44 protein-coding genes (2 of these 44 cut by a window edge) are annotated in these 57,671 nt (G+C 73.2%); 37 read left to right on the forward strand and 7 right to left on the reverse strand.

All coding sequences use genetic code 11. The annotated features are described in order from the left end of the window. Both IEY98_RS24140 and IEY98_RS24145 read left to right on the forward strand, forming a co-directional pair. Positions 1-2,493: the 3' portion of an SCO1167/SCO6262 family helicase gene (locus tag IEY98_RS24140; RefSeq protein WP_189212884.1), read on the forward strand. It extends 339 nt beyond the left edge of the window; 2,493 of the gene's 2,832 nt are visible here — the last part of the coding sequence; its start codon lies off the left edge, out of view; its stop codon occupies positions 2,491-2,493. Continuing rightward, positions 2,490-3,611, forward strand: coding sequence for an SWIM zinc finger family protein (locus tag IEY98_RS24145; protein ID WP_189212885.1), 1,122 nt, complete (start codon positions 2,490-2,492; stop codon positions 3,609-3,611). Before IEY98_RS24140 ends, IEY98_RS24145 begins: the two co-directional genes overlap by 4 nt. Before the next feature lie 77 nt (positions 3,612-3,688). Here IEY98_RS24145 and IEY98_RS24150 read toward each other — a convergent pair whose 3' ends face one another. Then, positions 3,689-4,522 carry a DUF2382 domain-containing protein gene (locus IEY98_RS24150; protein ID WP_189212886.1) on the reverse strand — a complete coding sequence of 278 codons (834 nt, stop codon included), beginning with the start codon at positions 4,520-4,522 and terminating at the stop codon, positions 3,689-3,691. Positions 4,523-4,658: 136 nt separating this feature from the next. On the opposite strand from IEY98_RS24150, the gene IEY98_RS24155 reads away from it, so the two are divergent. The 9 genes from IEY98_RS24155 to IEY98_RS24195 all read left to right on the forward strand — a co-directional run bounded on the left by IEY98_RS24155 (position 4,659) and on the right by IEY98_RS24195 (position 11,704). After that, positions 4,659-5,123 (forward strand): anthrone oxygenase family protein, encoded by a 465-nt coding sequence (locus IEY98_RS24155; protein ID WP_229787329.1) that lies wholly within the window; start codon positions 4,659-4,661, stop codon positions 5,121-5,123. Continuing rightward, positions 5,123-5,881 (forward strand): putative protein N(5)-glutamine methyltransferase, encoded by a 759-nt coding sequence (locus tag IEY98_RS24160; protein WP_189212887.1) that lies wholly within the window; start codon positions 5,123-5,125, stop codon positions 5,879-5,881. The genes IEY98_RS24155 and IEY98_RS24160 overlap by 1 nt, the downstream gene beginning before the upstream one ends. Before the next feature lie 61 nt (positions 5,882-5,942). After that, positions 5,943-7,235 carry a diaminopimelate decarboxylase gene (gene lysA / locus IEY98_RS24165; RefSeq protein ID WP_189212888.1) on the forward strand — a complete coding sequence of 431 codons (1,293 nt, stop codon included), beginning with the start codon at positions 5,943-5,945 and terminating at the stop codon, positions 7,233-7,235. 16 nt (positions 7,236-7,251) lie between these two features. Continuing rightward, the gene (locus IEY98_RS24170) at positions 7,252-7,596 is read left to right on the forward strand and encodes an antibiotic biosynthesis monooxygenase family protein (protein WP_189212889.1); all 345 of its coding nucleotides are present in this window, start codon (positions 7,252-7,254) and stop codon (positions 7,594-7,596) included. Positions 7,597-7,686: 90 nt separating this feature from the next. After that, positions 7,687-8,829: an acyl-CoA dehydrogenase family protein gene (locus IEY98_RS24175; RefSeq protein ID WP_189212890.1), complete on the forward strand. Its 1,143-nt coding sequence runs from the start codon at positions 7,687-7,689 to the stop codon at positions 8,827-8,829. After that, positions 8,829-9,821, forward strand: a complete 993-nt coding sequence (locus IEY98_RS24180) for a translation initiation factor eIF-2B alpha/beta/delta subunit family protein (protein WP_189212891.1) — start codon at positions 8,829-8,831, stop codon at positions 9,819-9,821. Before IEY98_RS24175 ends, IEY98_RS24180 begins: the two co-directional genes overlap by 1 nt. After that, the gene (gene mtnC / locus IEY98_RS24185) at positions 9,812-10,531 is read left to right on the forward strand and encodes an acireductone synthase (protein WP_373292445.1); all 720 of its coding nucleotides are present in this window, start codon (positions 9,812-9,814) and stop codon (positions 10,529-10,531) included. Before IEY98_RS24180 ends, mtnC begins: the two co-directional genes overlap by 10 nt. Further along, positions 10,524-11,135, forward strand: a complete 612-nt coding sequence (gene mtnB, locus IEY98_RS24190; RefSeq protein WP_258907395.1) for a methylthioribulose 1-phosphate dehydratase — start codon at positions 10,524-10,526, stop codon at positions 11,133-11,135. Before mtnC ends, mtnB begins: the two co-directional genes overlap by 8 nt. Further along, a complete protein-coding gene (locus tag IEY98_RS24195; protein WP_189212894.1) occupies positions 11,132-11,704 on the forward strand; it encodes a 1,2-dihydroxy-3-keto-5-methylthiopentene dioxygenase in 573 nt (190 codons plus the stop codon). Before mtnB ends, IEY98_RS24195 begins: the two co-directional genes overlap by 4 nt. On the opposite strand, the gene IEY98_RS24200 is transcribed toward IEY98_RS24195, so the two are convergent. The 4 genes from IEY98_RS24200 to IEY98_RS24215 are packed head-to-tail and all read right to left on the reverse strand — an operon-like array spanning position 11,688 to position 13,849. Next, positions 11,688-12,188: a DUF2017 family protein gene (locus IEY98_RS24200; RefSeq protein ID WP_189212895.1), complete on the reverse strand. Its 501-nt coding sequence runs from the start codon at positions 12,186-12,188 to the stop codon at positions 11,688-11,690. The two genes, IEY98_RS24195 and IEY98_RS24200, sit on opposite strands and share 17 nt — an antisense overlap. After that, entirely contained in the window at positions 12,185-12,412 is a 228-nt protein-coding gene (locus IEY98_RS24205) for an ATP-dependent Clp protease adaptor ClpS (RefSeq protein ID WP_189212896.1), read from the reverse strand. Before IEY98_RS24205 ends, IEY98_RS24200 begins: the two co-directional genes overlap by 4 nt. 16 nt (positions 12,413-12,428) lie before the next feature. Next, the gene (locus IEY98_RS24210) at positions 12,429-13,043 is read right to left on the reverse strand and encodes a DUF305 domain-containing protein (RefSeq protein WP_189212897.1); all 615 of its coding nucleotides are present in this window, start codon (positions 13,041-13,043) and stop codon (positions 12,429-12,431) included. A 59-nt stretch (positions 13,044-13,102) separates the two neighbouring features. Beyond that, on the reverse strand, positions 13,103-13,849 hold the full coding sequence (locus tag IEY98_RS24215; protein ID WP_189212898.1) for a lytic polysaccharide monooxygenase: 747 nt from the start codon (positions 13,847-13,849) through the stop codon (positions 13,103-13,105). 322 nt (positions 13,850-14,171) lie between these two features. Here IEY98_RS24215 and IEY98_RS24220 point away from each other — a divergent pair, with 322 nt between their 5' ends. From IEY98_RS24220 to IEY98_RS24230, 3 genes are all read left to right on the forward strand, one after another. Then, a complete protein-coding gene (locus tag IEY98_RS24220; protein WP_189212899.1) occupies positions 14,172-16,223 on the forward strand; it encodes a DNA gyrase/topoisomerase IV subunit B in 2,052 nt (683 codons plus the stop codon). A gap of 33 nt (positions 16,224-16,256) precedes the next feature. Next, positions 16,257-20,021, forward strand: coding sequence for a DNA gyrase subunit A (locus IEY98_RS24225; protein WP_189212900.1), 3,765 nt, complete (start codon positions 16,257-16,259; stop codon positions 20,019-20,021). A gap of 84 nt (positions 20,022-20,105) precedes the next feature. Next, positions 20,106-20,615: a ClpX C4-type zinc finger protein gene (locus IEY98_RS24230; protein ID WP_189212901.1), complete on the forward strand. Its 510-nt coding sequence runs from the start codon at positions 20,106-20,108 to the stop codon at positions 20,613-20,615. Here the strand turns inward: IEY98_RS24230 and IEY98_RS24235 are convergent. Beyond that, positions 20,603-21,376 carry a TetR/AcrR family transcriptional regulator gene (locus tag IEY98_RS24235; RefSeq protein ID WP_189212902.1) on the reverse strand — a complete coding sequence of 258 codons (774 nt, stop codon included), beginning with the start codon at positions 21,374-21,376 and terminating at the stop codon, positions 20,603-20,605. The genes IEY98_RS24230 and IEY98_RS24235 overlap by 13 nt on opposite strands. Positions 21,377-21,435: 59 nt before the next feature. On the opposite strand from IEY98_RS24235, the gene IEY98_RS24240 reads away from it, so the two are divergent. Both IEY98_RS24240 and IEY98_RS24245 read left to right on the forward strand, forming a co-directional pair. Continuing rightward, complete coding sequence (locus IEY98_RS24240) at positions 21,436-23,706, forward strand: ATP-binding cassette domain-containing protein (RefSeq protein WP_189212903.1); 2,271 nt, start codon at positions 21,436-21,438, stop codon at positions 23,704-23,706. A 399-nt stretch (positions 23,707-24,105) separates the two neighbouring features. Further along, positions 24,106-25,209 carry a S1 family peptidase gene (locus tag IEY98_RS24245; protein ID WP_189212904.1) on the forward strand — a complete coding sequence of 368 codons (1,104 nt, stop codon included), beginning with the start codon at positions 24,106-24,108 and terminating at the stop codon, positions 25,207-25,209. Between the two features lie 51 nt (positions 25,210-25,260). On the opposite strand, the gene IEY98_RS24250 is transcribed toward IEY98_RS24245, so the two are convergent. Beyond that, a complete protein-coding gene (locus tag IEY98_RS24250; RefSeq protein ID WP_189212905.1) occupies positions 25,261-26,415 on the reverse strand; it encodes a PucR family transcriptional regulator in 1,155 nt (384 codons plus the stop codon). A 466-nt stretch (positions 26,416-26,881) separates the two neighbouring features. Between IEY98_RS24250 and IEY98_RS24255 the strand changes: the two genes are divergently transcribed. The 21 genes from IEY98_RS24255 to IEY98_RS24365 all read left to right on the forward strand — a co-directional run. After that, positions 26,882-28,705, forward strand: a complete 1,824-nt coding sequence (locus IEY98_RS24255) for a DUF6801 domain-containing protein (protein ID WP_189212906.1) — start codon at positions 26,882-26,884, stop codon at positions 28,703-28,705. A 312-nt stretch (positions 28,706-29,017) separates the two neighbouring features. Then, positions 29,018-30,232: a lipase family protein gene (locus IEY98_RS24260; protein WP_229787331.1), complete on the forward strand. Its 1,215-nt coding sequence runs from the start codon at positions 29,018-29,020 to the stop codon at positions 30,230-30,232. A gap of 245 nt (positions 30,233-30,477) precedes the next feature. After that, positions 30,478-31,263 carry an SDR family NAD(P)-dependent oxidoreductase gene (locus IEY98_RS24265; RefSeq protein ID WP_189212907.1) on the forward strand — a complete coding sequence of 262 codons (786 nt, stop codon included), beginning with the start codon at positions 30,478-30,480 and terminating at the stop codon, positions 31,261-31,263. Further along, on the forward strand, positions 31,260-38,318 hold the full coding sequence (locus IEY98_RS24270) for a type I polyketide synthase (protein ID WP_229787333.1): 7,059 nt from the start codon (positions 31,260-31,262) through the stop codon (positions 38,316-38,318). The genes IEY98_RS24265 and IEY98_RS24270 overlap by 4 nt, the downstream gene beginning before the upstream one ends. Continuing rightward, on the forward strand, positions 38,315-40,912 hold the full coding sequence (locus IEY98_RS24285) for an acyltransferase domain-containing protein (RefSeq protein WP_189212908.1): 2,598 nt from the start codon (positions 38,315-38,317) through the stop codon (positions 40,910-40,912). The genes IEY98_RS24270 and IEY98_RS24285 overlap by 4 nt, the downstream gene beginning before the upstream one ends. Beyond that, complete coding sequence (locus IEY98_RS24290) at positions 40,909-41,226, forward strand: acyl carrier protein (RefSeq protein WP_229787335.1); 318 nt, start codon at positions 40,909-40,911, stop codon at positions 41,224-41,226. The genes IEY98_RS24285 and IEY98_RS24290 overlap by 4 nt, the downstream gene beginning before the upstream one ends. A gap of 9 nt (positions 41,227-41,235) precedes the next feature. Then, positions 41,236-42,033 carry an alpha/beta fold hydrolase gene (locus tag IEY98_RS24295; RefSeq protein WP_308425923.1) on the forward strand — a complete coding sequence of 266 codons (798 nt, stop codon included), beginning with the start codon at positions 41,236-41,238 and terminating at the stop codon, positions 42,031-42,033. A gap of 44 nt (positions 42,034-42,077) precedes the next feature. Continuing rightward, entirely contained in the window at positions 42,078-43,157 is a 1,080-nt protein-coding gene (locus IEY98_RS24300; protein WP_229787361.1) for a glycosyltransferase, read from the forward strand. A gap of 145 nt (positions 43,158-43,302) precedes the next feature. Further along, positions 43,303-45,396: an AMP-binding protein gene (locus tag IEY98_RS24305; protein ID WP_189212911.1), complete on the forward strand. Its 2,094-nt coding sequence runs from the start codon at positions 43,303-43,305 to the stop codon at positions 45,394-45,396. A gap of 292 nt (positions 45,397-45,688) precedes the next feature. Then, entirely contained in the window at positions 45,689-46,903 is a 1,215-nt protein-coding gene (locus tag IEY98_RS24310) for a DUF6801 domain-containing protein (RefSeq protein ID WP_189212912.1), read from the forward strand. Between the two features lie 45 nt (positions 46,904-46,948). Next, positions 46,949-48,151, forward strand: coding sequence for an ATP-binding cassette domain-containing protein (locus IEY98_RS24315; RefSeq protein WP_189212913.1), 1,203 nt, complete (start codon positions 46,949-46,951; stop codon positions 48,149-48,151). Positions 48,152-48,261: 110 nt separating this feature from the next. Further along, positions 48,262-48,993, forward strand: a complete 732-nt coding sequence (locus tag IEY98_RS24320) for an MlaE family ABC transporter permease (protein WP_229787362.1) — start codon at positions 48,262-48,264, stop codon at positions 48,991-48,993. Between the two features lies 1 nt (position 48,994). Beyond that, on the forward strand, positions 48,995-49,831 hold the full coding sequence (locus IEY98_RS24325; protein WP_189212915.1) for an MlaE family ABC transporter permease: 837 nt from the start codon (positions 48,995-48,997) through the stop codon (positions 49,829-49,831). Next, a complete protein-coding gene (locus IEY98_RS24330; protein ID WP_189212916.1) occupies positions 49,828-51,078 on the forward strand; it encodes an MCE family protein in 1,251 nt (416 codons plus the stop codon). Before IEY98_RS24325 ends, IEY98_RS24330 begins: the two co-directional genes overlap by 4 nt. Further along, on the forward strand, positions 51,075-52,118 hold the full coding sequence (locus IEY98_RS24335; protein ID WP_189212917.1) for an MCE family protein: 1,044 nt from the start codon (positions 51,075-51,077) through the stop codon (positions 52,116-52,118). Before IEY98_RS24330 ends, IEY98_RS24335 begins: the two co-directional genes overlap by 4 nt. Beyond that, positions 52,115-53,098 carry an MCE family protein gene (locus IEY98_RS24340; protein WP_189212918.1) on the forward strand — a complete coding sequence of 328 codons (984 nt, stop codon included), beginning with the start codon at positions 52,115-52,117 and terminating at the stop codon, positions 53,096-53,098. The genes IEY98_RS24335 and IEY98_RS24340 overlap by 4 nt, the downstream gene beginning before the upstream one ends. Before the next feature lie 5 nt (positions 53,099-53,103). Continuing rightward, positions 53,104-54,186 (forward strand): MCE family protein, encoded by a 1,083-nt coding sequence (locus IEY98_RS24345; protein ID WP_229787337.1) that lies wholly within the window; start codon positions 53,104-53,106, stop codon positions 54,184-54,186. Further along, the gene (locus IEY98_RS24350; RefSeq protein WP_189212919.1) at positions 54,186-55,208 is read left to right on the forward strand and encodes an MCE family protein; all 1,023 of its coding nucleotides are present in this window, start codon (positions 54,186-54,188) and stop codon (positions 55,206-55,208) included. The genes IEY98_RS24345 and IEY98_RS24350 overlap by 1 nt, the downstream gene beginning before the upstream one ends. Further along, positions 55,208-56,428: an MCE family protein gene (locus IEY98_RS24355; RefSeq protein WP_189212920.1), complete on the forward strand. Its 1,221-nt coding sequence runs from the start codon at positions 55,208-55,210 to the stop codon at positions 56,426-56,428. The genes IEY98_RS24350 and IEY98_RS24355 overlap by 1 nt, the downstream gene beginning before the upstream one ends. Further along, positions 56,425-56,943, forward strand: a complete 519-nt coding sequence (locus tag IEY98_RS24360) for a hypothetical protein (RefSeq protein WP_189212921.1) — start codon at positions 56,425-56,427, stop codon at positions 56,941-56,943. Before IEY98_RS24355 ends, IEY98_RS24360 begins: the two co-directional genes overlap by 4 nt. A 13-nt stretch (positions 56,944-56,956) precedes the next feature. After that, a protein-coding gene (locus IEY98_RS24365; RefSeq protein ID WP_189212922.1) for a nuclear transport factor 2 family protein crosses the window boundary here: on the forward strand, positions 56,957-57,671 show its 5' portion. It continues 56 nt past the right edge of the window; the window shows 715 of its 771 coding nt (coding positions 1-715); the start codon lies at positions 56,957-56,959; its stop codon lies off the right edge, out of view.

Raw genomic sequence — 57,671 nt, forward strand, 5'->3', positions numbered from 1 at the left:
CGGGACGGCTCGGCTGACCCGGCGGCGGCGTTCTGGGGGGCGGCGGTGGTGCTCGCCCTGCACCTGGTGGCGCGGGGGCGCATCGTGCCCGCGCTCAGCGCGGGTGGGGCCGACGCGTGGCGGGCGGGGCCGTTGGACGGGGACGATGTGGCGCGGGTGCGGGAGTTGGCCGCCGCCATGCCCGCGAGCGCGCGTGCCCTGCCCGTGACCGGGGACCGGCTGCCCGACGCCGAGGCGTTGGTCCGCCAGTTCCTCGACGCCGTGGTCGACGGCATGCCGCGCACCGCGGCGGCAGTCAAGGTGGCCGGGGGGCCGCTCTACGCCGCGCGGGCCGTCCACAAGGCGCCGCGGTTGCGGGCGTGGGCCGATGAGGTGGCAGGCGGCCTCGACGCGGGGCTGCGGGTGTCCCTGCGCGCCGAGGTGCCGGGCGGGGACTACGCGACCGGCGCGTTCCACGCCGTCGTGCAGGCGCACTCGCTGGCCGATCCGTCCGTGGTGGTCGACGCAGCGCAGGTGTGGGCGGGGACGGACCTCGGCCGCAACGCCCGGGTCGAGGTGACGCGGGCGCTGCGGCGCGCCTCGCGGGAGTGGCCGCCGCTGGCCCGGCTGCTCGGCAGCCCGGTGCCCGACCGGCTGGTGCTCGACGACGCCGAGATCGACGAGCTGATGGCCGCCGCGCCCCGGCTCGCCGCCGCCGGGGTGGACGTGCACTGGCCGAGGGAACTGCTGGGCGGGCTGACCAGCCGGGTCGCCGTCGGTCGGGCCGCGGGCGGGCTCGCGTCGTCGGTCGGGCTGGACTGGCGGATCGCCGTCGGCGGCCGGACCCTGACCCCCGAGGAGCTGGACCGCGTCGCCGACGCCCACCGGCCCGTCGTGCGCCTGCGCGACGGCTGGGTGCTGGTCGACGCCGAGACGCTGCGCCGGGCGCGGGAGCGCGAGCTCAAGCCGGTCGACGGCCTCGCCGCGCTCGGCATGGCGCTGACCGGGTCCGTCGAGGTCGACGGCGAGACGGTGGACGTCGAGCCCGCCGCGTGGCTGGACGAGCTGCGCGCCCGCATCGCCGACCCCGACTCCGGCGCCGAGGACGTCGACGCGCCCCCCGGCCTGGCCGCGACCCTGCGCGACTACCAGCTGCGCGGGCTGCGGTGGCTGGTCAGGATGACCTCGCTCGGCCTGGGCGCCTGCCTCGCCGACGACATGGGCCTGGGCAAGACGATCACCCTGATCGCCCTGCACCTGCACCGCGCGTCGGGGCCCACGCTGGTGGTCTGCCCGGCGTCGCTGCTGAGCAACTGGGAGCGGGAGATCCGCCGGTTCGCCCCGGGCGTGCCGGTCCGCCGCTTCCACGGCGCGGCCCGCGACCTGGCCGACGAGGGCTTCGTCCTGACGACCTACGGGACGCTGCGCGCCGACCTCGACCGGCTGTCCGGGCACCAGTGGGACCTCGTCGTCGCCGACGAGGCCCAGCACGCGAAGAACCCCACCTCGGCGACCGCCAAGGCGTTGCGCGCGCTGAAATCCACCGCGCGCGTCGCGCTGACCGGCACTCCCGTGGAGAACAACCTGTCCGAGCTGTGGTCTATTTTGGACTGGACGACGCCGGGGCTGCTCGGCTCGCAGGCGTCGTTCCGGGCCCGGTGGGCCGAGCGGATCGAGGGCGACCGCGACCCGGTGGTCGCGCGGCGTTTCGCCCGGCTGATCACCCCCTTCCTGTTGCGGCGGCGCAAGTCGGACCCGGGCATCGCCCCCGAGCTGCCGCCCAAGACCGAGACCGACCAGCCGGTGCCGCTGTCGGCCGAGCAGGCGGGCCTCTACACGGCCCTCGTGCGCGAGACCATGGCCGAGATCGGCTCCGCGCACGGCATGGCCCGCCGCGGCCTGGTGATGAAGCTGATCACCGGGCTCAAGCAGATCTGCAACCACCCCGCGCACTACCTCAAGGACGCGTCGGGGCGGCTGGCGGGCCGCTCGGGCAAGCTCGACCTGCTCGACGAGCTGGTGGACACCATCCGGGCCGAGGACGGCGCGGTGCTGGTGTTCACCCAGTACGTGGCCATGGCGCGGCTGATCGAGCGGCGCATGCGCGAGCGCGGCGTGCCCACCGGCTTCCTGCACGGCGGGACGCCGGTGCCGCGCCGGGAGGAGCTGGTGGCCGCGTTCGGCCGGGGCGAGTTCGGCGTCTTCCTGCTCTCGCTCAAGGCGGCCGGGACGGGCCTCAACCTCACCCGCGCCGACCACGTCGTCCACTTCGACCGGTGGTGGAACCCGGCCGTCGAGGACCAGGCGACCGACCGGGCGTACCGGATCGGCCAGACCCGTCCGGTGCAGGTGCACCGGCTGATCGCGGAGGGAACCCTGGAGGACCGCATCGCCGCGCTGCTGGCGGGCAAGCGCGACCTCGCCGAGTCCGTGCTGTCCTCGGGCGAGGCGGCGTTCACCGAGCTGTCCGACGCGGACCTCGCCGCGCTGGTGGAACTGCGGGGTGGCGCGTGAGCGCGGCGCGGGGCTTCCCCGCGTTCCCCGCTGTGCCCGGCACCGGCAGGTTCGCCCGCACCTGGTGGGGCCGGGCGTGGATCAGCGGCCTGGAGGACAGCGCCCTCGACGCCCAGCAGCTGCGCGTCGGCAGGCGGCTGGCCCGGTCCGGCCGGGTCGGGGCGATCACCGTCAGCGCGGGTCGGCTCACCGCCCAGGTCCACGACCACGGCGACGACACGAGCTACGCGACGGTCGTGCGGGTGCCGGTCCTGTCCGACGCGGAGTGGGACCGCTTCGCGGGCCAGGTGGCCGCCGAGTCCGGGCACATCGCCGCCCTGCTGGACGGCGAGATGCCCGCCGCGCTGGCGGAGGCGGCGTCGGCGGCCGGGGTGGCCCTGCTGCCCGGCATCGGCGACTTCGACTCCGAGTGCGGCTGCCCCGGCTGGGAGATGCCGTGCAGGCACGCGGCGGCCGTGGCCTACCAGGCGGCGTGGCTGCTCGACGCTGACCCGTTCGTGCTGCTGCTCATCCGAGGGCGGGGCCGGGAGTTCCTCCTGGAGCCGCCGGACACCGTCGAGGGCGTGCCCGCCGCGGAGGCGTTCGCGCGACGGCCCGCGCCGCTGCCGGACCCGCCGCCGGTCCCCGACGAGCCGCCCGCACCGCTGTCGGTGCCCGCGGCCCCGGGCGTCGACCCCGACGCGCTGGCCCTGCTGGCGGCCGACGCGGCCGTCCGCGCCCGAGCGCTGCTCACGGGCGGCCCGGTCCCGGTTCTGACGGCGGCCGACGACGTGGTGCGCTTCGCCGCGACCCACCCGACGGCCGTCGAGCGCCTGCGGCCCGCGCGGGAGGACCTGGACCAGGCGGTCGCCGCGTGGCGCCAGGGCGGGCTGCCCGCCCTGCGCGTGTTGGAGGCGTCGTGGCGCCCGCCCGCAGCGGACCTCGCCAGGGGCCGGGATGCGGTGGCGTCGGTCGCCGACGCGGAGGCCGAGGTCGCGGCCAACCGCATCACCGTCGGCGCGGCCCAGGTCCGTCTGGGCCGCGACGGGCGCTGGTACCCGTACCGCGAGCGCGGCGGCCGGTGGTGGCCGTCGGGCGCGCCGTCGCCGGACGCGGCGACGGCGATGCTCAACGGGTGAGCATCGCCGGGACGGCCTTGCGACAGACCAGGCCGTGGCCGCGTTCTTCCGCGGCCACGGCTGGGGTCTGTGGTCCGTCAGCGACGGTCGTTGCGGTCGTTGCGCTTGTTGCGGGTGGTCGTGTTGTCCTCGACGTCGATGCGTTCCTTGCGAACGTTGCCGCTCACGCGTTCCTGGTCGGTGACGGTCTCCTTGTCCAGGCGGACCTTCTCCACCGGGCGGACCGTCTTGTCAGCGACGGCTTCCTCGCGGTGCAGCGTGACCTCGGCCTCCTCATCGCCGAAGGCGTTCGGGTCGGCCGGGCGGTTGGGGTCGACCGGTTCGCGCACCACGCGCACTTCCTCGCGCCTGACCGGGACGCTCATGTCCTGGCGCTCGGTGACGACGTGCTTGACCAGCCGGACGCGGCCTGCCTCGACGTCGCGGACGCCCGCGTGCAGCTCCTCCTCGTGGCGGGTGATGCCGCCGCCCTTGCGGGAGGTGTCCTTGGTCCCGGTGTTCCTGGCCCCGGTGTCCCGTGTCGCCGTGTCCCGTGTCGTGGTGCCGCGCTGCTGGCGGCCGCCGGGCAGGCGGTCGTGCTCGCCGGTGCTGGCGGTGGGGATCATGCCGTAGTAGCGGTACAGCTCGTCCTGCTGCGCGTCCGACATGTGCCCGCCCTCGATATCGATGTGCGGCGAGTCCTTGATCTGCTTCTTGTCCACGGGCACCACGATCTGCCCCTGGCCCATCCTGGCCTCCTGGATCGGCACGAAGGTGTCCTTCATGCCGAACAGGCCGGTGTGCACCTCGGCCCACAGCGGGCGGCCGGTTCGGTCATCCAGCCACACCTGTTTCACCGAGCCGATCTTCTCGCCGTGCGCGTCGACCATGTCGCAGTCGAACAGCTGGTTGATCTGGGCCTGGTCGATCATCGGCTCACTCCCTTCGGTCGGGTCGTGCCTCGGCACCGGGCCTACCCGGCCGGGGTGGGCCACATACGTCGGCGGGGACGGAGTCACCCATCCGAGTGACGGGTTGTAGGGTGATCCACAGAGAACCGGAGGCACCGTGTCCGAGGTCGTCCTGATCGTCACGACAGTCGCCAGCGGCCTGGTCGCAGGGCTGTTCTTCGCCTTCTCCGCCGCGGTCATGCTCGCCTTGGCCCAAGTGGACGACCGCGCGTTCGTCGACACCATGCAGCGGGTCAACCGGCGCATCCAGAACCCGGTGTTCGGCCTGGTGTTCCTCGCCGCCCTGGTCGGCAGCCTGGGCGTGGTGCTCATCGAGTTCACCGCCGCCGACGACCCGCGCCCGGCCGTGCTCGCGGGCGCGGTGCTGACCGTGTCGTCCATGGTGGTCACGTTCGCGGTGAACATCCCGCTCAACAACCGCCTCGACGCGGCCGGGCCGGTGGACGCCATCGCCGACCCGAGTGCCGTCCGGCGCGCGTTCGAGCCGAGGTGGGTGCGGTCCAACCACGTGCGGACCGTGCTCTCGACCGCGGGCCTCGCCCTGTACTGCGCGGGCCTCTAGTGGACGGTTACGACGAGACGGTCGCGCGGCTGCGCGCGGCGGGCTGCGTGTTCGCCGAGGAGGAGGCCGCGCTCCTGCTCGACCTGCCGGACCCGGGGCGCGCCATCGCGCGCCGGGTCGCGGGCGAGCCGCTGGAGCACGTGCTCGGCTGGGCGGAGTTCGCGGGCCTGCGGGTCGCGGTCGACGCGGGCGTGTTCGTGCCGAGGCGGCGGACCGAGGCGCTGGTACGCGCCGCGGTGGCCGCGGGCGGGTCGGTCGTGGTGGACCTGTGCTGCGGCTCCGGGGCGGTCGGCATGGCGGTCGAGGCGGCGCTGGGGGCCGTGGACCTGACCGCCGTGGACATCGACCCCAGGGCCGTCGCCTGCGCGCGGCGCAACCTCGGCGCGGACCGCGTGCTCGAAGGCGACCTGTACGCGCCGCTGCCCGAGCGCCTGCGCGGCCGGGTCGACCTGCTGGTGGTGAACGCGCCGTACGTGCCAACCGACGAGATCGCGCTGATGCCGCCCGAGGCCCGCGACCACGAGCCGATGGTGGCGCTCGACGGCGGGTCGGACGGGTTGGACGTGCACCGCAGGGTGGCCGAGGGCGCGCCCGACTGGCTCGCGCCGGGCGGGCTGCTGCTCATCGAGGCCCACGAGAGCCAGGTGGCGGCCGCCGAGGCGGTCTTCGCCGGGCACGGCCTCGTCGTCGGCGTGGTGCGCGATCCCGAGGCGACGGTCGTCACAGGGGCGTTGGGGACGCGTCAAGGAACGCGCTGACCGCGTCAATGCGCCGTTCGGACCACTGGGGACGGCGACGCCACGGGCGTGTGCTCGGGGCATGACGCTGTTCGACCTGGTGCCCACGCTGGGCCGGTCCCACCCGGTGGCCCTGGAGCCCGGACTCTGGCCGCGCTCGGCCCGCATGACCGACACCGCCGACCTCGTCGTCGGCGGCGTCTCCCTGATCGCCCTCGCCCGCACCCGGGGCACCCCGCTGCACGTGCTCGACCTGGGCGAGGTCGACCGCCGCGTCGGCCTGCTGCGGGCCGCGCTGCCCGAGGCGGAGATCGCCTACGCCTGCAAGGCGCTGCTGTGCCGGGGCCTGGTGCGCCGCCTCGACGCGCTCGGCTGCGCGCTGGACGTGTGCTCCGGCGGCGAGGCCGCCGTCGCCGAGGCGGCGGGCTTCCCGGCCGAGCGGATGATCATGCACGGCACCGCGAAGACGACCGCCGACGTCGGCCGCCCGGTCGGCCGGATCGTGCTGGACCGGCCCGACGAGCCGCTGCCGCCCGCCCGCGCGCAGCGGGTGCTGCTGCGGATCGCGCCCGAGGTGGACGCCCGGACCCATCCCAAGATCACCACCGGCACCGGGGCCCAGCAGTTCGGCGTGCCGCTGGCCGAGGCCGAGGACGCCGTGGGCGCGCTGCTGGCCCGCCCGGGGGCGCACCTGGTGGGCCTGCACTGCCACCTCGGCTCCCAGGTGTTCGCCGTGGACGCCTACGAGGAGGCCGCGCGCCGCATGGTGCGGCTGCTGGGCCGCGTCCGCGAGCGCTACGGGCTGACCCTGGGCGAACTCGACCTCGGCGGCGGCCTCGGCGTGCCCTACCTGCCCGGCGACGCCGACTTCGACCTCGCCGGGTACGCCCGCAGGGTGCTCGTGGCCCTCGCCTACGAGTCGGGGAAGGCGGGTCTGCCCCGCCCCCGGCTGACCGTCGAGCCCGGCCGCTGGGTCGTCGGCCCGGCCGGGGTGGCGCTGTACCGGGTCGCCGCGGTCAAGGGCCGGTTCGTCGTCGTGGACGGCGGGATGAGCGACAACCCGCGCCCGGCGCTCTACGGCGCCCGCTACCACGCCCGGCTCGTCGGCCGCCGGTCCACCGCCGTGCTGGTCGCGCACACCGTCGTCGGCCGCCACTGCGAGGCCGCCGACGTGCTCGCCGACGTGCCCCTGCCCGCCGACCTGCGGCCCGGCGACCTGCTGGCCGTCCCGGTGACCGGCGCCTACCAGCTGTCGATGGCCTCGAACTACAACGCCGTCGGCAGGCCGCCGCTGGTCGCCGTCCACGACGGGACCCACCGGCTGCTGCTGCGCCGGGAACGGGCGGCCGACCTCTTGCGCAGGGACGTCGGCTGAGGCTTCGATAGCGCCTGTGAACCCTGGGGACCTCCTCGCCGAAACACCCGAACCGCCCTACTACGCCGTCATCTTCACCTCGCTGCTCACCCCCGACACTGCCGGTTACGCCGAGGCGGCCGAGCGGATGTTCGAGCTCGTCAAGACCATCCCCGGCTACCTGGGCGCGGACGGGGCCCGCGACGGGGTCGGCATCACCGTCTCCTACTTCCGGGACGAGCCCGCCATCGCCGAGTGGCGGGACCACCCCGAGCACGCCGAGACCCGCGAGCGCGGCCGCGAGCAGTGGTACGAGGCCTACGAGCTGCGGGTCGCCAAGGTCGAGCGCGCCTACGGCTTCCGCAGGTCCACAGTGGACTAGACGGGGTGACGGCGGTCACCCCGCCCGCATGGTGGGCGGCCCCCGTCGCGCCAGGCATACTCCTCTCCGGAGCACGCCGAGAGGGGTTCGATGAGCACGCAGTGGGAGGACGCCGCGCGCGAGGTCGCCAGCGCCCTGGCCGCCGACGCGGTCGAGCGCGAGGCCAAGGGCGGCGAGCCGCGGGCCGAGGTCGACCTGCTGCGCGCGCACGGCCTGCTCACCGTGCCGGTCGGCGACTGGCCGCTCGTGCACCGGGTGCTCGCCGAGGTCGCCGCCGCCGACGCCTCGGTCGGCCACCTGCTCGGCTACCACTACCTGCACGTCTGGCGCCTCGGCCTGTTCGGCAGGCCGGAGTACGCCGACGAGGCCCGGCGCGCCACCGCCGAGCACGGCTGGTTCTGGGCGGGCGTGGCCAACCCCCGCGACGACGCCCTCGTGATGTCCGAAGTGGACGGCGGCTACCTGGTCAGCGGCCGCAAGATGTTCGCCACCGGCGCCAGCGTGGCCGACCGGTTGGTGGTCAGCGCCGTGCACGGTGCGCGCAAGGTCACCTTCGTCTGCCCGGGCGACGCCCCCGGCCTGCGGCCCCTCGGCGACTGGGACAACCTCGGCCAGCGGCTCTCGGCCAGCGGCGGTGTCGAGTTCACCGACGTCTTCGTGCCCGAGCACGACATCCTCGGCGCGCAGCCCGACCCGGCCGACCCCCGCTACCCGATGGCGAACCTGCCCGCGCTCGCCTTCCAGCTCGTCCTCAGCCGGGTGCTCACCGCGACCGCCCGGGGCGCGCTGGCCACCGCCGCCGATTACACCCGGCGGTTCACCCGCGCCTGGCCCGCGTCCGGCGTCGAGAAGGCCGTCGACGACCCGCACACCCTCGCTGCCTACGGCGTCCTGACCGCCCGCACCGACGCCGCCGACCTGCTCGTCGACCGCGCCGCGGCCGCGTTCGCCGCGGCCGACGCCGAGGGACCGGCGCTGACCCCCGAGCAGCGCGGCGCGACCGGCCTGGCGATCGCCTCGGCCAAGGCGCTCGCCTCCGAGGTGGCGCTGGAGGTCACCGGGCGGGTGTTCGAGCTGACCGGCGCGCGGGCCACCGCGAACCGCTACGGCCTCGACCGCTTCTGGCGCAACGCCCGCACGCTCACCCTGCACGACCCGGCCGTCTACAAGGCGGCCGAGGTCGGCAGGCACCTGCTCACCGGCGAACTGCCCCCGGTCACCGGTTACAGCTGATGGAGCCGACCCTCGCCCACAGCGTCCGGCTCGACGACGACGGCGTGCGCATCCTGGACCGCCGCCGCTTCCCGTTCGAGCGCGTCTGGGTCCGCTGCGCCACCGCTGCCGACGTCGCCAAGGCCATCGCGGACATGGTCACCCAGTCGTCCGGGCCGTACTTCGCCGCCCTGCAGGCGATGGTGCTCTCCGCGCGGGCCGCGGCGCGCCTGCCGGACCCGCGCGCGGCGATGGCCGCCGACGCCGCGCTCATCGTCGCCGCCCGCCCGACCAACGACCACCTCGCGAAGGCCGTCGCGTTCGTCATGGACGCCTTCGACCCCGACGACGTGGTGGGCTCGGCCGAGCGCGGGGCCGCGCTCGGGGACGCGGCGTACCGCTCCCGCAGCCGCGCCCTCGGCGAGCACACCGCCGCCCTGCTGCCCGACGGCGCCCGCGTCCTGACGCACTGCTGGGCCGACCTCTACCTCACCGAGACCGTGGCCGCCGCCCAGCGGGCGGGCCGGACGCTGTCGTTCGTGTGCACCGAGACCCGGCCCTACCTGCAGGGCGCCCGGCTTACCGCGGAGACACTGGCCGAGATGGGCGTCGACACCACCCTCATCACCGACGGCATGGGCGCGGCCGTGCTGGCCGACGGCGCGGTCGACACGCTGGTGACCGCCGCCGACCGCGTCGCCATGGACGGCAGCGTCGTCAACAAGGTCGGCACGCTGGGCCTGGCCGTGGCCGCGCATGCCTTCGGCGTGCCGTACCTGGCCATGGTCCAGTCGCCCGACCGGACCGCGGCGACCGGCGCGGACGTCCCCATCGAGCACCGCGACGGCGACGACGTGCTGCACACCCTCGGGCACCGCACGGCGAGCACCCGCGTGCGCGGCCGCTACCCGGCCTTCGACGTGACCCCGCCGCGCTTCGTCACGACCGTCGTCACCGACCGGGGCCCGTTCGCGCCCGACGCGCTCGACCGCTATTGGGAAGGATCGCAGTGACCGACACGATTGACTGGGTCGTGCTGGACATCGAGGGCACGATCATGCCCACGAGCGGCGTGCACGTGGTGCTCTACGACTACGCCCGCCCCCGGCTCGGCCCGTGGATCGACGCCAACCGGACCGACCCGCTGGTGGCGGGCGCGGTCGCCGAGATCCGCGCCGAGGCCGGGCTGCCCGAGTCAGCGGGCACCGACGAGATCGTCGCGGTCCTGCACGGCTGGATGGACGCCGACCGCAAGGCCACGCCGCTCAAGACGCTGCAGGGCCTGATCTGGCAGCGCGGCTACGCCAGCGGCGACCTGGTCTCGGAGTACTTCCCGGACGTCGTGCCCCGGCTGCGCGCCTGGCACGCCGCTGGCGTGCCGATGGCGATCTTCTCGTCCGGCTCGGTCGCCGGGCAGATCGCGTCGTTCTCCAGCACCACCGAGGGCGACCTGACCGGCCTGTTCCGCCACCATTTCGACACGGTGAACGCCGGGCCGAAGCGGGAGGCGGCCTCCTACGCCGCGATCGCCGAGGGCCTCGGCGGTCCGGCGCCCGAGCGCATCCTGTTCCTCTCCGACGTGCCCGCCGAGCTCGACGCCGCCGCGGCCGCGGGCTGGCGCACGATCGGCCTGGCCCGGCCGGGCGAGCCGTACGCCGACGCCGACTTCGGCGCCCACCGCGTGGTCGCGTCGCTGGAGGATGTCGAGGTGTCCCGTGCCTGACGCCCTGGCGGCCGGGGCCGCCCTGGCCGCCGAGAGCGCCCGCTACACGGGGATGGGCTGGATGCGCGGCACGTCCGGGAACCTGTCGGTGACGCTGTCCCGCGACCCGCTGCGGCTCGCGGTGACCGCGTCCGGCCTGGACAAGGGCGAGCTGGCGCCCACGGACTTCGTCGTCGTCGACGGCGCGGGCGAGCCGGTGGACGAGCAGCCCGGCGGGCCGGGGCTGCGCCCGTCCGCCGAGGCCGGGCTGCACGCCCGCATCGCCGCGGTGTCCGGCGCGGGCGCCGTGGTCCACCTGCACATGCTGGCCCCGGTAGTGGCCGCCGAGCTGTGGCCGTGCGGGATCGTGCTGCGCGACCTGGAGATGCTCAAGGGCTTCGGCCGCTCGGCCGAGGACGACGAGGTCCGGATCCCGGTCGTGCCGAACAGCCAGGACATGCGCGTCCTCGGCGACGCTTTCGAGCGCGGCTTCGACCCCGCCACGCCCGCCCTGGTGGTCGCCCGCCACGGGGTGTACGTGTGGGGGGACGACCTGATGACCGCCCGCCACCGGGCCGAGTGCCTGGAGTGGCTGCTGCGCTTCGCCACGGAGGTGGCCCGATGACCCTGCTGACCGTGTGGCCCGACACCGACCCGGCCACCGTGCTGACCCGCACCGAGGACCCGGCCGAGATCACCGCCGTGCTGTCCGGCATCGGCGTGCGCCTCACCCGCTGGACCGTCGTGGACCTGCCCGCCAAGCCCACCTCGGATGAGGTGCTGGCGGCCTACCGGGCCGAGGTGGACGCGGTCATCGCCGCCGAGGGCTACATCCACGTGGACGCGGTCTCCATGACGCCGGAGGACACGCCGCAGTGGCGTGAGCAGGCGGCGGCCGCGCGGCAGAAGTTCCTGTCCGAGCACACCCACGACGACGACGAGGACCGCTACTTCGCGCGCGGCTCCGGGATCTTCTACCTGCACGTCGACGGCAAGGTCCACGCCGTGCTGTGCGAGGCGGGCGACCTGCTGAGCGTCCCGGCGAAGACGACCCACTGGTTCGACATGGGCACGACCCCGGACTACGTCTCGATCCGCTTCTTCCACGACGACGACGGCTGGGTGGCGTCCTTCCTGGAGGAGTCCGTCGCCCACCGGTTCCCGACGTTCGACGAGATCACGGCCGCGCGCTGAACCAATCCGGGTGCAGCGCGGCCACCAGCGACTCCTGCGCCCAGTTGAACCAGACCAGCTCGGGCGCGTCGCCGCGGACCCCGGTGCGCGGGAACGCGACGAAGCGGACCATGCCCAGCACGCCGATCCACTCGTCGGCCTCCTCGCGCGGCAGGACGTGCTGGCTGCCCGTCGAGCAGCGGTGGATGAACCGGCGGGCCGCCGCGCTGTCGCCGAGCGCGGCGGTGTGGCGGGCGCGGAAGGCGTCGGACTCGGCCCGGTCGGGGTAGGCGTCGGGGAACATCCGCCTTGCCACGTCCTCGCTGGTGGTCCGCCTGCGGAACAGCCCGCCGGGCTCGGCGTCGACGGCTCCGGTCTCCAGGAACCGGGCCAGCCTCTCCACGTGGTGGGTGAGAGTCGCGGCCACGTTGTCCGACATGCGGACCAGGACGCCGTCGCCGGTCGAGGCGGTGTCGAAGTAGTCGTCGGAGACGTCCGGGTTCACGCGATCACCGCGGCGTGGATGCCGTAGCGCTGGAAGCGGACCACCATCGCCTCGGCCGACTCCCGGTCGGGCAGGGCCGCGACCTGGGCGTGCCCGCGCTGGTGCACCACCTGCGCTGCGGCCGTGGCCTGCTCGGGCGGCATGCCGCAGACCGCCGCCAGCGCGTGCAGCACCACGGCGACGGAGGTGGTGTCGTCGTTCACGAGGGAAACCGGCCAGGTCACGCCCGGCAGTATGCCGTCAGGCCGAACCGAGGTTGAGCAGGGCGCTGATCTGCCCGGTGCGGGACTGCACCACCTTGTCGGCGAACTTCTTCACGTCGGGGCTCACCCCGTCGGTCAGCTCCCGCCGCGCCATCTCGACGGCGTTGTGCTGGTGCCCGGTGAGCACGCTGACGAACCGCTCCTCGAACTCACCGTCCGGCGCGGCGGCCAGCGCGGCCAGCGACTCCGGGTCGGTGATGGGCATGCCGCCGTGGTGGGCGTGCGCGTCCGGGTTGGTGTCGACCTCGGTCGGCTGGCCCCAGCCGGTGAGCCAGGCCTCCATCTGGCCCACTTCGGTGCGCTGGGTCGCGCCGATCGCGGCGGCCAGCTGGGCGACCTCGGGGCGCACGGCGCGCTTCTCGGCCAGCGCCACCAGCTCGATGCCCTGCTCGTGGTTGGCGATCGCCATCTGCAGGTACATCACGTCGGCCAGGTTGTAGTCGCCCACGGCCGGGGACGGGGGAGGGGCCTGCACGGGCTGGTGCCCGTGCCCGTGCCCGGCGGCGGGCGAGGACGGCGCGAACTCGGCTGGCAGCGGGCCCGCGCACCCGGTCAGGGCCAGGACCAGGGCGAACAGCGCGCAGCGGCGCATGGGGACTCCTGGGGGGACGCCGGTGGAGCCCGCCGCGCCGCGGGCTCCACCGGGGGTGGTCAGATCCGGGCCCAGAGCGCCGGGGTCGTGTCCGGCTCCCAGCCCGCCAGTGCCGTGTGCGCCTGGAGGCAGCGGTACGAGGCGCCGTTGTAGGTCACCGTGGAACCGGCCGAGTACGCCGTGCCGACGGCCCACGTGCCGGTGGACGGCGGCGTGGTGGTGGTCGTGGTCGTCGGCGGCGTGGTGGGCGGGGTGGTCGGCGGCGTGGTCGGCGGCGTGGTGCCGCCACCGCCGATCTGCAGGTCGACGCAGTTGTAGAAGGCCATCGCGGTGTCGGCGATGTTCCAGATGGCCAGCACCTTCTGCCTGCCGCTGTAGCCGCCCAGGTTGACCTGGTGGGTCACCCGCGAGCCCGGCTGCGCGCCGTTGTCGTTGAACAGCGCGACCCGGGTGCCGCCGATGTAGTACTCCCACGTCGTGGTGCGGTGGCGGGCGGTGATGATCCAGTTGAACGTCACCGAGGAGCCCACCGAGGTCGCCCGCCACGGCTTGGAGTCGTCGTTGAGGTCGGCGAAGCGGGACACGCCGCCGTGGCAGTTGCGCTGGCCCTTCGGGCCTTCCACGCTCTGCGGCTCGTACTTGATGGACCCGCAGGACACGGTGCCAGCGGCGCACTGCGCCTGCCTGCTCGGCGGGGTCGAGATGTACCCGTGCGCCGCGGCGGGCGACGCGGGCAGGGCGATCATGATCAGCGGGCTGATGCCCACACCGGCGGCGAACATGGCCAGTTTGCGCTTGTGCTTCATTGTCTGCTCCTCCACGGGGGCGGACTGCGTTTCCGCCGGGCCGTCGCCCGGCGCAGGGGGTGGAAACGGGCAAGCAGTGGGACGCCTGCCTCCCGGAAGTACAGCTTTGGTCTAGACCATAACCAGCCTGCTGATCACCCGTCAAGACCAGCGGGCTGCTCCGGCTTGCCGTTCTTACCAGCGGGCCGCGTCGGGTGCGCCATACCGATTCGTCATATGGTCGAGGTGGTGGATCGGCGAGGCTGTCATACCCGGCGGATACGGTCGGGTAGTTTGGGACACCTGTTCGACCAGCGAGCCATTTCCCCGGGGAGCGACGAAAGTGACAGCCGAGACCCTCTACGGCGCCGACGACCTCACACACCTTGAGGGGTTGGAGGCGGTCCGCAAGCGGCCCGGCATGTACATCGGCTCCACCGACAGCCGCGGCGTGCGCCACCTGTTCACCGAGATCGTCGACAACGCCACCGACGAGGGTGTCGCCGGTCACGCGGGCCGGGTCGTGGTGACCCTGCACGCCGACGGCAGCGTCCAGGTCGACGACGACGGCCGCGGCATCCCGACCGGCGTGCACGCCAAGTCCGGCCTCTCCGGCGTCGAACTCGTCCTCACCCGGCTGCATGCGGGCGGCAAGTTCGGCGGCTCGGGGTACAAGACCTCCGGCGGCCTGCACGGCGTCGGCGCCTCCGCGGTCAACGCCCTGTCGCTGCGCTTCGACGTGCTCGTCAAGCGCGAGGGCAAGGTGCACGAGATGTCCTTCGCGCACGGCGTGCCCGGCGTGTTCGACGGGCCGGGGCCCAAGGCCAGGTTCACCCACCAGTCCGGCCTGCGCGTCACCGGGAAGATGAAGCGCGGCGAGTCCACCGGCACGTCCATCCGGTACTGGCACGACGCCCGCTACTTCGAGAACGGCGCCGCCCTCGACGTCGAGACCGTCCGGGCCAAGCTGCGCAACACTGCCTTCCTCGTCCCCGGCGTCACCTACGTGCTGCGCGACGCCACCGACGGCGCGATCGCCGAAGAGACGTTCCACTTCCCCGGCGGCCTGACCGACATGGTCGCCTTCCTCGCCCCCGACAGCGAGCGCGCGGTCTCCGGCACCCTGCTGATCGACGGCGAGGGCGTCTACCACGAGAACGCCGCCGACGAGAACGGCGTCATGCGGTCCAAAGTGGAGCGGCGCGCCGAGGTCGAGGTCGCGCTGCGGTGGGGGACCGGCTACGAGCGCACGGTCGAGTGCTTCACCAACACCATCCGCAACATGCACGGCGGCACCCACCGCAAGGGCTTCGAGCGCGGTGCGGTGAAAGCCCTGCAGGACGCCATCTCCAAGACGCGCGGGCTGCTGAAGCCCAAAGAGGACCTGCCGACCCTGGAGGACGTGCTGGAGGGCATGACCGCGGTCGTGCACGTGCGCATCCCCGAGCCGCAGTTCACCTCCCAGACCAAGGACGAGCTGTCCACCGCGGGCATCACCAAGGTGATCCAGGGCGTGGTGGAGAAGCACATCAGGGCATGGACCGAGGACCGCAGGACCAAGTCCGAGGCCAAGGTCGTCCTGCAGAAGATCGTCGACGCAGGCCGCGTGCGCATCGCGCAGAAGCAGCAGAAGGACGCCGCCCGGCGCAAGACCGCGCTGGAGGGCGCGGCCATGCCCGCCAAGCTGGTCGACTGCCGCGCGACCGGGGTGGCCCGCAGCGAGCTGTTCCTGGTCGAGGGCGACAGCGCCCTCGGCTCGGCGCGGATGGCGCGGGTGTCGGAGTACCAGGCGCTGCTGCCGCTGCGCGGCAAGATCCTCAACGTGCAGAAGGCGAGCCTGGCCGACACCCTGCGCAACGCCGAGATCGCCTCCATCGTGCAGGTCCTCGGCGCGGGCACCGGCCGCACGTTCGACCTCGGCGCCATGCGCTACGGCCGCGTCATCATCATGGCCGACGCCGACGTCGACGGCTCGCACATCCGGACCCTGCTGATCACCCTCTTCGCCAAGTACATGCGCCCGGTGATCGAGGACGGCAGGCTCTACGCCGCCATGCCGCCGCTGCACAAGGTGCAGACCCGCGGCCGCAACGGCCAGACGTTCTACACCTTCACCCAGCGCGAGATGGAGCAGAAGGTCGCCTCGCTGACCAAGTCGGGCAAGCAGGTCATCACCCCCGTTCCCCGGTTCAAGGGCCTCGGCGAGATGGACGCCGACGAGCTCTGGGAGACCACGATGAACCCCGCCACCCGCTCGGTCCGCCGCATCACCCTCGACGACGCGGACGCCGCGGAGGCAGCGCTGGAGCTGCTGATGGGCGAGAAGGTCGAACCCCGCCGCAACTGGCTGGTCGACTCCGCCGCCCGCGTCGACCAGGACGCCATCGATATCTGATCCCCCCGCCGTCCCGATTAGGAAGTCGCAGTTATGGCACGCCGCAAGGCAGTCTCGGCCAAGGTCGACCCCGCCGCCTTCGACCAGGCGGGGGCCCAGGTCTTCGAGAACCCGGTGAAGACCGAGATCGAGGACTCGTACCTGGAGTACGCGTACTCGGTCATCCACTCCCGAGCCCTACCCGACGCGCGCGACGGGCTGAAGCCCGTCCACCGCCGCATCCTGTACTCGATGAACGAACAGGGCTACCGCCCCACCCACGCCTACGTGAAGTCCTCGCGGGTCGTGGGGGACACAATGGGCAAGTATCATCCACACGGTGACGTGGCGATTTACGACGCCATGGTGCGGATGGCGCAGGACTTCTCGCTGAACGCCCCGCTGATCGACGGGCACGGCAACTTCGGCAGCCCGGACGACGGACCGGCGGCCAGCCGGTACTGCGTCGTCGGCGACACCCGGATCCGGCTCGCCGATGGCACCAGCCCGCGGATCGCCGACCTGGTGCCGCTCGCGCCGGACAGCGAGGCCGAGGTCGACTTCGAGGTGCTCGACAAGGACGGCAAGGCGGTCCAGGTCGATCGGGTGTTCAACTCCGGTGTCCACCCCACCCTGCGGATGCGGACGGAGGCCGGGTACCGGCTTCGCGGAAGCGAGAACCACCTCGTGTTGTGCCTCGAGGCGCCGATGGGCGTTCCCCTGTTCCAGTGGCGCAGGCTCGACGAGGTGAAGCCGGGCATGGTCGTGTGCGTCGCCCGCAACGCCTGGCAGAACCTCGTGCCGACGGCGCGCGAGTACATGCTCGGCGTCCTGGCGGGCGCGTGGGTGTCCGAGGGCTGGGCCAGTGACACCCGTGCAGGCTTCAACAACACGGACGGCTACTTCTTCGACGAGGTGGTGCACGCTTACCAGTCGGTGGTCGGCGGGCGGTACTACGTTTCCACCAGGCAGACCAAGGTCGATCACAAGACCGTCTACGAGTTGGATATCCAGGACTGCGCGGGCGGGATGGAGAAGTTCCGGCAGAGTCCGCTCGGTGAGTTCATCGGCGCGAAGGCCCGGGACAAATTCGTGCCGGACTTCGTGTGGCGGGCCGGTTGGGGAGTCAAGCGCGCGTTCCTGATGGCGGCCTTCGAGGGCGACGGCGGTCCGCGCGTGGCGAAGGACGGCTTCACCATCCACTACTCCACCTACAGCAGGCGCTTGGCGGACGAACTGCAGGAGCTGTTGGCCGAGTTCGGCGTGTTGGCCAGGACCAAGAGCTACTCACGGCCGAGTGGATCGGTGGAGCACCGGCTCATCGTGTCCGGCCTGCGCAACGTCCGCGCCTTCGTGGAGCGCGTCGGGTTCCTCAGGTCGAAGCAGGCCAAGGTCAAGGACCTGCTGGTGCGGTCTCCGGTGCGGCCCCACCGTCTCAGCAAGGACCACGTCCCGTTCGTCGCCGAGTACGTGCGCGACGCTCTGCCCGCGGGCCGCGGCAGCGGGCGCAAGTGGCTGGAGAACCACAACTTCGATCGGGTCGAGCGCTGGGAGACCGAGCGTCTGCGGCTGATCGACCGGTTCAAGGACACCGAGGTCCTGGCGACCATCCTGCCGATCATGGACTCGGGCTACCTCTTCGAGCGGGTGACCGAGGTCGTTCCCGACGAACCGGCTGAGGTCTACTCGGTGCGGGTGGTCTCCGAGGACCACTCGTTCCTCGCTGGTGGTTTCGTCAACCACAACACCGAAGCGCGGATGTCGCCTGAGGCGATGTTGCTTGTCGGGGAGCTTGATGAGGACACCGTCGACTTTCGGCCCAATTACGACGGGTCGTTGCAGGAGCCGTCGGTGTTGCCTGCGGCGTTTCCGAATCTGCTGGTCAACGGGTCGTCGGGGATCGCGGTGGGGATGGCGACCAACATGATCCCGCACAACCTCGGCGAGGTCGTCGCCGCGGCGCGGTGGTTGGTGAACCATCCCGACGCCGATCTCGACAAGCTCATGGAGTTCATCCCCGGGCCCGACCTGCCCACCGGCGGGATGCTGCTCGGGCTGGACGAGGTGCGCAAGGCGTACGAGACCGGGCGCGGGATCGTGCGGATGCGGGCGCGCACGGAGATCGGGCCGCTGGAGGGGAGCCGGGGCAGGCAGGCGATCACCGTCACCGAGCTGCCCTACCAGGTCGGCGCGGAGAAGATCATCGAGAAGATCACCGACGAGGTCACCAAGACCAAGCGGCTCTCCGGCATCGCCGACGTCAAGGACCTGACCGACCGCGAGAACGGCACGCGGCTGGTCATCGAGTGCAAGGTGGGCGTCAACCCGCAGGCGCTGCTGGCCGACCTCTACCGGCTCACGCCGATGGAGCAGTCCTTCGGCATCAACAACCTGGTGCTCGTGGACGGCCAGCCGCGCACGCTCGGGCTCAAGGCGCTGCTGGAGGTGTACCTCAAGCACCGCTACGAGGTCGTCACCCGGCGCACGCGGTTCCGGCGCAAGAAGCGGGAGGACCGGCTGCACCTCGTCGAGGGCCTGCTCGTCGCGCTGCTCGACATCGACAAGGTCATCGCGCTGATCCGGTGGAGCGAGAACGCCGCCGCGGCCAAGGACGGCCTGATGAAGCGGTTCAAGCTCTCCGACATCCAGGCCACCTACATCCTCGACACGCCGCTGCGCAGGCTCACCAAGTACGACCGCATCGAGCTGGAGGCCGAGCAGGACAAGCTCCGCAAGGAGATCGCCGAGCTGTCGACGATCCTCGACGACGAGCGCGTGCTGCGGAAGGTCGTCTCCACCGAGCTCGGCAAGGTCGCCAAGGACCTCGCCGAGGAGCGCCGCACCGCGCTGATCGACGGCGACCTCAAGGAGGTGCTCGCCGCCAGCAAGCCAGCGGGCCCGCTGGAGGTCGCCGACGACCCGTGCCAGGTGCTGCTGTCGGCCACCGGCCTGGTCGCCCGCACCGCCGCGGAGTCCGAGGAGTCCAGCGAGGCCCGCAGGCGCAACGGCCGGGCCAAGCACGACGCCGTCTCCGCGATCGTCCACACGACCGCGCGAGGGCAGGTGCTCCTGGTGAGCAACCGCGGCCGGGCGTTCAAAGTGGACGTTCTGCCGCTGCCAGTGCTGCCCGAGCAGAGCGGGACGGTCTCGCTGTCCGGCGGCATGGCGGCCGGGGAGGTGGTCCCGCTGGAGAAGGGCGAGCGGGTGGTGGGCATCGCGCCGCTCGGGGAGACGTCGTCGCCGGGCCTGGCCATGGGCACGCGGCAGGGCGTGGTGAAGGTGTGCGCGCCGGACTGGCCGGTGCGGTCGGACGAGTTCGAGGTCATCTCCCTGCGCGACGGGGACGAGATCGTGGGCGCCACCTGGTTGACCGACGGCGCGGAGACGCTGGCGTTCGTCACCTCGGACGCGTCGCTGCTGCACTACCCGGCCGGGCTGGTCCGCCCGCAGGGCCTCAAGGGCGGCGGCATGGCGGGCGTGAACCTGGGCAAGGACGCCCACGCCGTTTTCTTCGGCGCGGTCCGCACGGACGACCCCGACCACGGCGAGCCGATGGTCGTCACCGCGACCGGCACCACGGTCAAGGTCACCCCGCTGGCCAAGTACCCCACCAAGGGCCGCGCCACGGGCGGCGTCCGCGCGCACCGGTTCCTCAAGGGCGAACACGCCGTCACGCTGGCCTGGATCGGCCCCCGCCCGGCGGGGATCAGCCGCAACGGCTCCGCCGTCGAACTCCCCGAGCCCGACCCGCGCCGCGACGGCAGCGGCTCGGCGCACCCGGGGCCGGACATGGTCGGGCACCTGATCGAGCGGGATTAGCGCGGGGATCTCCTGGAGGGGCCGGTCCGCGAGGGCTGGCCCATTCCCCTGCCGCCTGCCGGGTGTCTAGCTATCCTAGACACCATGCTGAACGACGACCTGCTCCGCCTCGCCCGTCAGGCCGCGATGAACCTCGCCGAGGCTCAGGAGCGGGCGGAGGGCGCCCGCACCGAGTACCACCAGGCGGTTCGGCGGCTGCACCTCGCCGGGGCCTCGCTGCGCGAGATCGCCGACGCGCTGGAGATCAGCCACCAGCGGGTGCACCAGATGGTCGAGGAGGCGGGCGGCACGCCGGGGTGGAAGCCGCGCCGCACGCCGCCGGAGCCCGCGTGCTCCTTCTGCGGCGTCACGCACACCGAGCCTGGCTCGCTGGTGGCGGGGCCGGGCGTCTACATCTGCCACGCCTGTGTCGCCGCCTCCACCGTCGCCATCGCCGACGCGAAGGACCAGCCGCAGGTCGCGACCCCGCTGGCGTGCTCGTTCTGCGACCGTCCCGCGACCGAGGCGCAGCACCTGGCGACCGGGCCGGGCGTGCGGATCTGCGAGCGGTGCGTGGGGTTCTGCTCGGAGATCGTCGACCTCTACCTGGACTGAAGCGCGATCCCGTCGAGCAGGATGGCCAGCCCGGTGTGGAAGCTGCGCCGGGCGTCCCACTCCAGGTAGGGCGTGCGGTCCTCCGGCGGGGGCTCGGGGTCGGACTCCAGCCAGGTGGTCATCGGGAACCGCGCGGCGAAGTCCGGGACCGCGGCCTCCAGCAGCGGTGAGCGGGAGTACCACCAGTCCTCGTCCGACTGCCCGGTGGCCGCCGCGGCGGAGCGGGCGTCGGCCACGGACTGGGCGGCGCCGCGGACGTAGTGGAACAGGGTGCTGATCGCGCCGCGGGCGGCGCGCGGGGGCAGGCCGGTGCGGCGGACGATGGCCGCGACCGTCTCCAGCGACTGGAACTCGTTCGGGCCGAGGACCGGACGGGCCCGGGAGATGTGCAGCAGCCACGGGTGGCGCAGGTGGAACGCCATGGTGTCGTCCGCCCACGCGACGAGCGCGTCCCGCCAGGGCACGTCGTCGGGGTAGGACGAGGGCAGCTCGGCCAGCGCCCGGTCGTACATCAGCTCCAGCAGCTCCGCCTTGCCGTGCACGTATGTATAGAGCGCCATCGCTGTGCGACCGAGGCGTTCGCCGACCGCGCGCATCGACAGGGTCGCCAGGCCGGTCTCGTCGGCAACGGCGATCGCGGCGTCGACGATCAGGTCGACCGACAGCGTGGGCCTCGGCCCCGGGCGCTCGGGCGGCTCGGCGGAGCGCCACAGCAGGGGGACCGACCGGGCGGGGTCGCCCTGTCCGGCGTAGACGACCACGCATCACTCCTTATGGTGTAAAGTGCCGACTCCTTACAGTATAAACCCAAGGGGGAAGCATGACGGTGACCGCCGACAGCCATGACGTCATCGAGGTCAGGGGCGCGCGGGAGAACAACCTGACCGGCGTCGACGTCGACATCCCCAAGCGCAGGCTCACGGTCTTCACCGGGGTGTCCGGGTCGGGGAAGTCGTCACTGGTGTTCGGCACCATCGCCGCGGAATCGCAGCGGATGATCAACGAGACCTACACCGCGTTCCTGCAGTCGTTCATGCCCACGATCGGCAGGCCGGACGTCGACTCGCTGCGCAACCTCAGCGCGGCGATCGTGGTCGACCAGGAGCGGATGGGCGCCAACGCGCGCTCCACCGTCGGCACCGCCACCGACGCCCACACCATGCTGCGGATCGTGTTCAGCAGGCTCGGGCAGCCGCACGTCGGCACGTCCGGCGCGTTCAGCTTCAACCTGGCCGAGGGCATGTGCCTGGCCTGCGAGGGGCTGGGCAAGGTCTCCGACGTCGACATCGACGAACTCGTCGACCGGGACAAGTCGCTCAACGAGGGCGCGATCACCGTGCCCAACTTCGGCGTCGGCACCTGGTACTGGCAGTCGATGGCCGCGTCCGGGTTCTACGACCCGGACAAGAAGCTGCGCGACTTCACCGAGCAGGAGTGGGCCGACTTCCTGCACAAGCCGTCCACCAAGGTGAAGGTCGGCAGCAACAACATCACCTACGAGGGCCTGGTCGTGAAGGTCCAGCGCCTGTACCTGCTCAAGGACCGCGCCTCCATGCAGGCGCACATCCGCGAGTTCGTCGACCGCGCCGCCACCTTCCGGACCTGCGCGGAGTGCGGGGGCGCCCGGCTCAACGCCGCCGCGCTGTCGTCGCGGATCGAGGGGCTCAACATCGCCGAGTGCTCGGCGATGCAGATCAGCGACCTGGCCGACTTCATCCGCAAGCTGGACGAGCCGTCCGTCGCGCCGCTGCTCGCGACCCTGCGCGACACGCTGGACTCGCTGGTGGACATCGGGCTGGGGTACCTGAGCCTGGACCGGGAGTCGGGAACGCTGTCCGGCGGCGAGGCGCAGCGGGTGAAGATGGTGCGCCACCTCGGGTCGAGCCTCACCGACGTCACCTACGTCTTCGACGAGCCCACGGTCGGGCTGCACCCGCACGACATCCAGCGGATGAACGACCTGCTGCTCCTGCTGCGCGACAAGGGCAACACCGTCCTGGTGGTCGAGCACAAGCCGGAGGTCATCGCCATCGCCGACCACGTGGTCGACCTCGGCCCCGGGGCGGGCACGAACGGCGGCCGCGTCTGCTACACCGGCGACGTCGCGGGCCTGCGCGCCTCGGGCACGCTCACCGGCCGTCACCTGGACCACCGCGCCCGGCTGCGCGACGACGTCCGCAAGCCGACCGGGTGGCTGCCGATCACCGGGGCGTCGCTGCACAACCTGCGCGATGTCAGCGTGGACGTGCCGACGGGCGTGCTCACGGTGGTGACCGGGGTCGCCGGGTCGGGCAAGAGCTCGCTGATCCACGGCTCGCTGGCCAAGCGCGACGGCGTCGTGGTGGTGGACCAGTCGGCGATCCGCGGCTCGCGGCGCAGCAACCCGGCGACCTACTCCGGCCTGCTCGACCCCATCCGGACGGCCTTCGCCAAGGCCAACGGGGTGAAGGCGGCGCTGTTCAGCGCGAACTCCGAGGGCGCCTGCCCGAACTGCAAGGGCATCGGGCTGGTCTACACGGACCTGGCGATGATGGCGGGCGTCGCGTCGGTCTGCGAGAAGTGCGATGGCAAGCGGTTCACCGCCGAGGTGCTGACCCACAAGCTGCGCGGCAAGGACATCAGCGAGGTGCTGGCGATGTCGGTCGCCGAGGCGCAGGCGTTCTTCCCGTCCGGCCCGGCCAGGGCGATCCTGGACCGGATGGTCGACGTCGGCCTGCCGTACCTGAGCCTGGGCCAGCCGCTGACGACGCTGTCCGGCGGCGAGCGGCAGCGGCTCAAGCTGGCGATCCGGATGGCCGACAAGGGCGCGACGTACATCCTCGACGAGCCCACGACCGGCCTGCACCTCGCCGACGTCGACCAGCTGCTCGGGCTGTTGGACCGTCTGGTTGACGACGGCAACACCGTGATCGTCATCGAGCACCACCAGGCGGTGATGGCGCACGCGGACTGGATCATCGACCTGGGCCCCGGCGCTGGCCACGACGGCGGCCGGGTCGTGTTCACCGGCACGCCTGCCGAGCTGGTGGCCGACGCGGACACCCTCACCGCCCGGCACCTGCGCGATTACGTGGGTATTTCGGCCCGGTGATCGGCGGCTAAGTCGCTGCCGCTATTGTGTCGGCCGCGGGCACGGGCCCCGTCGAAATACCCGCCTTACGCCCCGAGGGAGCGGGGTCCGTGCTCGCCCATGCATTTCGCCGGGGCGGTCCTTCACAGTTAACAGAGGTTCTCGGTGGCCTTCCGTAGTGTCCTGACCTGCACGGATGGCCTAATAGCACTTCACAGTATCGTTTCCGTGATACGGGAACGAGACGCCCTTGCGTCGGGTCGGACCCGGCCGCGATATTCGGTGGACCGACCGATTCGCCCGCTGTGAGGACGTTGTGGCGAATCGGCGGCAATTCCTCGGGGCGCGCCCCGGTGAATTGCCGGTCGTGCTGCGCGCGCGATTCGTTCCCCTGCACCCGATCCCCCTGGGAGATCGAACGTGAAACGGAGTCTCACCGCCGCGGCAGTCCTGGCCGCGGCCGCCACCGCCATCGCCACTCCCGGCGCCGCGACCGCCGTGCCCGAGGTCGCGCCCGAGCTGCTCGCCGCGATGCAGCGCGACCTCGGCCTGACCGCCGATGCCGCGCTCGAGCGCCTTGCCGCCGAGGCCGACGCCGCGGGCGCCGAGCAGCGGCTGGCCGCCGCCCTGCCGGACGCCTTCGGCGGGGCGTGGTTCGACGCGAGCCGCAACGTCCTGGTCGTCGGCGTGACCGACGCGGCCAGGGCGGACGCCGTCCGCGCGGACGGCGCCGTGCCGCAGGTCGTGCGGCACAGCGCCCGCGAGCTGGACGCGGTCGTGGACCGCCTGGACGCCGCCAAGCCGCCTGCGGGCGTCACCGGCTGGTACGTCGACGTCCAGCGCAACACCGTCACGATCACGACCGCCACGGGCACGGCCGAGGCCGCCGAGGCGTTCGCCGCGCGGGCGGGTGTCGCCGACACCACGACCGTCGTCGAGTCCGCCGAGGCCCCGCGGCCGCTGTACGACGTGCGCGGCGGCGACGCCTACTACCCGGGCAACAGCCGCTGCTCGATCGGGTTCTCGGTCCAGGGCGGGTTCGTCACCGCGGGCCACTGCGGCCGCGTCGGCACCTCGACCAGCGGCTACAACCGGGTCGCGCAGGGCACCGTGCGCGGCTCGTCCTTCCCCGGTGACGACATGGGTTGGGTGCAGGTCAACTCGTCCTGGACCCCGACCGGCGTCGTCAACCGGTACAACGGCGGCACGGTGTCCGTCAGCGGCTCGTCCGAGGCGCCGGTCGGCGCGTCGGTGTGCCGCTCCGGCTCCACCACGGGCTGGCGCTGCGGCACCATCCAGGCCAAGAACCAGACCGTGCGCTACTCGCAGGGCGCGGTCTACGGCCTGACGCGCACCAGCGCGTGCGCCGAGGGCGGCGACTCCGGCGGCTCGTGGCTGTCGGGCAACCAGGCCCAGGGCGTGACGTCCGGCGGCTCCGGCAACTGCAGCTGGGGCGGCACGACGTACTTCCAGCCGGTGAACGAGATCCTCAACCGCTACGGTCTGCGGCTCATCACCAGCTAGCGCGAGCGTGCGCGGGGCGCCGTCCCGGTCCCAGGACGGCGCCCCGCGCCTTCACGCGTCCTCGTTCTGCGCCAACAGGATCGACCCGCGCAGGGCGATCTCCAGCGTCAGCCGCTCGCTCGGGTCCTCAAGGCGCTCGCCGAGCAGTTCCTCCAGCTGGTGCATCCGGTAGCGCACGGTCTGCGGGTGCACGGCGAGGCGGTTGGCGATCTCGTTGATGCCGCCGCGGGTCTCCAGCCAGGCGAGCAGGGTCGCGGTGAGCCTGCCGCGCTGTTTCGGCGTCAGGTCGTCGAAGGGCGCGAGCGTCTGGCGCACGATCTGGGTCAGCAGGTACTCGTCGGCCAGCAGGACCAGCGCGGGCAGGTGGTCGGCGCAGCGCAGGACCGGCTCAGCGGGCAGCACGCCGCGCTGGACCAGCGTCAGCGCGCGGCGGGCGACGGCCAGGGAGTGGGCGGCCCGCTCGACGGGGACCGAGGGGCCGACGGCGATGCGGCGGCCGGGCAGCGCCGCCGCCAGCGCGTCGGTCCACTCCGCGACGACCAGGCACGGGGTGGAGCTGTCGAGGTCGGCGAGCGCCTCGGCGCCCAGGGCGGCGCCGTCGTGGTCGGTCGGTTCCAGCGCGACCGCGACGACCTCGGCGGGCAGCGGCCAGTCGGTGGTCTCGGCCAGGTCGCGCACCGCGTGCGGGGAGACCGGCGGGTCGGCCATGAGCATCTTCAGCAGCTGCTTGCGCCTGCGCTCCCGCGCCCCGCCCGCGGTGGCCTGCGCCTCGCTGTACCCGGCGATGGCCACGGCGCACAGCTCGTCGACGTAGGCGAAGATGCGGTCGGCGAGCACCAGCAGCGTCTCCGTCGGCACGCCCAGTTCGCCCGCCACCACGCGGATGCGCCGCCACGCCGCCCGCGCGCCGACGCGGACCGCCGACTGCAGCGCGTCCATCGTGCGGCCCTGCGCGAACTCCAGCCGTCCGGCCTCGCGGAAGACCTGCTCCCAGCGGACCTGGTCGGCGCCTTCCGGGTTCTGCAGGCAGAACATGATCGCGGCGTCGACGTTGCGGACGACGACGAGCGTGGGGTCCCGCTCGGGATCGGGGTCGGGGCGGTACGCGGGGACGGCGGCCTGCACCTCGGCGACGACCTCGCGGACCACCTCCGCGCTCATCGCCCGCATGCGCTGGGCGAGCACCGGGGGGATCGTGGCGATCACCTGACGGACCATCCCACGCGGGGGCGGCGGCGCCGTCCGCGGGCGGGGGAAACCGCCCACCTGGGCCACCTGACCGGGCGTGCCTGTCATACCCTCACCCCATTCTGACAAGTTCCGCCTGCCGTTCCACCCCGCGATCGGCCGGATTGCTCCGCCGACGATAAGTTTGTTACCGGCGGGTGTCAACGAGAAGGCCGATGGTCGTCTTCCGGACCTGCGTCGTTGATCAAAACCGGTGCCGGGTTGTCAGGAGCCGCACAAACCCCTCAGCCGGTCTTGTGCGGGGATGACAAAGTCTGACTGGGCCGTCGATGCAGGTCACGTGGGGTGTGCGGGAGTGACAAAAGCGACTGCTCATATTGTGGCAATGGGTGGACGACGTCATCGGAAAAGCTGTTCACGAGTATTGCATTTCGACGTTACCGACGGGTAGTTTCGGCCTGATTCCGGGACTGAAAGAGGACTGATGAGCACTCGTGTGAAATCGAGGCGCGCACTGGCCGCCGCGTCCGCGGTCGGGGTGGCCGGACTCGTGGTCGGCGGCCTGCTGATGGCCGCGGGCGCCAGCGTCGCCGAGCCCGTCGACGTCGACAAGACGCTGACCTACAGCTGCCCGTTCCCGCTGATCGGGACGCAGAAGCTCGCGGTGCGGATCCAGGCCACCATCGACGTGCCCGCCACCGAGGGCGGCGAGATCGTCACCAGGGACTTCTCCGCGACCGCGACCGTGCCGGAGACGGCGACGCAGGGCCTGACGCTCGTCGGCGCGAAGACGGTCGAGGGCACCGCGGTCGCCAACATCACCCTGGAGAACGCGGGCGCCGCGCTGCCGATCTCGCTTCCCGGGCTGATCATCCCCAAGACCGACGTGCCCGCGTCCGGGCCGTTCGACACCGTCGCGAGTGGACCGGTGCCGACCGCCTTCCCGAAGGCCGGGCCGACGTCGATCATCGTGGGCGACTTCAGCACGACCCTGACCCCGCGCCGGGCCGACGGCGCCGAGACCGGCCTGGGCACCTTCACCGCGCCCTGCACGCTCGACCCCGGGCAGGACACCACGCTGCTGAGCTTCACCGTCGGCGCGCCCACCGGGACCACGGACCCGACGACGGACCCCACCACGACCGATCCGTCCACAACGGACCCGACCAGCGCCGACCCAGACCCGACGACGACCACGGTCGACCCGACGGGCACCGAGCCGCCGCCCGCCGACGCGATCAAGGTCGACAAGGTCGTCAACTACACCTGCCCGTTCCCGCTGATCGGCGTGCAGCCGCTCAAGGTGCGCATCCAGGCCGACGTGACCCCGCCGCCCGCGGTGGGCGGCGAGGTCGTCACCACGAACTTCTCCGCGACCGCGACCGTGCCGGAGACGGCCACGCAGGGCCTGACGCTCGTCGGCGCGAAGACCATCGAGGGCACCGCGGACGCCGGGGTCGTCGTCGACAACGCGGGCGAGGTGTTCGACCTGCCCATCCCGGGCCTGACGATCCCGAAGACCGACGTGCCCGCGTCCGGGTCCTTCGACACCGTCGCGGGCGGCACGGTGCCGAGCCGCGCGGTCGAGAACCCTGGCCTGACGGTGATCACCGTCGGCGACTTCAGCACCACGCTGACCCCGCGCAAGGCCGACGGCACGGAGACCGGGCTGGGCACCTTCACCGCGCCCTGCACCCTGGTCGACGGTCAGGACCTCGAGCTGCTCCGCTTCGAGCTCGGCGACGGCCCGACCGTGACCACCACGCCGACGACCGACCCGACGACCACGACGACCGTCCCCACCACGACGGACCCCACGACCACGGCGCCGACGACCGACCCCACGACGACGGACCCGACCACCACGGATCCGACCACGACGGTCCCCACCACCACGGACCCCACGACCACGACGAAGCCGACCACGACCACGCCGACCACGACCAAGCCGACGACCACCCAGCCGACCACGACCAAGCCGACGACGACCACCACCAAGCCGACGACCACCACGGACCCGTCGCAGACCACGACCGAACCGACGACCACGGAGCCGACGACCACCCAGCCGACGACCACGGAGCCGACCGAGCCGCCGACGGACACGTCGTGGTCGCCGACGGACGGCCCGACCGACACCACCGGCCCCGGCGTCCCGCCCGGCGACTACCCGAGCCCGCCTCCCTCGGGCGGCAACCTGGCGGACACCGGCGTGTCGATCCTGCTGCCGCTGGGCATCGGCGCGGCACTGGTCGCCGCGGGCGTCGCCGCCCTGCTCCTGCAGCGCAGGCGAGCGGCCCGCCGCTAACGGCCGAGGCTGAGTAACCACAGCGCGGGCGCGTCCGGACCACGGGCGCGCCCGCGCACGTTCGGCACCTGGGCGCGTTCACGACGCCTGCACACGGGACCCGCCTGCGGGTTCGTCACCCCTGGTTCGCCGTCAACGGGCGTTCGGCGTTCCTGTCGGATCGTTGCTCATATTCACGGGAATGTGTTTCCGTGGATTTGTCATGAATGCACGAACTCATTTCGGTCATTCGCTGGTAACGTCATTCCCGAATCGTGCCCGTAGTTTTCTCGTCGGTGGTGTGTCCGCCCCGACGCAGCGAAAGGTCGACCAGTGCTGACCACCACCACCCGCCCGCGCAGGCTGGCCGCGGTGTGCGCCGCCCTGGCCGCGGCGTTGGCCGCCACCTTGGCGGCCGCGCCCGCCGGGCACGCGCAGTCCGCGCCGCAACCGCGCGACGACTCCTTCTACGAGCCGCCGTCCCCGCTGCCCTCGGGCGCGCCGGGCGATGTCATCCGCAGCAGGCCCACGACCGCGGTCGCGGTCGCCGACCGCGCCAAGGCGTGGCAGGTGATGTACCGCTCCACCGACGCGCTCGGGCAGCCGATGGCCGTGGTCGGGACGGTGCTGGTGCCCAACGGCGTCGACCCGGCCACCGCGCCGGTCGTCAGCTTCGCCGCGGGCACGCACGGTCCGGCCTTCCGGTGCCGGGTCTCGTACATGTCCCAGATCGGCGCCTTCTACGAGCAGCCCGCCGTCAACGACATGCTCGCCCAGGGCTGGGTCGTGCTGATGACCGACTACGAGGGCTACCGTCCTCAACCTAAGACGACCTACGTCACCGGGCGCTCGGAGGGGCACGCGGTGATCGACATGGTGCGCGCGGCGCAGCGCATGCCCGAGGTGCGGGTGGGCGCGTCGAGCAAGGTCATGTTCCGCGGGTACTCCCAGGGCGGCGGGGCGTCGCTGTGGGCGGCGGAGCTGGCGCCGCAGTACGCGCCGGAGCTGAACCTGATCGGTGTCGTCGCGGGCGGCGTGCCCGCCGACCTGGTGCAGGTCACGCTTTTCCTGGAAGGCAAATTCGGGTTCGGATTCCTGCTCTACGCGCTCTCCGGCCTCGACAACGCCTACCCCGAGCTGGATCTGGAGAAATACCTCAACGACACCGGCCGGGCCGCGGTCGCCGAGATGGCCGCGGGCGACTGCACGCTGGAACTGCTCGTCAAATACCAGGGCAAGCGGCTCAACGAGTTCATGACCACCAGCCCCGTGCTCACCGAGGCCTGGCTGGCCAGGGTGCAGGAGAACAAGCTGGGCGGCGCCGCCATCGGCGTCCCGGTCCTGCAATACCACGGCATCGATGACAACATCGTCGCCTATCGCCAGGCGAAACAGCTCAGCGCCGACTATTGCGCGAAGGGCGTCGCGCTGACGTGGAAGGAATTGCCCAAGGACCACATCGCCATGGTTTTCCACGGCAACAAGGACGCGCTGGCCTTCATGAAGGACAGGGTCGCGGGCGCGCCCGCCGCCCCGACCTGCGCCTGAGCTGCGCGGACAGCACCCCGTGCCCGACGAGGGGCGCGGGGTGCTTCTGTTTCCCCCGTGCTAACCCGCCCGCCGCCCACCGGCCCGCCGAGCTGGGCGGGAGCGCCAAATTGCTCACCGGGGCACAAGAGTCGCCCGGGTTGTCATGGGGCTGCGCCGATATTCCGGCCGCTTGCTTGACGCTGCCGCGAAGCCGGTTCTAACTTCGGCCGACAGCCAGCGGAGAAAGCGGTCGGAGGAATGGCGTGGCAATAGCCGGGAAAACGGTGCTCGTCACCGGCGCGGGCGCCGGAATCGGCGCGGCGCTGGCGGTCGAGGCGGCAGGCGGCGGCGCGGCCGCCGTGGTCGCGGTCGACATCGACGCCGCCGGGGCCGAGGCGACCGCCGCCGCCGTCCGCGAGCGGGGTGTCGCCGCGGTCGCCGCCGGGGTGGACGTCGCCGACGCGGCAGCGGTCCGCGCGCTCGTCGCCGAGGTGCGGGCCGAGCACGGCCCGATCGGAGCGGTGTTCTCCAACGCGGGCGTCGCCGTCGGGCTGGGCCTGCACGCGCCGATGTCGCTGTGGGAGAAGGCGTGGGCGGTCAACGTCCGCGCCCACGTCCACCTGGCCCAGGCCGTGCTGCCCGGCATGATCCGCGACGGCGGCGGCCACTTCATGATCACCGCCTCCGCCGCGGGACTGCTCGGCCTGCCCGGCGACGCGCCGTACGCGGTCACCAAGCAGGCGGCCGTCGGCCTGGCCGAGTGGCTGGCCTGCGCCTACGCCCGGCACGGGATCAAGGTGAGCGCGCTGTGCCCGCTGGGGGTGCGCACCGGGCTGCTCATGCCCGCGGTGGCCGCCGGTCACCCGGCCGGGCTGGCCGTCGCCGAGCTCGGCCCGATCCTGGAGCCCGCCGAGGTCGCCGCGTGCGCGGTCGCCGGGCTCGCCGACGGCCGGTTCCTCGTGCTGCCGCACCCCGAGGTCGCCGAGCTGTACGCCAAGAAGGCCGCCGACCCCGACGCCTGGATCCACACCCACGCGAGCACCCGATGACCGGAGGAGCAATGCGCGACGAGCGGCCCGAGTACGTGCTGGGCATCGGTCCGGCCGGGCAGAGCTGCGCCGGGCTGTGCGCGGCGGTCGCCGCCGTCGGCGGGCTGGGCGTGCTCGACCTGGGCACGGGCGGACGGCGGGCGCGGTCCGCGCTGGCCAGGACCGCGCGGGCGGCCAAGGCCGTTGACCGCCGGTTCGGCCTGCGGGTGCCCGAGGGCTGCGCGCTCTCCTTCGCCGAGGTCGCCGAGATCCTCGGCGCCGCCGCCGAGCGCGTCGACGTCGTGGTGCTCGGCTGGGACTCGCCGTGGCGGGTGTCCGACGTGCCCGACCGCTACGTCGTGCTGGTCGAGGTCACCTCGCCCGCCGAGGCCGTGGCCGCCAGCGAGCAGGGCGCCGACGGCCTGCTCGCGCGCGGCGCGGAGTCCGGCGGGCGGGTGTCGGAGACGGGCGCCTTCGTGCTGCTGCAGCAGATCATCGACGCGAGCCCGCTGCCGGTGTGGCTGGCGGGCGGCATCGGTCCGGACACCGCGGCCGCCGCGGTGGTCGGCGGGGCGGCGGGCGTCGTGCTCGACACCCAGCTCGCGCTGCTGGCCGAGACCGACATCCCCGACGACCTCGCCGCCGCGATCGCGGCCAGCGACGGCACGGACACCACGGTCGTCACTGGACACCGCGTCCTGCCCGGCGGGGCCCCGGTCGGGCAGGACGCCTTCCTCGCCACCGAGTTCCGCCGTCGCTTCGGGACGGTCGCGCGCGCGGTGCGCGCCGTGCTGACCGCGATCGGCGCGGCAGTGCACGCCACCCGCCCGCCGGTCCTGGGCCCCGGTTCGGCGCTGGCCGAGGCGCTCGGCACCCGGTACCCCATCGCGCAGGGGCCGATGACCAGGGTCAGCGACCGCGCCGAGTTCGCCGACGCCGTGGCGGCGGGCGGCGCGCTGCCGTTCCTCGCCCTGGCGCTCAACTCCGGCGAGCGCAGCCGCGAGATGCTGTCCGCCACCCGCGCGCTGCTGGGCGAGCGGCCGTGGGGCGTCGGGCTGCTCGGCTTCGCCCCGCCGGAGCTGCGGGCCGCCCAGGTCGAGGCCGTGCTGGCCGCCCGTCCGCCCGCCGCGCTCATCGCGGGCGGCCGCCCGGACCAGGCCGCCGTGCTGGAGGCGGCGGGCATCGCCACGTTCCTGCACGTGCCGTCGCCGGGGCTGCTGCGCCAGTTCCTCGACGCGGGCGCGCGCCGGTTCGTCTTCGAGGGCAGCGAGTGCGGCGGGCACGTCGGGCCGCGCACGTCGTTCGCCCTGTGGCAGGCCCAGCTCGACGTCCTGCGCGAGCACCCGGGCGGCGGCGAGGTCCAGGTGCTGTTCGCCGGGGGCGTCCACGACGCGCGCTCGGCGGCGATGGTGGCCGCGCTGGCCGGGCCGCTGGCCGACCGGGGCGCCGCGATCGGCGTCCTCATGGGCACCGCCTACCTGTTCACCGAGGAGGCCGTGGCGGGCGGGGCCATCACCGACACCTTCCAGCAGCAGGTGATCGCCGCGTCCGGCACCGAGCTGCTGCACACCGCGCCCGGGCACGCGACCCGGTGCGTGGCCAGCCCGTTCACCGGTTTCTTCGCCGAGACCGCCGCCCGGCTCAAGGCCGCGGGCGTGCCGGAGCGGGAGGCGTGGGCGAAGCTGGAGGAGCTGAACGTCGGCAGGTTGCGGGTGGCGAGCAAGGGCCTGCGCCGCGAGGGCGACGCGCTGGTCGAGGTCGACGCCGAGGGCCGCGTCGCCGACGGGATGTTCATGGCGGGCCAGGTCGCGGCGCTGCGCTCGACGGTGACCACGATCGACGACCTGCACCGCGCCGTCTCCGTCGGCGCGGGGGAGCACCTGCGCGAGCGGGCCGCGCGCGTGCGCGACGACCTGCCGAGGACGCGCCCGCCGCGGCCCGCGCCCGAGCCCGCCGACATCGCGGTGGTCGGCATGGCGTGCGTGTACCCGGGCGCGCCGGACCTGGCCGCGTTCTGGGCGAACATCGTGGGCAACCGCGACAGCGTCACGGAGGTGCCGCCGACCCGGTGGGACCCGGAGGTCTACTTCGGCGACGGCCAGGGCAAGACCCGGTCCAAGTGGGGCGGGTTCCTCGACGCGGTCCCGTTCGACCCGCTGCGCTACGGCATCCCGCCCGCCGCGCTCGGCTCGATCGAGCCGGTGCAGCTGCTCGCGCTGGAGATCGCCCAGCGCGCGTTGGAGGACGCGGGGTACGGGCAGGGCGGCTTCGACCGCGAGCGCGCGGGCGTGGTGTTCGGCGCGGAGGCGGGCGGCGACCTGTCCAAGGCGGAGGACCTGCGGATGTTCCTGCCGTCTTACGCGTCGTCGGTGCCCGACGAGCTGATGGCGCAGCTGCCCGAGCTGACCGGCGACAGCTTCCCCGGCAGGCTGGCCAACGTCATCGCCGGGCGCGTCGCCAACCGGCTCGACCTCGGCGGTACGAACTACGTGGTGGACGCGGCCTGCGGGTCGTCGCTGGCGGCGGTCGAGTCGGCGTGCAAGGAGCTGGAGACCGGGTCCGCCGACCTGATGCTGGCGGGCGGGGCGGACCTGCACAACGCGATCGGCGATTATCTGCTGTTCTCCTCGGTCGGGGCGCTGTCGCCGACCGGGCGGTGCCGCACGTTCGACAGCTCCGCCGACGGCATCGCCCTGGGCGAGGGCGTGGCGTGCGTGGTGCTCAAGCGCCTCGCCGACGCCGAGCACGACGGCGACCGGATCTACGCGGTGATCAAGGGCATGGGCGCGGGCAGCGACGGCCGCGCGCTCGGTCTGACCGCCCCGCGGCCGGAGGGCCAGCGGCGCGCCGTCGAGCGCGCCTACGCCAAGGCCGGGGTGTCCCCTGTGGACATCGGCATGGTCGAGGCGCACGGGACCGGCACCGTCGTGGGCGACCGCACGGAGCTGACCACGCTGACCGAGGTGTTCGGGGCGGCGGGCGCCGCGCCGGGGTCGGTCGGGCTCGGGTCGGTGAAGTCGCAGATCGGGCACACCAAGTGCGCGGCGGGCATCGCCGGGCTGATCAAGGCCGCGATGGCCGTGCACACCGGGGTCCGGCCGCCGACGCTGCACGTGGCGGAGCCGAACCCGGCGTGGGACCCGGCGACGAGCCCGTTCGCGTTCCGGTCGTCGGCGGCGCCGTGGCCGGGGGAGCCGTCGGCGCGGGTGGCGGCGGTGAGCGCGTTCGGGTTCGGCGGGACGAACTTCCACGCCGTGCTGAGCGGGCACACCCGGGCCCGGCGCGGGCTGACGCGGTGGCCCGCCGAGTTGTTCGTGTTCCGCGGGGCGTCCGAGGACGCCGCGCTGGCGGCGGTGCGGTCCCTGCTGGCGTTGGCCGACGGGCCGGTGGCGCTGCGCGACCTGGCCAGGACCGCCGCGGTCCGGGCCGACCGCGACCCGGCCCCGGTGCGGGTCGCCGTGGTGGCGCGGGATGTTGCCGAGCTGGCCGGGCTGCTGCGCCGGGCGCTGGCGGGGGAGACCGACCCGGAGGCCGGGCTCTACCGGGCGTCCGGGGCGGAGCGGGGCAAGCTGGCGGTGTTGTTCCCCGGCCAGGGCAGCCAGCGACCGGGCATGCTGGCCGAGCTGTTCGTCGCCGTGCCCGACCTGCTGCCCGCGGCGGACCCCGACGTGCTCTCGGCGCTGTTCCCCCCGGACGCGTTCTCCGACGACGCGGCCAAGGCGGCGGCCGACCGCTTGCGCGACACGCGCATGGCCCAGCCCGCACTGGGCGTGACCGGGCTTGCCGTGCACGAGGTGCTGACGCGGCTGGGCGTCCAGCCGGACATGTACGGCGGCCACAGCTACGGCGAGCTGGTCGCCCTGGCCGCGGCGGGCGCCATCGACCCGGGCGACCTGCTGCCGCTGAGCGCCGCCCGCGCGGCGGCGATCCTGGCGGCGGCGGGGGACGACCCGGGCGCGATGGCGGCGGTCGGCGCCGACTACGCGCGGGTGCAGAGCGTCCTGGCCGACGCCATGCTGGCGGGCCGGGTCGTGGTGGCCAACCACAACGCGCCGTCCCAGGTCGTGCTGTCGGGGCCGACGGCGCTGGTCGCCGAGGCGGTCGAGGCCCTGCGCGCGGCCGGGGTGTCGGCCCGCCCGCTGCCGGTGGCCTGCGCGTTCCACAGCCCGGTCGTCGCGGCCGCGGCCGAGGCGTTCGCCGACGAGCTGGCCCTGCACCGGGTGGAACCCCCGCGCGTGCCGGTGTGGGCGAACCGGACGGCGCGGCCGTACGTGTCCGATGTGGACGGGATCAGGGCGGAGCTGGCCGCGCAGGTGGCGTCCCCGGTGCTGTTCGCCGCCCAGATCGAGAACATGTACGCCGACGGCGCGCGGGTGTTCTTCGAGGCCGGGCCCGGCCGGGTGCTGTCCAACCTGGTGCGCTCGACCCTGGGCGACCGCCCGCACACGGTGGTGTCCTGCGAGCCGGGCAAGCGGACGGGCCTCTCGGGCTTGCTGCACGCCCTGGCCACCCTGGCGGTCACCGGCGTCCCCCTGCGCACCGGCTGGCTGACGACAGGCCGTGACGCCGTCGAGCTGACCGGCCCGGTCGCGGCGGCGCCCGGCTGGACGGTCGACGGCCACCTGGTCCGCACCGCCGACGGCACTCCCGTCGCGGGCGGCCTGTCGCCCGCCCGCCGGGTAGCCGCCTTCGCCCCCACCCCAGCCCAGCCCGTCGACCGCGACACCATGGTCTCCGACTTCCTCCGCTCCACGCGAGAACTGGTCGCCGCCCAACGCGACGTCCTGCTGGGCTACCTGGGCGCCCCGCCCCCAGCGGCGCCCACGCCGACCGCGCCCGCCCCGGCACCCGCTCTGACCGCGCCGACACCGCTGCCCCCCGCCCCGGCGCCGACCACCTCCACCGCGCCCTCCGTGGCCGCGACCATCACCGCCGTCATCGCCGAGCGCACGGGTTACCCGGCGGAGATGGTCGAGCCGGATCTGGACCTGGAAGCCGACCTGAGCATCGACTCCATCAAGCGCACCGAGATCGTCGGCGAGTTGGTTTCGCGCCTGGGCACTGCGGTGTCGGTGGATGAGCTGGTCCGGGCCCGCACGGCGGCCGAGTTGACGCGCCTGTTGGACGGTCGGCCGTCCAAGCCGGTGTCCTCGGTGGCGGAGACGATCGTGGCGGTGATCGCCGAGCGCACGGGTTATCCGGTGGAGATGGTCGAGCCGAGCCTGGACCTGGAAGCCGACCTGAGCATCGATTCGATCAAGCGTACGGAGATCGTCGGCGAGTTGGTTTCGCGCCTGGGCAGTGCGGTGTCTGTGGATGAGTTGGTCCAGGCTCGCACGGCCGCCGAGCTGACGCGCCTGTTGGACGGCCAGCCGTCCAAGTCGGTGTCTTCGGTGGCGGAGACGATCGTGGCCGTCATCGCCGAGCGCACCGGTTACCCCGCGGAGATGGTCGAGCCGGACCTCGACCTGGAAGCCGACTTGAGCATTGATTCGATCAAGCGCACCGAGATCGTCGGCGAGTTGGCGACGCGGCTGAAGACCACGGTGCCCATTGACGAGTTGGTCAGCGCCCGTACCGCCGCTCAACTGGCCACCCTGCTCGGCGACACCGCCCCACCGCCCCGGCAAGAACCGGCGCGGGGCGCGCAGGCGGGCCGGTCGGCTCCGGCTGGGGGTGACCGGTCGACCGATGGGGTTGTGCCGACCCGGCGGGAGCTTGTCGCGGTCGCGGCTCCGGCCAACCCTAACGACGATCCCGGTGCCCTGTTCGGCGCGACCATCCTCATCCTCGGCGGCACCCCCAGCTCTATCGAGGCGGTGGCGGGACGGCTCTCCGCCCATGGCGGGCTTGCCGTTCCGCTGCCCTCGGCCGCCGAGCTTCCCGAGTGGGTCGAGCGGGTCGACGGGCTGGTCTGCCTCCCCTCCGACGGGCCGTTGCTGCCGGGCGGGTTCGGCCTGGTCCGGTCCGTGCTCGCGCGGCGGCCGCGGTGGTTGGTCGCCGTGGAGGAGGAAGGCCGGGCGCTCGGGTTGGCCGGGTTCATGCGGACCGTCCGGAAGGAGCATCCGGAGACGGCGGCGCGGGTGGTGGAGTTGGCGGCGCCGGTCCCGGACGACGAAGCCCTCGTGGACATCGTCATCGACGAACTGCTCGCCACCGGGACCGAACCGGTCGTCGTCAGGGGCGACGAGCGGCGGGCCTACGTGCTGAAGGACAGGCCGCTGACGGGGAGTGGTGACCTCGGGCTCGGGCCCGACAGCGTGGTCCTGCTCATCGGCGGCGCGCGGGGGATCACCGCCCGGGTCGCCGCGGGGTTGACAGGCGCCCGGTGCACGCTCGAACTCGCCGGGCGCACCTCGCCGCCCACGGAGCCGGAGGACGCGGAGACGGCGGCCGCCCAGGACCTCCCGGCGCTGCGGGGCGTCCTCGCCCGGCGCGGGGGGACGCCCGCCGAGGCGGACCGGGCCGCCAGGGCGATCCTCGCCCGGCGGGAGGTCGCGGCCACCCTGGCCGAGCTGCGCGCCAAGGGCGCCACCGCCGTGCACCGCAAGGTCGACGCCGGGGACGCGCATGCCGTGCGCAGGCTGGTCAAGCAGGTCCACGCCGAGCACGGCCGCATCGACGGGGTCGTCTACGCCGCGGGCGTCATCGAGGACCGGCTCATCGCCGACAAGGACCCCGAGTCGTTCCGCCGGGTCTACGCCACCAAGGTCGACGGCATGGCCGCGCTCCTCGGCGGCCTCGACGACGCCGCGGTCGCGCCCCGGTTCGTCGTGGCGTTCGGCAGCATCGCCGCCGTGCTGGGCAACCGGGGCCAGGCCGACTACGCCGCCGCCAACTCCGCCGTCGACACCCTCACCGCCCAGTGGTCCCGGCGCACCGGCCACCGCGCCCTGACCGTCCATTGGGGACCATGGGCGCCGAGCGCGGGCGGCATGGTCACCCCCGAGCTGAGCCGCGTCTACGCCGAGCGCGGGATCGAGCTGATCGACCCCGACGCGGGTGTCGCCGCCCTGCTCGCCGAGATCGCCTCGGGCACGGCCCACTCCGTCCTCTACGCCGGGGAGGGCTGGTGACCGTCCTGCGGCTCGCCGCCGCCACCCCCGACGCCCTCCTCGACCGGCTCGACCGCGAGGACGCGCGCACCGCGCCCGTCGGCGCTGGCCCGACCCGCATCGCCGTCGCCGACCCCACCGACGACCGGCTCGCCCTGGCCCGGCGGGTCGTGGCGGGCCGCAAGGCCTGGCGGGGCAGGCGGGACCTGTGGTTCGCCCCCGACCCGGTCCCCGGCCCGGTCGCGTTCCTGTTCCCCGGCCTGGAGGCCGACTTCGCCCCCCAGGTCGACGACGTCGCCGCCTGGCTCGGCCAGGCTGCGCCCGACCTCGACACCTCCACCCTGGGCAGGCACGGCGCGGCCGTCATCGCCGTTGGCCGCCTGCTCGACGCCGCACTGCGCAAGCTGCGTATCACCCCGGTCGCCGTCGCGGGCCACAGCGTGGGGGAGTGGACGGCGATGATCACCGGCGGGCTGTTCGCCCCGGCCGACTTCGAGGCGATGCTCGCCGCGACCGACCTCGACGCCCTGCGCGTCCCCGGGGTCGAGTTCGCGGTCCTGGGCTGCCCGGTCGAGCGCGCCCGCGAGGCCATCGCGCCGGTTCCGGACGTGGTGGTCTCCCACGAGAACTCCACCAACCAGACCGTCGTGTGCGGGCCCGCCGAGCCCGTCGGCGACGTCGTCGCCCTGCTGCGCGCCAAGAACGTCATCTGCCAGGTGATGCCGTTCCGCTCCGGCTTCCACACCCCCATGCTCGCCCCCTACCTCGACCAGTTCCGCCGCACCGGCGTGCCGAGCCTGCCGCTGCACCCGCCGTCGGTGCCGGTCTGGTCGGCGACCACGGCGCGGCCGTTCCCCGGCGACCCGGCCGCGGCCCGCGAGCTGTGCATCCGGCACCTGGTGGAGCCCGTCCGGTTCCGCCAGCTGGTCACCGCGCTGCGCGCCACCGGCATCCGCTCGTTCGTGCAGATGGGCTCCGGCCAGCTGGCCTCCCTGGTCTCGGACACCCTGCGCGGCGTCGACCACCTCGCCGTCGCGGCCAACAGCGACCGCGGCCCCGGCATGGCCCAGCTGCGCCGCGCCGCCGCCGCGCTGTGGGTCGACGGCGCGGACCCGGACTTCACCGCGTTCGACGCGCCCGTCGAGGTGGCCGCGCCCGTCCGCGACCCGCTCGCCGACGCCGCCGCGCGCCACCCGGCCCTGGCCGAGCTGCCGCTGCTGATGCGCGAGATCGAGGAGGCCGTGCAGGCCGTGCTGGCCGCGGCCGACCCGGGCGCAGGCACGGTCTCGGTGTCCACAACGGACATGCCGTGGCTTGCGGACCACTGCTTCGTCCGCCAGCGCCCCGGCTGGCCGGACGAGACCGACCTGCGCCCCGTCGTCCCGGCCACGACGATCCTGCACCACATGGCCGAGGCCGCCGTCCGACCGGGCACGGTGGCGGTCGGCGTGGACGACCTGCGGCTGCACCGCTGGCTCGTGGCCGCGCCCGCCACCGAGGTCCGCGTCGAGACCCGCGCGCTCGGCCCCGACCGGGTGGCGGTCCGGCTGGGCGAGTACGCCGAGGGCACCGTCCTGCTCGCCCCCGCCTACCCGGCGGGCCCCGCGCCCTGGACGCCCAGCCCCGACGAGCACCCGCCCGCCATCACGGCCGAACGGCTGTACTTCGAGCGGTGGATGTTCCACGGACCGCGCTACCGGGGAGTCAGCCGCACGATCGGCGTCGGCGCGGCGTCCGCGCGCGCCGAGATCACCGTCCCGGAGGCGCCGGGCGCCCTGCTGGACAACGTCGGCCAGGTCATCGGCGTGTGGCTGGCCGAGTGGCACCCGGCGCGCTCGATCGCGTTCCCGTCGGGCCTGCGCCGCGTCCGGTTCCACGGCCCGCAGCCGGCGCCGGGCACGACCGTGGCCTGCGATCTGCGCATCACCTCCGCCGACGAGCGCCGCCTCACCGCGGACGCGCAGGTCGTCGTGGGCGGGCGGACCGTGATCACCGTCGAGGGCTGGACGGACCTGCGCTTCGACAGCGACGCGCAGACCAGCGCCATCCACCGCTTCCCGGAGACGTCCACCCTCTCGACCCGTCACGACGCCGGTTGGTGGCACACTGCCGACCGCTGGCCGACGCTGGCCTCCCGCGAGTTCTTCCTGCGCAAGTACCTCGCCGCCGCCGAGCGCGCCGACTACGACCGGGTGCCGCCGCGCGAGCGCAGGGACTGGCTGGTCGGCCGGTTCGCCGCCAAGGACGCCGTGCGCGGCGCGCTGTGGGACCGCGGCTTCGGCCCGCTGTTCCCCGCCGAGATCCGGATCAGCGACGGCGCCGACGGCCTGCTCGGCGTCGAGGGGGCCCACGGCCTGGTGATCCCGCCGCTGACCGTCGCCGTGGCCGCCGAGGGCGGCGTGGGCGTCGCCCTGGTCGCCGAGGCCGAGGACCGCCCGGCCGTGGCGCTGGCCCGGGTCGGCCCGGACGGCCGCGCGGCCGCCGTCGCCAAGGCGGTGGCGGCCATCGGGCCGAACAGCGACACCGAAGTGGTCCCGGTCGACGGGCCGGACCGGCACGAGTACGCCGTCGCCTGGACGCGGGCACGGCACACCCAGAGGGAGACCGCACCGTGAGCACGATCCAGCCCCAGACCATGGCGCCCACCCGCGACGCCGTCCTCGACGACCTGCGCGGCATGCTCGCCATGGTCCTCGACCAGTACGGCGCCGACGTCGTCGAGCTGTCCGAGATCACCGAGGACACCCTGTTCCACGACGACCTCGGCCTGGAGAGCATCGACCTCGTCGCCGTCGGCGCGCTGCTGGCCGAGCGCTACGGCGAGCACGTCAACCTCGCCGCGCACCTGGCCGAACTCGACCTCGACGAGGTCATCGGCATGCGCATCGGCCTGCTGGTCGACTTCGTGGTCGCGCGGACGGGGCACTGACCCGTGGCGATGCTGGAGGTCAACGGCGTCCGCACGCACTACCAGCTGCTGCCCGCCCGCGACGCCGGTCAGGGCGAGCCGCCGGTGGTGGTGTTCGTGCACGGCCTGGGCTACGACAGCCTGGCCAGCTTCTACCTCACGCTGTGCCCGCCGGTCGCGGCGGCCGGGATGACCGCGCTGGCCTACGACCTGCGCGCGCACGGCCGCACCGACCGCCCGGCGTCGGGCTACCGGGTCGGCGACTTCGTCGACGACCTGCGCGAGCTGCTGGACCGCCTCGACCTCCGCCGCCCGGTCCACCTGGTGGGCAACAGCTTCGGCGGGACGGTCGCGTTCAGCTTCGCCGCGCGGCACCCGGAGCGGGTGGCGGGCATCGTCTCCATCGAGGCCGAGCCCGCCACCGAGGCGTGGGCCGAGAAGATGGGCCGGACCCTGGGCAACGTGCTCGACGAGATCGCCAAGGAGGAGTACCTGGCGTGGGTGACGCGGACCTTCGGCGCCCACCACGCCCGGCTGGCCAGGGCCGCGCACGCGCTGATCGCCGCGACGTCCATCGTGACGGACGTGCCCAGCGGGCCGCTGCTGTCCACAGCGGACCTCGACAGCATCACCTGCCCGGTGCTGTCGATCCTGGGCGACCAGGGCTTCCAGAGCGACGACCCGCTCGCCGTCGAGCGGCTGCTCCCGGACTGCCGGACGGAGGTCATCGAGGGGCAGAACCACTCCGTGCTCGTGGAGCGCCACCGGACCGTGCGGGCGATGGTGCTGGAGTTCGTGGCGTCGCTGTCGCAGCGGGCCGCGGCGTGAGAGTCCTCGTCGTCGTGCCGCCGTTCACCGGCCACGTCAACCCGATGATCGGGGTGGCGGCCGAACTCGCCGCGCGCGGGCACCGGGTCGCGTGGGCGGGCGACGCGGACCTGCTCGGCGATCTCCTGCCGCCCGGGTCGGCTGTCCACCCCTGCGCCGGGCTGGACACCGCCAGACCCGCGGGGCTGCGCGGGTTCGCCGCCCTGAAACACCTGTGGGACAATGTCCTGCTGCCGCTGACCGAGGCGATGACACCCGGCGTGGAGGCCGCGCTGGACGCGGAGGACCCCGACGTGGTGGTCGCCGACCAGCAGGCGTTCGCGGGCGCGTTCGCCGCCGAGCGTCGGGGCCTGCCCTGGGTCACCTCGGCCACGACCTCGTCGGAGCTGATCGACCCCCTCGCCACGCTGCCCGCCGTGGCCGCGGGCATCGAGGAGCGGCTGACCGGGCTGCGGGCGCGGTTCGGCGCGCCGGGCGGCGTCGACCCGCGGTTCTCACCGCGCCTCACGCTCGCCTTCACCTCCGCCGCCCTGGTGCCGGGCGAGCCCACCGCCGCCGGTCCGGTCCGCTTCGTCGGTCCCGTTCCCCGGCCCGCCGAGCCGCACCCGTTCGACTTCGCCCGCCTGGACCCCGAACGCCCGCTGGTCTACGTCTCCCTGGGCACCGTCAACGACGACGCGGGCGCCCGCTTCCTCACCGAGTGCGCCGCGGCGCTTGCGGAGAGACCGCACCTGCAAGGGGTCATCGCCGACCCGGCGGGCGTCGTCACCGCGCCCCACGTGATCACCGCGGCCCGGCTTCCGCAGCAGGCCGTCCTCGACCGGGCCGCCGCGGTCGTCTGCCACGCGGGGCACAACACCGTCTGCGAGTCCCTGGCCCGCGGGCTGCCGCTGGTCGTCGCACCCATCCGCGACGACCAGCCCGTCATCGCCGAGCAGGTGACCGCGGCGGGCGCGGGCGTCCGGCTGCGGTTCGCCCACGCCACCGCGCGGCACATCGGGCAGGCCGTCGACGCCGTCGTCGCCGACCCGGCCCACCGCGCCGCCGCCCACCGCATCCGCGAGTCCTTCGCCGCGGCGGGCGGCGCGCCCGCGGCGGCGAACGCGCTGGAAGAGCTGCTTTAGCACAAACACATTTGTCCGCCCAGGCGGCCGCGCGCGACCGGGTTTGCGCGCTCCGGCCACACTTTTCGGCCGCCGTCGCCACATCCTTGACCCGCCCGTCACGCGGGTGCTTCATTCGGTGGAACGGGCGGAGGGAGCATGCGTCATGGTCGACGACTGCGTGGTCTATGAGACCACTGTGGACCACCCGAGGGCCGAGCTCTGGGCGGTGCTGGGCGAGCCCGCCCGCTACCCGAGATTCTTCCGCGGGATCAGCGGCTGCGACAAGCTGGCCCCCGCCTACTACGGCGCCCAGCCCGAGTACGCCATGCGGGCCTGCCTCGGCCCGGGCGAGGTGCTCGACCACCGGCTGCGCACCGTCATCCGCCGCACGGACGACCAGCTCGTGCTCGCGGGCGTGCCGGACACCGGCGGCTGGGTGTCGATCAAGCTGCAGGACGCCGAGCGCGGGCGCACCCAGATCAAGGTGGTCTTCTTCAAGCCGATGCTGCGCCACCGGCTCGGCGTCAGCTGGAGCGAGGCCCAGATCAAGCGGTGGGCCCGCGACGGCATCCGCCGGGTGTGCGACCACCTCGCGGGCGCCCCGGACCGGCTGCCCGAGCGCGACGGCGGCAAGGGCGGCAGGCTCGGCGCGCTGCGGGTCCTCGCCGCCGCTGGCGTCTTCTCGCCCACCCGCCCCGACCGCACCGCCCGGCAGCTGCGGGCGCTGGCCAAGTGGGGCTCGACCGTCGCGGGCGGGTACGGCGCTGCCGCCGCCCGCTCGGCCAAGCGCGCCGCCGTCATCGACGAGCGCGGCGTGAGCACCTTCCGGGACATCGACATCGGCAGCACTCAGCTGGCCCACGGCCTCACCGAGCTGGGCGTGCAGGCCCGCACCAAGGTCGCCGTGCTGGCCCGCAACCACGCCGCGCTGGTCCGCACGCTCGCCGCGTGCGCCAAGCTCGGGGCGGACACCGTGCTGCTCAACACCGGGCTGGCGGGCGCGCAGGTCGTCGACCTGCTGCGGACCCACCGCGTCACCGTGCTCGTCGCCGACGACGAGTTCGCCCCGCTGCTGCACGACATCCCGCCGGAGGTGACGCTGATCGGCTCCGGCGCGGTCGCCGACGTCGAGTTCGACGCCACCCTGGCCGCGCTCGCCGCCGACCAGCCCGCCGACCCGCTGCCCGCGCCGCGGCGGCCGGGCAGGCTCGTCGTGCTCACCTCGGGAACCAGCGGCACGCCCAAGGGGGCGCGCAGGCCGACGCCCGGCCTGCTCGACGCGGCGATGGTGCTCGCGGGCATCCCGTTGCGGGCCAACGAGCGCATCTTCGTCGCCGCCCCGATCTTCCACAGCTGGGGCCTGACCGCGCTGCAGATCGGCATGCCGCTGCGCGCCACGATGGTCCTGCGCAGGCGGTTCGACGCCGAGGCGACGCTGGCCGCGATCGAGGAGCACGGCTGCACGGCGCTGTTCGCCGTGCCGATCATGCTCCAGCGCATCCTGGCCCTGCCCGAGCGCGTGCGCGACCGCTACGACACCTCCAGCCTGCGCATCGTCGCCAGCAGCGGCTCGGCGCTGCCGCGCTCGCTGGTCACCGGCTTCATGGACGCCTTCGGCGACGTGCTCTACAACTTCTACGGCTCCACCGAGGTCTCCGCCGCGACCATCGCGAGCCCGCACGACCTGCGCGCGGCCCCCACGACGGCGGGCAAACCGCCGCCGGGGGCGCGCATCGCGCTGCTCGACCGCGACGGAGCCCAGGTGCCGCCGGGGGAGGTCGGCCGCATCTTCGTCGGCAACGACATGCTGTTCGACGGTTACCTCGACGGGGCGGAGCGCGAGGTGCGGCGCGGGCTGATGGACACCGGCGACCGCGGCTACCTCGACGCCGACGGGCGGCTGCACATCTGCGGCCGCGACGACGAGATGATCGTCTCCGGCGGCGAGAACGTCTTCCCGCGCCCGGTCGAGGAGGTGCTCACCGACCTCCCGCAGGTGGTGGAGGCCGCCGTCGTCGGCGTGCCGGACGCGGAGTACGGGCAGCGGCTGGCCGCCTACATCGTCGTGCGCGACGGGTGGCGGCTGGACGAGGACAGCGTGCGCGCCTATGTGCACCAGCGATTGGCCCGGTTCTCGGTCCCGCGCGATGTCGTCTTCGTCGACGAACTGCCGCGCAACCAGACGGGTAAAGTGCTCAAACGGGTGCTGGCCGACGGAGATGTCGCCGAACCGGCAGCCCTGCCGAACGTGGGATGACGAACGCGGGACCAGAATTTGTGCCACGGGTGACAAATTCTGGTCCCGCGTTTTTGCTGTCCGCGTATCTCCAGGTCACGGCCCGGTGTCGGGAGCGGTGTCGATGCCGGTCGACCACAAAGCCGATCACCGAAATGTGTGGTCGATGATAAATGAAAGGTCGATTCGGGCGGTCCGGGAAAGCGTCGTTGTCATGCTGGTAGCACGCTGGTAACGTCCGTTCGGCGAGGTCGATGTCGAGGTGTCGGCCCGATTCGCAATGGCATTCCCCCGGCAGCTGAATGGGCGTCCAATGAAGATATTCCGGTCTCGTCCGGCCCGCCGCCGCGCGCTGCTGGCGGCCGCGGTCGCCGCGGCCGTGGCCGCCGGGGTCGGCGTGGTCTCCGGGATGTCGCCTGCGACCGCGCGCCAGGACCCGGCGCAGGCGACGTTCCGCTGCGCGCTGCCCGACGGCGGCCAGGTCGACACTCCCGTCCAGGTGGGGCTGTCCGTGCCCGAGACGGTGACCGCGGGCGAGCCGCTGGCCGCCGAGCCGACGGTGGAGATCGCGCTGCCCGCCGACGCGGTGGCCGCGCTGCGCGCCGTGGGCGCGGAGACCATTGGCGGCTCGGCGACCGCGGAGTTCGCGCTGCGCCAGAACGGCGTGGACACCCCGCTGCCGCCCGCCGAGCTCGCCGCGGCGCCCTCGGCGCTGGCCGAGGGCGTCATCCTCGCGCTGAGCGGCCCCGCGGTCACCGCCGAGCCCGAGGAGGGCACGGCGGAGCTGGTCCTCGCCGGGCTGACCGCGCACCTGCGCGCGGGCGCCCCGGGCAAGGCGGACCAGGCCGTCGACTGCGACGCCTACCCCGGCGGCGAGACCCTGGGCAGCGCCGCCGTCACGGCCGCGCCCGCGCAGCGGCGGCAGCCGGTCGCGCCGATGGACGAGCCGTCGGCCAACGCGGGCCTGAAGGTCACCTTCGACGTCAACGCGGTGAACACCATCGCCAAGATCGGCGTCGACCTGTCGATCACCGGCGACCTGGTGACCTTCCTCGACCCGTTCGCGCCGCCGCCGTCCCCGGTCACCGGGACCCTGACGCTCGACCCGGTCAAGGACGCCTACCTGGTGGTCTTCCGCTTCATGCCGGTGCACAACGACATCGAGTTCAAGCCCGGCGCGGTCACCGGGACGGCCGAGATGGACATCACCGGGCAGCCGTGGAAGGCCAAGGTGGACACCGTCTCCGACATCGAGCTGCGCCTGCACCGCGTGCGCCAGGACGGGGTCGACCTCGCCGTGGGCGACAACTGCTGGACGGCAGGCCCGATGAAGGTGCCGCTCAAGGGCGACATCATCCTCGTCCCCGGCGCGACGTCGGAGTTCAAGACCAAGGCGGACCTGCCCGCGTTCACCGGCTGCGGCACGCGCGAGGACCTGGACCCGCTGATCACCGGGCTGGTGTCCGGGCCGGACAACCCGATGACGGTCAGGTTGACCCTCAAGTGCATCGAGACCAACTGCGGGTAGGCGTCGACCCAGGCTGTTCCCCGGTTCCGTGTTCGTGGAGGTGTGATGGGCGTCGAGGTGGCCGTCGAGGGGCTGAGCAAGTCCTTCGGCAGGCAGGCGATCTGGCGGGACGTGACGTTGACGCTGCCAGCCGGTGAGGTGAGCGTGCTGCTCGGCCCGTCCGGCACCGGCAAGTCGGTGTTCCTCAAGTGCCTGATCGGCCTGCTGCGCCCGGAGCGGGGCAGCGTGGTGATCGACGGCGTCGACCTGTGCGCGTGCGCCGAGCGCGACATGTACGAGATCCGCAAGCTGTTCGGCGTGCTGTTCCAGGACGGCGCGCTGTTCGGCTCGATGAGCATCTTCGACAACGTCGCGTTCCCGCTGCGCGAGCACACCCGCAAGTCCGAGACCGAGATCCGGCAGATCGTCATGTCCAAGATGGACATGGTCGGCATGCTCGGCGCCGAGCACAAGCTGCCCGGCGAGATCTCCGGCGGCATGCGCAAGCGCGCCGGGCTGGCCCGCGCGCTGGTCCTCGACCCGCAGATCATCCTGTGCGACGAGCCCGACTCCGGTCTCGACCCGGTCCGCACCGCGTACCTGAGCCAGCTGCTCATCGACCTCAACGCCCAGATCGACGCGACGATCCTCATCGTCACGCACAACATCAACGTGGCGCGGACGGTCCCGGACAACCTGGGCATGCTGTTCCGCAAGGAGCTGGTCATGTTCGGGCCCCGCGAGGTGCTGCTGACCAGCGACGAGCCGGTGGTGGCGCAGTTCCTCAACGGCCGCCGCATCGGCCCGATCGGCATGTCCGAGGAGAAGGACTCCGCGACGATGGCCGCCGAGCTGGCCCACCAGGCGGCGGGCCACGGCGACGGCAGCGGCCACGAGGACGTGCGCGGCATCGTCCCGCAGCTGGAGCCCACCCCCGGCCTGCCAGCCCGGCAGGCGGTGCGGCGCAGGCGCGCCCGCGTGCTGCAGATCCTCGACACGCTGCCGGAGAGCGCGCGGCACGGCATCATGGCCGAGCTGTCCCTTGAGGACTACGAGCGCTACCAGGACTGGCGCAGGCGCACCACCGGCATGGCCATGCCGCAGCCCATGCCCCAGCCGATGGCCCGCAGGCCGCTGCCGCCGCAGCCCGGCCCGGCCCAGCAGCGCCCGCCGCAGCCCGGCCCGGTCCACCCGAACCAGACCACCCCGCTGCCCCCGGCCCGCAGGCCGCGCCCGTGGCGCCGCGACGACCAGGGCGGGCGGGGATGAGCGCGCCCACCCGGGTCGGCCCGCCGGTCGGCGAGCCCGAGTACATCGAGCCGGGACCGCTGCAGCGCGGCAAGGCCAAGGTCGTCGGCGCGCTGCGCGAGTTCGGCAACATGTTCGCGATGGGCCTGGACGTGTTCTTCGGCCTGTTCCGGCGGCCGTTCCAGGTGCGGGAGTTCATCCAGCAGTTCTGGTTCATCGCCAGCGTCTCGATCATGCCCGCCGCGCTGGTGTCGATCCCGTTCGGCGCGGTGCTCACCCTGCAGCTGGGCTCGCTGACCGAGCAGATCGGCGCCGAGTCGTTCAACGGCGCGGCCAGCGTGCTCGCCGTCATCCAGCAGGCCAGCCCGGTGGTGACGACGCTGATCGTGGCGGGCGCAGGCGGCAGCGCCATCTGCGCCGACCTGGGCGCGCGGACCATCCGCGAGGAGATCGACGCCATGCGGGTGCTCGGCGTCTCGCCGATCCACCGGCTGGTCGTGCCCCGCGTGCTCGCCGCCATGGGCGTCGCGGCCCTGCTCAACGGCATGGTCAGCGTCGTCGGCGTGGCGGGCGGCTACTTCTTCAACGTCATCGTCCAGGGCGGGACGCCGGGCGCGTTCCTGGCCAGCTTCTCCGCCCTGGCCCAGCAGTCGGACCTGTGGGTGAGCGAGATCAAGGCGCTGATCTTCGGCTTCCTCGCGGGCCTGGTCGCCTCCTACCGGGGGCTCAACCCCAAGGGCGGCCCGAAGGGCGTCGGCGACGTGGTGAACCAGTCCGTGGTCATCACGTTCCTGCTGCTGTTCTTCGTCAACTTCGTGATCAGCGTGTTCTACCTGCAGCTCGTCCCGGCGAAGGGAGCATGAGGTGACGACGCTCAACCGGGCGCGCGCGGCCCTCGCCAGGCCGGGCACCGCGCTGGAGCGCCTCGGCGACCAGCTCGGCTTCTACCTGCGGGCGCTGGCGTGGATCCCGTTCACCATCACCCGGTACTTCCGCGAGGTGATCCGGCTGCTCGCCGAGGTCAGCTTCGGCAGCGGGGCGCTGGCCGTCATCGGCGGCACCATCGGCGTGATGCTGGGCATCTCGGTGTTCACCGGGACCGTGGTCGGCCTGCAGGGCTTCGCCGCGCTCGACCAGATCGGCACGTCGGCGCTGGCGGGCTTCCTGTCGGCCTACTTCAACACCCGGGAGATCTCGCCGCTGGTCGCGGGCCTTGCCCTGTCGTCGACGGTGGGCTGCGGGTTCACCGCGCAGCTGGGCGCCATGCGCATCTCCGAGGAGATCGACGCGCTCGAGGTCATGGCCGTGCGGTCGATGCCCTACCTGGTGACCACCCGGATCATCGCGGGCTTCATCGCGATCATCCCGCTCTACATCATCGGCCTGCTCACCTCCTACCTCGCCGCGCGGATGACGACGGTGTGGGTGTACGGGCAGTCGGCGGGCACCTACGACCACTACTTCTCGCTGTTCCTCCCGCCGGAGGACGTGGTCTGGTCGTTCGTCAAGGTGCTCGTGTTCAGCGTGGCGATCATCCTGTCGCACTGCTTCTACGGCTACCGCGCCGCGGGCGGCCCGGCGGGCGTCGGCGTGGCGGTGGGCCGCTCGGTGCGGACCGCGATCGTCGTCACGATGGTCCTGGACTTCTTCCTCAGCCTGGCGATCTGGGGCGCGACCACGACGGTGAAGGTGGCCGGATGAGGCGGCGCAGGAGCATCAGGCGGCGCAACCAGGCGATGGGCGTGGTGTTCATCCTCCTGCTCGGCGCACTCGGCTGGCTGACGATCGCCGTCTACAACAAGGACTTCGTCTCCACCGACATGGTGACGCTGCGCGCGGACCGGGCGGGCACGCAGCTGCGGCTCAACGCCGACGTCAAGGTGCGCGGCATGGTCGTCGGCGCGGTGCGCGAGATCCGCACCGACGGCGACGGCGTGGCCGTCGAGCTGGCGCTCGACCCGGACAAGGCCGAGCTGCTGCCCGCCAACGTCACCGCGCGGCTGCTGCCCAAGACCCTCTTCGGCCAGCGCTACGTCAGCCTGGTGCTGCCGGAGACCCCCGAGGGCATCCTCGACGAGGGCGACACGATCCGGCAGGACACCAGCGAGCGGGCCATCGAGATCGAGAAGGCGCTGCGCGACCTGCTGCCGGTGCTGCAGGCCGTGCAGCCGCAGAAGCTGGCCAGCACGCTCGGCGCGGTCTCCCAGGCGCTGGAGGGCCGCGGCGACCAGCTCGGCGAGACGCTGTCCCTGCTGGACGACTACCTCGCCGAGATCAACCCTGAGCTGCCGAAGATCAAGGAAGACATCACCAAGTTCGCGGACACGCTGGAGGTCTACGAGGAGGCCGCGCCGGACATCGTCGACGCCCTCGCCGGGCTGACCACGACGTCCAAGACGCTGGTGGAACAGCGCGACCAGCTCGGCAAGCTCTTCGCCACGCTCACCACCACCTCCGACGACCTCGACCGGTTCCTGCGCGGCAACCGGGAGACGCTGATCGGGCTGGCGAACAACAGCCGTCCCACGCTGGAGCTGCTGGCCAGGTACTCCCCGGAGTTCCCCTGCCTGACGCAGGCGGTCATGGCGCTCAAGCCGGACCTGGAGAAGGCGTTCGGCGTCGGCACCAACGAGCCCGGACTGCACGTGAAGCTGGATGTCAAGGAGTCGCGCGGGGCGTACCGGCCGGGTGCCGACCGCCCGCGCTACACCGCGGGCGGCGGGCCGCGCTGCTACCCCGGCGGGCTGGCCGCGGGCGCCACGGCGGCCGTCGCCACCCCCGCCTCGTACACGGAGGACGGTCTGGGTTTGCCGAACTCACCGCAGGAGAACGCGTTCGTGGGCGAGCTGGTCGCCGCGGCCGACGGGGGCGACCCCGCTGCGGTCGGCGGGTTCGGCTCGCTGCTGGTCGGGCCGCTGCTGCGCGGGGCGGAGGTGGAGCTGTCGTGATCAGCCTCGTCCGGCCGCTGGTCAAGGCCCTGATCTTCACCGTCGTCACCGTCCTGGCGACCGGCCTGCTGGCCATCACCATCGCCAACAAGGGCACCGACGACGCGGCCGTCTACCTCGCGCGGTTCACCGACGTCACCTCGCTCAACCCCGGCGACGACGTGCGCATGTCCGGCGTGCGCATCGGCCAGGTCGAGGACATCTCCGTCGTGGACGGCGCAGAGGGTGGTGGCGGGGTCGCCGAGGTGGAGTTCACCGTCGACCGGCGCTGGCCGCTCAGCGCGCAGGTCACCGCGACGCTGAAGTTCCGCAACCTCATCGGCCAGCGCTACATCAGCCTCGACCAGGGCCCGGCCTCGGCGGGCGGAGGCACGCTCGCCGAGGGCGCCACCATCCCGCTGGACCGCACCCGGCCCGCCCTCGACCTGACCGCCATGTTCAACGGCTTCAAGCCGCTGTTCCAGGCGCTCAACCCCGAGCAGGTCAACAAGCTGTCCATGGAGATCGTGCAGGTGCTTCAGGGCGAGGGCGGCACGGTGGACAGCCTGATCGCCCACATCGGCTCGCTGAGCACGACGCTGGCGGAGAAGGACGAGGTCATCGGCCGGGTCATCACCAACCTCAACACGGTGATCGGCCGCTTCGACGAGCGCGGCGACGAGCTGTCGAAGCTGATCGAGACGACCCAGCAGCTGGTGTCCGGGCTGGCCAAGGACGCGGTGCCGATCGGCGAGGCCATCCAGGGCCTCTCCGAGCTGACCACCGCCACCGCGGGCCTGCTCGCCGACGGGCGCGAGCCGCTGCGCCGCGACATCGAGGCCCTCGGCGCGCTGTCGAAGACGCTGGCCGACAACACCCCGGCGTTCGAGGCGTTCCTGAGCAACCTGCCGGTCAAGTACGAGACCATCGGCCGCACCGCGTCGTACGGGTCCTGGCTGAACCTCTACCTCTGCTCGATCACCACCGACGTCCCCCCGGCCCCCGGCCAGACGCCCGCCGACATCGGCCTGCCGGTCACCGATGCGAGGTGCCGCCCGTGAAGCCCTTCCGCGAACGCGACACCGTCAAGGTCGGCCTGGTCGGCGCGACCGTCATGGCGGTGCTCGGCCTGCTGGTGTTCACCTGGGAGAGCCTGCCGATCATCGGGGGCACGACCTACGTCGCGCACTTCCGCGAGGCGGCTGGCCTGAGCCCCGACGACGAGGTGCGGGTCGCGGGCGTCAAGGTGGGCAAGGTGACCGACGTGGAGCTGGAGAACTCCTACGTCAAGGTCTCCTTCCGCTCGCGGGGCGTCTGGCTGGGCGACCGCACCGTGGCCGCCATCCGCATCAAGACGCTGCTGGGCCAGAAGATGCTGGCCCTGGAGCCCGCGGGCGGCGCGGAGCTGGACCCGGGCACGCCCATCCCGCTGGAGCGCACGATCACCGCCTACGACGTCACCGAGGCGTTCGAGGACCTGGCGAACACCGTCAGCGACATCGACACCGAGAGCCTGGCGGAGAGCTTCGACACCCTCTCCGAGACGTTCTCGGCGACGACGCCGCAGGAGGTGCGCACCGCGCTGGAGGGCATGTCCGCGCTGTCGCGCACGGTCGCCACCCGCGACGAGGAGCTGCGCAAGCTGCTGGAGCACTCCGCGGGCGTCGGCAAGATCCTCGCCGAGCGCACCGACCAGTTCAACGCCCTGCTCGACGACGGCGCCGTGCTGCTGACCGAGTTCGCCAACCGCCGCGAGGCCATCGGCGCGCTGCTGCGCGGCACGCGGGACCTCTCCGCCCAGCTCAAGGCGCTGGTGCAGGAGAACCAGGCGCAGATCGGGCCCGCGCTGACCCAGCTGGACCGGGTCGCCGAGGTGCTGCAGCGCAACCAGGCGAACCTGGACAAGGCGCTGAAGCTCGCCGGACCGTTCTACCGGCTGGTGGGCAACGCGGTGGGCAACGGCCGCTGGATCGACACCTACATCTGCGGCCTGATCCCGGCCGCCGACGGCACCGCGGGCTGCGTCCCGCCGAGGCGGTGAGGGGCATGGCCGAGAAGACGAGGAAGATGGGCAAGGCGACCAAGGTCGCCAGGCCGCCGAGGGTCCGCAAGCCGAGGAAGGCGAACCCGTGGATCGCGCGCGGTGCGCTGCTCGCCGTCGTGGCGATCGTGGTCGCGGCGGGCACGTGGGCGATCGCGGGCCGCGGCGACGTGCGCAGGCTGACGGCGTACTTCACCGCAGCCGTCGGCCTCTACCCCGGCTCGGACGTGCGGGTGCTCGGCGTGCAGGTCGGCACCGTCGACAGCGTCACCCCGCAGGGCGCGTCGGTGCGGGTGGAGATGACCGTCGACGCCGAGGCCCCCATCCCGGCCGACGCCAACGCGCTCGTCGTCACCCCCAGCCTGGTCTCCGACCGGTACGTGCAGCTCAGTCCCGTGTGGACGGCCGGGGACAAGATCGCCGACGGCGCGGTCATCCCGGTCCCGCGCACCCAGGTGCCCGTCGAGCTGGACGAGCTGTTCGCCAGCCTGGACCGGCTCACCACCGCGCTCGGGCCCGACGGCGCCAACGCCGACGGCGCGCTCAGCGAGCTGCTGCGCACGGGCGCGGAGTACCTGGGCGGCAACGGCGCGGCCACCGGGCAGACGATCCGCGACCTCGGCGACCTCGCCCGCACGCTCAACGGCTCCCAGGAGGACCTGTTCGCCACGATCGACGGCCTGCACAAGTTCACCGCGATGCTGGCCAAGAACGACGAGCAGGTCCGCGAGGTCAACGAGCAGCTGGCCATCGTCACCGAGTTCCTGGTCAACGAGCGCACGACGTTCGACCAGGCGCTGTCGGAGCTGGCCTCGGCGCTGGAGACGGTCGAGGTGTTCATCAGGGACAACCGGGCGCTGCTGAAGTCCAACGTGGAGAAGCTGACCGGGGTGACCCAGGTGCTGGTCGACCAGCGCGCGTCGCTCGCCGAGGCGCTGGACACCGTGCCCAACGCGCTGACCAACCTGCTCGGCGCCTACGACCCGGCCACCCGCACCATCGACGGCCGGGCCAACCTCACCGAGTTCTCCGCGTCGGCCCCCCGCGCCTTCCCCCTGCCCGCGACCGACGACCCCGGAGGCCGCTGATGCGCGCCGCACGGCTGACCGCCGCCCTGCTGGCCGGGCTCACCGCCACCGGCTGCGGGGCCGGACTCTACGACGTCGACCTGCCCGGCGGCGCCGACCTCGGCGACCACCCGTACCAGGTGACCGTCCACTTCCGCGACGTGCTGGACCTGGTCCCGCAGTCCGCGGTGAAGGTGGAGGACGTGCCGGTCGGGCGGGTCGAGGCGATCACGCTGTCCGCCGACGGCCGCACCGCCGTGGTGTCGCTGTCGGTCAACGGCGAGATCCGGCTGGCCGCCAACGCCTACGCCCGGTTGCGCCAGTCCAGCGTCCTCGGCGAGAAGTTCGTCGAGCTCGACGACCCCGACGACGACGCCAGGATCGGCACGCTCGCCGACGGCGCGGTCATCCCGGTCGAGCGCACCAACCGCAACCCGGAGATCGAGGAGGTCTTCGGCGCGCTGTCGCTGCTGCTCAACGGCGGCGGCATCGGGCAGCTCCAGCTGATCACCCAGGAGCTGAACAACGCGCTGGAGGGCCGCGAGTCCGACATCAAGTCGCTGCTGAAGAACCTGGACACCTTCGCCGGGCAGCTCGACTCGCACCGCGCGGAGATCGTCAGGGCGATCGAGGGCATGGACCGGCTGGCCGCCGACCTCGGCCCGCGCGGGGACCAGATCACCGCGCTGCTGGAGGGGCTGGGGCCGGGCATCGAGGTGCTGGCGAGCCAGCGCGAGCAGTTCGTGACCATGCTGAAGTCGCTCGACCGGCTCTCCGGCGTCGCCGTCGACGTGGTCGAGCGCTCGAAGGACGACCTGGTCGCCGACCTGCGGGCGCTGGAGCCGACGCTGCGCGAGCTGACCAAGGCCGGTCAGCAGCTGCCGCAGGCGATGGAGGTGCTGTTCACCTTCCCCTTCACCGACAAGGCGATGGCGGCGGTGCGCGGCGACTACATCAACTCCTACCTGTCGTTCAGCGCCCAGTCGCCCGTGCCGGGCGCCGCCGCGCTGCCGCTTCCCCCAGTGGATGGAGGTGAGGGCTGATGCTGACCAAGCGGGTCCGGATCCAGGTCGTGGCGTTCGTCGTGATCGCCTTGGTGGGCGTGTCGTACGTGGGCGCGCGCTATGTCGGCCTCGACCGGCTGTTCGGCGGCTCCGGCTACACCGTGCACCTGCGGCTGGACCACTCCGGCGGCATCTTCACCAACGCCGAGGTGACCTACCGCGGCGTGGCCATCGGCCGGGTCGGCGACCTGACCCTGCTGGGCGACGGCATCGAGGTCGACCTGCTGCTGGACCCGGACGCCCCGGTGATCCCCGCCAGCGTCCAGGCCGTGGTGGCCAACCGGTCGGCGGTGGGCGAGCAGTACGTCGACCTGCGCCCGACGCGCGACGGCGAGCCGTACCTTGCCGACGGGTCGATCATCTCCTCCGACCGCGCCCAGCTGCCGCTGCCCACCGAGACCGTCCTGCGCAACCTGGATCGGCTGGTGGAGTCCGTGCCGCGCGAGGAGCTGCGGACCGTCGTCGACGAGATGTACCTGGCGACCGAGGGCGCGGGACCGGCGCTGCAGGCGCTGCTGGACTCCTCGGCGGAGTTCACGAAGATGGCCACGGAGTACCTGCCGCAGACCACCGCGCTGATCACCGACGCCGGGACGGTGCTGACGACGCAGGTGGAGACCTCGGAGTCCATCAAGGGCTTCGCCGAGGGCAGCAAGCTCATCGCCGAGCAGCTGGTGAAGTCCGACGGGGACCTGCGCACCGTGCTGCAGAAGGCGCCTGGCGCGGCCGAGCAGATCAGCGGGCTGCTGGCCGAGACCGGGCCCAACCTGGGCATCGTGCTGGCCAACCTGCTGACGACGTCGAACGTGCTGGTCACCCGGCAGGCGGGGATCGAGCAGATGCTCGTGGTGACGCCCAAGGCGGTGGCCGCCGCGCGCGACGTCATCCGGCCCGACGGCGCCCACTTCGGGCTGGCGACGACGTTCTTCACGCCGCTGCCGTGCACCGCGGGCTATGGCGGCACCCGCTACCGCAACGGCCTGGACACCTCCGGCGCGCCGCTGAACACCGACGCGCGCTGCACGCTCGCGCCGGGCGCGGGCAACGTGCGGGGCTCGCAGAACGTCCCGCGCGGCGGGGTCCCGCCCGCGGTCAAGCCGTTCACCTACGGGGCGACCGCGACGGTCCCGCAGCCGCGCCCCGCGCCCGCGATGACCGACAGCGTGGGCGGACTGCTGGGATTGGAGGGATCGCGATGAGCACGCTTGCCCGAGGGCGTTTCCGGGTGCTGGCCATGGCCGTGTTCGCCGTGGCGGTGGCGTTCGCGGTGTTCGGGGGAGTGCGGTGGTGGACGGCGTCGGCCGACGTGGACAGCGACCAGGCCGCCATGCGCGATGAGGCCCTGCGCAGCGCGACCGCGGCCGTGGAGACGTTCAACACCCTCGACCACCGCAATGTCGACGAGGGCCTGGACCGCTGGCTGTCGGCCGCCACGGGCCCGCTCGCCGACGAGCTGCGCGCCACCAGGGACGCCAGCCGGGAGCGCATCGTCAAGGCGGGCACGGCGACCCAGGGCAAGGTCGTCGACGCCGCCGTGACCGAACTGGACCCGGCGGACGGCACCGCCGCGGTGATCGCCTCGGTCGAGGTGGTGGTCACCCCGGAGACCGGGGACGCCGTGACCAAGCGCGTCCGCTTCACCGCCCAGATGACCAAGACGGACCGGGGATGGCTGCTCAGCGGCATCGCCCAGGTGCCGACGAGCCCGGTGTAAGGAGGCGATCCCGATGCGCAGCACCCGGACCCCGGTGGCCCCCCGCCCGCGCCGCCCCCAGGTGGCGGGCATCCGCCGCCCGCGTACGACGTCCACAGTGGAGCGGACGGCCGGCTCGGCCGCTGTCGAGGACGACGCGACTGAGGACGGTGCGGTCGCCGACTCGGCCGTGGACAGTGCAATCGGCGACCCGGCTGGGGACAGTGAGGTCGACTCCGCTGTCGTGGAGGACCCGGCCGTCGCTGAGGCCGATGAGTCGGACGACCGCGACGAGGACGCGGCCCCGCGCCGCGGCCTGCGCCTGCCGATCGTCCTGCTGGTCGTGTCGGCGCTGCTGGTCGCCTGCGGCGTGCTCGCCGTGCTGCGGGCCGATCAGCTCCGCGCCGACGCCAACGTGGCCCTGGTCGACACCGCCGGGACCGCCGAGGTGACCCGCCAGGTCCGCGAGGGCCTGGAGAAGATCTTCAGCTACCGCCACGACGACACCGCCGCCACCGAGACCGCCGCCCGCGAGGTCCTGACGGGAGCGGCGTCCGAGCAGTACGACCGCCTGTTCGCCCAGGTCCGGGAGCAGGCCCCCGCACAACGCCTCACCCTGGCCACGCGGGTGGTCAGCTCGGGCGTCGTGAGCCTCAACGACCACACCGCCGTCCTCCTCGTCTTCCTCGACCAGAGCGCGCTCCGCGGCGACACCGGCGAGGCGACCACCGCGGGCGCCCAACTCTCCG

The sequence above is a fragment of the Actinokineospora fastidiosa genome (assembly GCF_014648415.1).
Taxonomy (GTDB): Bacteria; Actinomycetota; Actinomycetes; order Mycobacteriales; family Pseudonocardiaceae; genus Actinokineospora; species Actinokineospora fastidiosa.

Bases quoted from the DNA above. Each gene is read 5' to 3' on its own strand.
- IEY98_RS24150 (WP_189212886.1), bottom strand. From the start codon at position 4,522: ATGATCGACCAGGCCCAGATCAACCAGCTGTTCGACTGCGACATGGTC.
- lysA (WP_189212888.1), top strand. From the start codon at position 5,943: ATGACGCTGTTCGACCTGGTGCCCACGCTGGGCCGGTCCCACCCGGTG.
- IEY98_RS24175 (WP_189212890.1), top strand. From the start codon at position 7,687: ATGAGCACGCAGTGGGAGGACGCCGCGCGCGAGGTCGCCAGCGCCCTG.
- IEY98_RS24180 (WP_189212891.1), top strand. From the start codon at position 8,829: ATGGAGCCGACCCTCGCCCACAGCGTCCGGCTCGACGACGACGGCGTG.
- IEY98_RS24195 (WP_189212894.1), top strand. From the start codon at position 11,132: ATGACCCTGCTGACCGTGTGGCCCGACACCGACCCGGCCACCGTGCTG.
- IEY98_RS24210 (WP_189212897.1), bottom strand. From the start codon at position 13,043: ATGCGCCGCTGCGCGCTGTTCGCCCTGGTCCTGGCCCTGACCGGGTGC.
- IEY98_RS24215 (WP_189212898.1), bottom strand. From the start codon at position 13,849: ATGAAGCACAAGCGCAAACTGGCCATGTTCGCCGCCGGTGTGGGCATC.
- IEY98_RS24225 (WP_189212900.1), top strand. From the start codon at position 16,257: ATGGCACGCCGCAAGGCAGTCTCGGCCAAGGTCGACCCCGCCGCCTTC.
- IEY98_RS24230 (WP_189212901.1), top strand. From the start codon at position 20,106: ATGCTGAACGACGACCTGCTCCGCCTCGCCCGTCAGGCCGCGATGAAC.
- IEY98_RS24240 (WP_189212903.1), top strand. From the start codon at position 21,436: ATGACGGTGACCGCCGACAGCCATGACGTCATCGAGGTCAGGGGCGCG.
- IEY98_RS24255 (WP_189212906.1), top strand. From the start codon at position 26,882: ATGAGCACTCGTGTGAAATCGAGGCGCGCACTGGCCGCCGCGTCCGCG.
- IEY98_RS24270 (WP_229787333.1), top strand. From the start codon at position 31,260: ATGACCGGAGGAGCAATGCGCGACGAGCGGCCCGAGTACGTGCTGGGC.
- IEY98_RS24295 (WP_308425923.1), top strand. From the start codon at position 41,236: ATGCTGGAGGTCAACGGCGTCCGCACGCACTACCAGCTGCTGCCCGCC.
- IEY98_RS24300 (WP_229787361.1), top strand. From the start codon at position 42,078: ATGATCGGGGTGGCGGCCGAACTCGCCGCGCGCGGGCACCGGGTCGCG.
- IEY98_RS24305 (WP_189212911.1), top strand. From the start codon at position 43,303: ATGGTCGACGACTGCGTGGTCTATGAGACCACTGTGGACCACCCGAGG.
- IEY98_RS24310 (WP_189212912.1), top strand. From the start codon at position 45,689: ATGAAGATATTCCGGTCTCGTCCGGCCCGCCGCCGCGCGCTGCTGGCG.
- IEY98_RS24315 (WP_189212913.1), top strand. From the start codon at position 46,949: ATGGGCGTCGAGGTGGCCGTCGAGGGGCTGAGCAAGTCCTTCGGCAGG.
- IEY98_RS24320 (WP_229787362.1), top strand. From the start codon at position 48,262: ATGTTCGCGATGGGCCTGGACGTGTTCTTCGGCCTGTTCCGGCGGCCG.
- IEY98_RS24330 (WP_189212916.1), top strand. From the start codon at position 49,828: ATGAGGCGGCGCAGGAGCATCAGGCGGCGCAACCAGGCGATGGGCGTG.
- IEY98_RS24345 (WP_229787337.1), top strand. From the start codon at position 53,104: ATGGCCGAGAAGACGAGGAAGATGGGCAAGGCGACCAAGGTCGCCAGG.
- IEY98_RS24350 (WP_189212919.1), top strand. From the start codon at position 54,186: ATGCGCGCCGCACGGCTGACCGCCGCCCTGCTGGCCGGGCTCACCGCC.
- IEY98_RS24355 (WP_189212920.1), top strand. From the start codon at position 55,208: ATGCTGACCAAGCGGGTCCGGATCCAGGTCGTGGCGTTCGTCGTGATC.
- IEY98_RS24360 (WP_189212921.1), top strand. From the start codon at position 56,425: ATGAGCACGCTTGCCCGAGGGCGTTTCCGGGTGCTGGCCATGGCCGTG.